Origin of the sequence: Marinobacterium sp. MBR-109 (assembly GCF_040547565.1) — a bacterium.
In the GTDB taxonomy this organism is placed as follows: Bacteria; Pseudomonadota; Gammaproteobacteria; order Pseudomonadales; family Balneatricaceae; genus Marinobacterium.
On the sequence record NZ_JBEPPZ010000003.1, the window covers coordinates 112,340 to 167,674 of the forward strand.

Sequence of the window (55,335 nt, forward strand, 5' to 3'; positions counted from 1 at the left end):
GTCGGTGGCAGTTTCAGCGCTACCGGCGGACATAATCCGCTGGAGCCGGCAGCACTGGGTCTCCCGGTGGTGATGGGGCCGGACTGTTTCAATTTCCAGAGTATTACCGATTCGCTCAGCGAAGCGGGCGGGCTGGTGCGGGTCGAAGATGCCAATGCACTGCAGACACAGTTACTGGAATGGCTGGGTGATCAGACAGCCGGTGGCCATAGTGGCGCGCAGGGGGCCGAGTTCGTGGCGGCAAATCGTGGCGCACTGGACCGGCTGGAGCAGACTGTTGTCCGTCTGTTGATTTGACCCCCCCGGCCCGGTTTCACCCCGCAGCTATTCCCGCCTGTGGGGTCATCCAGCCTTAAATCTCGCTGAAGTCGAAACTCTCCCCCGCCTGCTCGGTAAACGTGGCCTGCAGTACGTCGGCCAGTGTGGCGCCGTCGGTATCACGTAGCCACTGCTTGCCATCATGATCAAAATGGAAGCCGCCGTGGCGGGTAGCGACCCACAATTGCTTCACCGGCGGCTGGCGGGTGAAAATGATCTGGCTGCCGTTTTCACATTTTACAGTCAACATGCCGCCGTTACTTTCACAGTCGAGGTCGGTTTCGGCGTCGTCCAGGATCTCTTCGATCCGTTCCAGTGTTGCATCCACTCGGCTCATGAATTCGGATTCGGTCATCGGGTCGCTCTCTGCAGGTGTGTATGGGCGATGAGTATAACTCAGCCTGCAGCGGTACTCAGCCCCCGTGGCTAAGGGTATAATTGTCGGTTAAACACTGCCCTGGTGGGTGGTCAACCGATTAAAAAGGGATTGATGATGCTGAAACGCTGCTGGCCCGCACTCCTGCTGGGCGCTCTGCTGCTGTCGGGCTGTGGTCAGAAGGGCCCGCTCTATCTGCCGGATGAGGCGGCAGCTCACCACATCAGTCACAACGAGAGTGTCCATGGATAACTTTGAATACCGCAACGGCCGCCTGCACGCCGAAGAAGTGGCTCTGAGCCGCATCGCTGAAGAGTTCGGCACCCCCACCTACGTCTACTCCCGCGATGCGCTGGAGCGGGCCTACCTGGATTATGCCCAGGCGCTGGAAGGGCGTGACGCTCTGGTATGTTATGCCGTCAAGGCCAACTCCAACCTGGCGGTACTGAATGTGTTGGCGCGTCTGGGTGCCGGCTTCGATATCGTCTCGGCCGGTGAGCTGGAGCGCGTGCTGCGGGCCGGCGGCGATCCGCGCAAGGTGGTATTTTCCGGTGTCGGCAAACAGCCCGCCGAAATTCGCCGCGCGCTTGAGGTCGGTATTCTCTGCTTCAATATCGAGTCCGATGCCGAACTGGATCGGGTCAATGCGGTCGCCGGGGAGATGGGCGTCAAGGCGCCAGTGTCCTTCCGCGTCAATCCGGATGTGGACGCGGGCACACATCCCTACATATCGACCGGCCTGAAAGAGAACAAGTTTGGCATCGATATCGATACGGCCGCTGATGTCTATCGCCGTGCCGCAGCGCTGGAGCATGTGGACGTGGTGGGTATGGATTGCCACATCGGCAGCCAGCTGACCGAAGTCAGCCCCTTCCTTGATGCCATCGATCGCCTGTTGGCGCTGCTGGATACATTGGCCCAGGAAGGGATTCATATCCATCATCTGGATCTTGGGGGCGGCCTTGGGGTTTGCTATACCAATGAAACACCGCCGGCACCGGGTGAATACATTGCCGCAATACTGCAAAAGCTTGCAGGGCGTGATTATAAACTGATCTTCGAGCCGGGTCGTTCCATCGCGGCCAATGCCGGTGTCATGCTGACACGGGTCGAATTCCTCAAGCAGACCGGTGACAAGAATTTTGCCATCATTGACGGTGCCATGAATGACCTGATTCGCCCGTCTCTGTACGGTGCCTATCAGGAGATCATTCCGGTCGAGCTGCGTGAAGAGGGCGAAAGCAAGCACTGGGATCTGGTGGGTCCCGTGTGTGAAACCGGTGACTTCCTCGGCAAGGATCGTCAGCTGAACCTGCAGCCGGGTGACCTTTTGGCGGTATGTTCCGCGGGCGCCTACGGTTTTGTGATGGCGTCCAACTACAATACGCGCCCGCGCCCGGCAGAGGTGATGGTGGATGACAATCAGGCCTGCCTGGTGCGTGCGCGCGAAACGTTGAACGATCTGATGCGCGGCGAACAGCTGTTGCCTGAAGCCTGACGGAGTCTAAGCATCATGCTGGTTCGCTTTACCAAAATGCACGGCCTGGGAAACGATTTCATGGTGATCGATGCGCTGTCACAGCGGGTTCGTCTGACACCCAAAATCGTGCGCAAACTCGCCGATCGTCATACCGGCATCGGCTTCGATCAGCTGCTGCTGGTGGAGCCGCCAAGCCGACCGGACATGGACTTCCGTTACCGCATCTACAATGCAGACGGTTCCGAGGTGGAACACTGCGGTAACGGCGCTCGCTGTTTCGGTCGTTTCGTGCGCGAGCGTCGGCTCACCGTGAAGGACGAAATCCATGTGGAAACGGCTCGCGGCAAGGCTATTCTGTATCTGCTGCCGGACCGTCAGGTGGATGTGGACATGGGTGTTCCCGAGCTGCGCCCTGCCGAGGTGCCGTTCAGCGCCGAGCAGCAGGCAGTCGTCTATCCAGTTCAGGTTGATGGCGAGACGATTGAATTGAGCGTTGTCTCCATGGGGAACCCCCATGGTGTACTGCTGGTGGATGATGTGGATACGGCGCCGGTGGAAACGCTGGGGCCGGCGCTTGAAGCCCATCCGCGGTTCCCGAAAAAGGCCAATATCGGTTTCATGCAGGTGGTCAATCGAGGCGAAATTCGCCTGCGCGTGTATGAGCGTGGCGCCGGGGAAACACTGGCCTGTGGCACGGGGGCCTGTGCCGCCGTGGTGGCCGGGCGTTTGCGTGGACTGCTTGATGAAGAGGTACTGGTGCACCTGCCCGGTGGTGAGCTTCGCATCCGCTGGCCGGGTGAAGGCAAGGCGCTGCGTATGACCGGCCCGGCAGCAACCGTTTACGAAGGACAGATTTATTTATGAACGACGCAAGTGATGTGCTGGATGCACCCGTGCTGACGGCTGAGCAGGTCGCCGAGTATCTGGCAGGCCACCCGGATTTCTTTACCGAGCACACCTGGCTGCTGGAAAAGCTCTATGTGCCGCATCAGCGTGGGACGACGGTGTCACTGGTGGAACGCCAGACCTCACTGCTGCGTGAGCGCAATCAGCTGCTGCACGGGCATTTGGCCGATATGATCGATGCTGCCCGTCACAATGACGTGCAGTTCGAGAAAACCAAGCGCATGGTGCTGGCGTTGCTGGAAGCCTGGACGCTGGATGATGTGGCGGTGGCGGTTGAAGAGAGCCTGTGCCATGACTTTTACGGTGATGAGACCGCGCTTTTGCTGTTCAGTGAGCGCTCGCTGGAGAGCAACAGCATCCGTACTCTGGCGCGGGCCGAAGACTCGCTGGTGCAGCCGCTGATCGAGACCAATCTGCCCAGCTGCGGTCAGCTGTCGGAAGCGATGAACCGCTTCCTGTTCCAGGATCGTGCGGTCAAGGTGCAGTCGGCAGCGGTGGTGCCGCTGGTCAAGGGCGATACCCTCGGGCTGCTGGCGATCGGCAGCTACGATCCCAACTACTTTCAGAGCAGTCAGGGTACCCTGTTTCTGAGCTATGTGGGTGAGGTACTCAGCCGTATCATCTTCCGCATTCTGCAGGAACAGCGGGGCTGAGATGGCAGCTCCGGGCGTACATGACTGGCCCGATCACTTTCTGCACTACCTGCGGGTTGAGCGTCAGCTCTCCCCGCACACTCTCAAAAACTACCGCCGTGATCTTGAAACCCTCCACACCGAGCTGAGCCGCACTCGTCATGAGCGCTGGGATCAGCTGACCGAGCCGGTGCTGCGCCGTGCCATTGCAGGTTTGCATGGCCAAGGCCTGTCAGGTCGAAGTCTGCAGCGATTGCTGTCGGCTCTGCGCAGTTTCTACCGCTTCCTGGCGCGTGAAGGCTGGGTACAGAGTAATCCGGCACTGGCCGTGCAGGCACCCCGGGCGGGGCGCCGGTTGCCACAAACCCTGGATACGGAGCAGGTTGCGGCGCTGCTGGATGTAGAAGGCGATGCGCCGCTGGATATCCGTGACCGGGCAATGATGGAATTGATCTATTCGTCCGGCTTGCGTGTATCTGAACTGGTCAGCCTCAACATGCGCGATATCGACCTGGCCGATGCGAGCCTTGTGGTGACGGGCAAGGGCAAGAAGATGCGCCAGCTTCCGATTGGTCGGCTGGCGGTACAGGCGATACGCCAATGGCTGGGGGTGCGGCAGGGGCTGGCCGCGCTGGATGAAACGGCGCTTTTTACCGGCCAGCGGGGCAAGCGCTTGACCACCCGCGCGGTAGAGCAGCGCCTGCGCAAGCGCGGCGAGCAGCAGGGCACGCAGGGGCGGGTCTATCCGCACCGCCTGCGTCACAGTTTTGCCAGTCACCTGCTGGAATCCAGCGGTGACCTGCGTGCGGTGCAGGAATTGCTCGGGCATGCCAATATCAGCACCACGCAGATTTACACTCACCTGGATTTCCAACATCTGATGGAGGTCTACGAACAGGCTCATCCAAGGGCGAGGCAGAAGCGGAATGATTAAGTGCGTTACCTTTGATCTGGATGACACCCTTTGGGCGGTCGATCCGGTAATTCATCAGGCCAACCGTGAACTCTGGGAGTGGCTGGAACAGAATGCGCCGCTGTTTACCCAAAACCATGTACTGACGGATCTGGCCGAAGGCTCTAGCATGCGTCAGCAGCTGCTGCAGCAGGAGCCGGATATTGCGCACAGCATGACACAGGTGCGCCTGCGCCTGCTGGAACAGGGGTGCCTGAGTGCCGGTTACTCCGATGACCAGGCCCGACAGATGGCGGCAGCGGCCTTCGATGTGTTTATCCGTGCCCGCCATCAGGTTGAACTGTTTGAGCACGCCCAGGCGATGCTGGAGCAGCTGCGCCGGGATGGCTACATCATCGGGGCGCTGAGCAACGGTAATGCCGATGTAGGTCAGACACTCATCGGCAGCCTGTTTGATTTCCAGTACAACGCCGATGGGGTCGGCTCGGCCAAGCCACACCCCGGCATGTTCGAGAAAGCGCTGGAACATACCGGATTACGGCCGGAGCAGGTGGTGCACGTTGGCGATCACCCGATCAATGACGTGCAGGCGGCTCGGCAGGTGGGCATGTGGACGATCTGGGTGAACCTGCCGGGGCAGAACTGGCCACAGCCGGCCCGCGCGGATGAGACAGTCAGCTGCCTGTCCGCCATTCCGGCTGTAGTGGCCGAGATCGGCTTGCGTGCCAACAGTCGCGCTACACTCTAGCGCGATGGCGAGTGTGCTAGTCGAGAAACAGCTCCAGCAGGTCATTCAGGAACAGCCGTCCCTGTAACGTGGGTGCCAGTCGGTTTGGTTCTTGCACCAGTAACCCTCGCTGGCGCGCCTGCTGCAGCAAAGGCGCTATATTCTCCAGTGGCAGGCCGGTGCGTGCACTGAACAGTTCGGCTGTAACGCCGTCCGTCAGGCGCAGAGCGTTGAGCATGAACTCAAAGGGACGTTCGTCCGCCGTGATGATCTCCTGCCCGGCCAGTCGCAGTGTCGGATCAAAATAGCCCTTGGGCTGGCGCAGTTTGTGACGGCGCTCGATCACCAGCTGCTCCCCTTCATACCGGCTCAGTTTGCCGTGGGCGCCGGCACCGATGCCGATATAGTCGCCAAATTGCCAGTAGTTCAGGTTGTGCCGGGCTTGCTGAGCGGGGCGGGCGTAGGCCGAAATCTCGTACTGCCGGTAACCGGCCTGTTCCAGCAGCGTCTGGCCCTGCTCCTGAATGTCCCACAGCGCTTCATCCAGCGGCAGACTTGGCGGGCGGGCATGAAATTCGGTATTGGGTTCAATGGTGAGCTGATACCAGGACAGGTGGCCGGGGTTGATCTCCAGTGCCTGCTGTAGGTCGGCCAAGGCCTGTGCCGGTGTTTGCTCCGGCAATCCGTGCATCAGGTCAAGATTCACCCGTGGAAAGATGTCGACAGCGGCACGGGCCGCGGCAAGAGCTTCGACCGGATTGTGGATACGCCCAAGGCGCTGCAGATGCTCGGCATTGAAGCTCTGTATGCCGATGGAAAGGCGGTTGACGCCGGCGGCCTTGAAACCCTCAAAGCGGGCCAGCTCAAAGGTGCCGGGGTTGGCTTCAAGTGTGATTTCGATATCGTCGGCAAACGGTGTTCGGGCGGCAACGCCCTGCAGGATCTGTCCGATGGCCTGTGCGCTGAACAGGCTGGGAGTGCCGCCACCGATGAAAATGGACTGCAAGGGTCGCCCCTGTATCAGTGGCAGTTCGCTATCCAGATCATCCATCAGGGCCTGTACATAGGCGTCTTCCGGCAGCTGCTCGGGAGCAGCATGGGAATTGAAATCGCAATAGGGGCATTTGCGTACACACCAGGGGATGTGTACGTAGAGCGACAGGGGTGGCAGGCTCATGCGTGCTTGAGCCAGGGGCCGATCTGCTCGATGAACTGACGCACCGCCTTGCCGCGGTGGCTGTATTTCTGTTTCTGCTCCGAGCTCAGCTCGGCACTGGCGCAGTTGAGTTCGGGAACGAAGAACAGCGGGTCATAGCCGAAACCATTATGACCGCGTGGAGTGTCCAGAATGACACCCTCCCAGCTGCCCTGACAGATCAGTGGGGTTGGGTCCTCTGCGTGACGCATGAACACCAGTACGCACTGGAAGCGAGCGCTGCGCTGTTCGGGAGGTACCTGATCCAGCGCCTGCAGCAGCTTGCGGTTGTTCTCGTCATCGCCGCAGCCGGCACCGGCGTAGCGCGCCGAGTAGATGCCCGGTGCACCATTCAGTGCATCCACCTCCAGCCCGGAGTCGTCAGACAGTGCCGGAAGGCCGGTGACCCGAGCGGCATGACGCGCCTTGATGATGGCGTTTTCGACAAAGCTGAGACCGGTCTCTTCGGCATCCTGTACCGCAAAATCGGACTGAGGCATTACATCGATCTGCAGCGGTGCAAAAATCTCGCTGAATTCTTTCAGCTTGCCGCGATTACCGCTGGCCAGCACGATTTTGTTGATCATCTACTCATTTAATCCGCGTAAAAGGTCTGTTCAAATTCAATGTTGTAGGGAGACTCATCCGGGTCGGGCTGCACCTCCAGGCTGATTTTGAGGCGCTCTTCCTCGGTAAAGCGGAAGCTGCCGATGTAATACAGTGCATCGCCCTCATCGATCTTCTGAAACTCCATCTGCTGTGCCTGTCCCAGCAGGTTGGCCGCACTCCCGCTGACGATGGCGGTCACGGGGGTTGTGCTGCCGTCTTCTCCCCGTTTCAGCACGGAAACATTCACCAGCGCACGGTACTTGCTGCGTGTGATGTTGTTCAGCTCTGCCACTTCCGGGGTGAGAAAGCTGGAGTTGAAGGCGTTGTAGTGGATTTCATAGCGGCCATCAGCGACCTTCTGTTCAGCCAGTGCACTGCTGGCACTGATACTGAGAAGTAACGCACTGCCCAGCAGCAGTCGATTCAGGGGAGTGGTGATCAGGTTCATGTCAGCCTCCTGTCAGCGGGTAATGCGGTAGATGGCGATTTCGCCCAGCATGTTCGGCCAAAGCTTGATCCACCAGCGGTGGCGGTGGGCGTGGTCAACCACGGTCCGCTCCAAAATTTCGATATTGCGGTCAACACACAGCTGCTCGAAATCCTTGAAAGTACAGAAATGAATGTTCGGTGTGTTGTACCAAGTGTAGGGCAAAAACTTGGATACCGGCATCTTGCCCCTGAAAGTAAGATAGCCCCGCGCACGCCAGTGTGCAAAGTTGGGGAAGGTGACGATACACTCGCGACCGATGCGCAGCATCTCGTCGATGATCAGATCCGGGCGGTGCATGCTCTGCAGGGCCTGGGTCATGATCACGTAGTCGAAACTGTTGTTGCGGATGCTGGTCAGGCCGTCATCAATATCCTTCTCGATCACGCTGACACCGCGCTCGATGCAGGTGGTCAGGTTGTCATGGTCGATCTCAAGACCGTAGCCGCTGACCTGCTTGTGCTGCATCAGGTGGGCCAGCAGTTCGCCATCGCCGCAGCCAAGATCCAGTACGCGGGAGGCGGGCTGAATCCACTCGTCAATAATTTCCAGATCAGCGCGCATGCTGCTCTCCTTCGGCCGGTGTCAGACTGTTGGCGATGCGGTTCATGTAGCCGCCAAACACCTCCATGTAGCGCGGAATCGGAATCAGGAAGGCATCATGTCCCTGGGGGGCATCAATTTCGGCGTAACTGACCGGCTTGCCGGCTGCAATCAGGCCATCCACCAGCTCGCGAGAGCGCTCAGGCGAAAAGCGCCAGTCAGTGGTAAAGGAAACCACCAGATAGTTGCAGCGGGCCGGCTCCAGTGCGGCAGCCAGATTGTCGCCCTGTTCGCCGGCCGGATCGAAGTAGTCCAGTGCCTTGGTCATCAGCAGGTAGGTGTTGGCATCGAAGGAGGATGAAAATCGCTCGCCCTGATACTGCAGGTAGGACTCCACCTCAAACTGCGGATTGAAGTCGAAGCTGAGTTTGCCGTCTTTCAGCTCACGGCCAAACTTCTCACGCATGCCGTCATCCGACAGATAGGTAATATGGCCTACCATTCTGGCCAGCATCAGGCCGGTACGCGGCACCACGCCCTCCTCGTAGTAGTGGCCGTTATGGAACTCCGGATCCTTGCTGATTGCCTGACGGGCGACTTCGTTGAAGGCGATGTTCTGGGCACTCAGCTTGGCAGCAGACGCGATCACGACGCAGTGGCGCAACCGATCAGGATGGCTGATTGACCATTGCAGCGCCTGCATGCCACCCAGACTGCCGCCCACGACGGCAGCCCATTGCTGGATGCCGAGCCGGTCAGCCAATCGCGTCTGACTGTTGACCCAGTCCTGTACCGTCATGATCGGGAAGTCGGGGCCATAGGGCTTGCCAGTGTCAGGGTTGAGGCTGTTTGGGCCGGTGGAGCCGTGGCAGCCACCCAGATTGTTAAGACTGACCACAAAAAAACGGTTGGTGTCGATGGTTTTGCCGGGGCCAATGGCCGAGTCCCACCAGCCGGGCTTGCGCTCCTCCATGCTGTGGTAGCCTGCGGCATGGTGATGACCGGACAGGGCATGGCAGATCAGCACGGCGTTGGATGCATCGGCATTGAGTTCACCGTAGGTTTCCACCATCAGGTCCCACTGCTCAAGGCTGCGACCGCAGCTCAGCGCCAGTGGCTGATCGAAATGGATTTTCCGAGGTGTGACCAGACCAACGGAATCTTCAGGGATTACAGCGGGCATGTTTGTCTCTCAATCGATTTCAGAACGCCAGCAGTCGCCCCAGCTGGGACTGCAGGATCTGGATCACCAGAAAGATCAGGATTGGCGACAGATCCAGTCCGCCAATCGGCGGAATCACCTTGCGTGCCAGTGCAAACAGGGGCTCGGTCAGCTGCAGCAACAGCTGTGGTGCCGGGTGATAGGTGTCAGGCGAGATCCAGCTGATGATGATGGCGCCGATCACGGCCCAGAAATAGATGGTCAGTATGGTATCGATCACCCCAACGGCAGAGAAGAGCAGCAGCTGCAACGGATTGATCGATGCCTGGGCCAGCGCCCCGGCAAACTGAAAAATCAGCAACAGCGTAACCGCCTTTACCACCAGTGCGACAATCAGCGGTGAGGCATCGAAGCGGCCACGCGGGCGCAGCAGCATCTGCAGCGGACGCACCGGCGGCTGGGTCAGGCGTACCACGGCCTGCGATATCGGGTTGTAGTAATCGGCTCTGGCCAGCTGCAGCAGGAAGCGCAGTACCAGCATGAAGGCGTAAATCTCACCCAGCGTGCGAATGATGAGGGTGATCGGATCCTGTCCCATAGTGGCTCCTGTCTCGATAATCAGTCTTGGCACAGCTCGCCGGCCAGCTCCACAGAGCGGTCACGGCAAGCGGTGAGTGCGAGTTCAACCAGTGCTTCGAAACCTTCGGCCTGGAATGTCTTGATGGCGCGTTCGGTGGTGCCGTTGGGGGATGTTACGCGGCGGCGCAGTTCGGCCGGATCAACGTCGCTGCTGCTGGCCATGCGGGCGGCACCCAGCGCCGTCTGCAGGGTCAGGCCACGCGCGGTCTCTTCGCTCAACCCCAGTTTGACGCCAGCGGCGGTCATTGCCTCCATCATCAGGAAATAATAGGCCGGGCCTGATCCTGAAATGGCGGTAACGGCATCCAGTTCGGCCTCGCTTTGTACCCAGAGTGCGATACCGACGGCCTCAAGTACCGTTGTTGCCTGCTGACGCTGGGCAGCATTGACCTGGCTGTTGGCATACAGGCCGCTGGCTCCGGTTTGTACCAGAGAGGGTGTGTTGGGCATGCAGCGTACCAGTGCCGCCTCGTCACCCAGCCAGCGCTCAAGTGCATCCAGGCTGATGCCCGCGGCGATGGATACCACCAGCGGCTGACGGGATTGCACCGCAGTGGCCAGATCGGTCGCAACGGCTTTCATGACCTGCGGCTTGACCGCCAGTACGACGATGTCGGCAGCGGCGACCGCTGTGTTGTTGTCGCTGGTCACGTTCAGGCCGCGCTCGGCCAGATCCTCAAGGCGACTGGCGTCCGGCTCTGATGCCCAGATGTCTGCGGCTGCGAAGCCGTTTTCCAGCAGGCCGCCGATGATGGCGCGGGCCATGTTGCCGGCACCGATGAATGCAATTACGGGTGACTGGCTCATAGTGTCTGTCTCAATCCTGTAGGTGGCTTAACGGGCCGATGGCGGGTTGCGTGGACCAAACAGTGCGGTACCGACACGCACCATGGTCGAGCCTTCGAGTACGGCTGCCTCGATGTCAGCTGACATGCCCATCGACAGTGTATCCAGCGCGGGTTGCCTGTGTCGCAGCTGCTCCAGCAGCTGCCTTACCTGTGCAAACACCGCCCGCTGGCGTTCAGGGTCATCTTCCGGCTTCGGGATTGCCATCAGACCACGCAGGCGCAGATTCGGCAACCGGGCAACGGCGTCGGCCAGTGCGGGCAGCTCATCCGGTGTGCAGCCGGACTTGCTGGCCTCGTCACTGATGTTCACCTGCAGGCAGATGTTCAGTGGTGGCAGCTGTGCCGGACGCTGTTCCGACAGGCGACTGGCGATCTTGAGCCGATCCACACTGTGAACCCAGTCGAAGTGCTCGGCAATCGGGCGCGTCTTGTTGGACTGGATCGGGCCGATGAAGTGCCACTCCAGATCCAGGTCGGACAGCGCCTCGATCTTGTCCAGTGCTTCCTGCAGGTAATTTTCGCCAAAGGCACGCTGGCCGCACAGGCTCAGCTCGCGCACTTCGTCGGCGCTGCGGGTCTTGCTGACGGCCAGCAGCGAGACGCTGTCGGGGCTGCGTGCAGCATTTTCACATGCCAGCCTGATCTGCTGGCGTACGGCTGAATATTTGTCTGCTAACATAAGGCTATATGAATACTGACGACTGTCATTGGCAGGTGCTACCTATTCTGCTAGAACAGTAAAGTTTAAAGGAAGCTGCTGCGGATCTCGACCGATTATGGATATTACAGAACTTTTGTCATTTGCCGTACAACAGGGCGCGTCCGACCTGCACCTGACCTCCGGCATGCCGCCCATGATCCGTGTAGACGGTGATGTGCGTCGAATCAAACTGCCGGCACTGGAGCACAAACAGGTGCACACGCTGGTGTATGACATCATGAACGACAAACAGCGTAAGGAATATGAAGAGAATCTGGAAGTGGATTTCTCGTTCGAGGTTCCCAAGCTGTCCCGTTTCCGTGTCAATGCTTTCAATCAGCACCGGGGGGCGGCAGCGGTGTTTCGAACCGTTCCCAGCAAGGTGCTCACCCTTGATGACCTGGGAATGGGCAAGGTGTTTCAGGATCTGGCGGAACAGGCCCGTGGTCTGGTACTGGTGACCGGCCCCACCGGTTCGGGTAAGAGTACCACCCTGGCGGCGATGATTGATTACGTCAACGAGACCCGCTCCGACCACATTCTGACCATCGAAGACCCGATCGAATTTGTCCACGAAAGCAAGAAGTGCCTGATCAACCAGCGTGAGGTCCATCGTGATACGCACAGCTTTGCCAACGCCCTGCGTTCGGCGCTGCGTGAAGACCCGGACGTAATTCTGGTGGGCGAGATGCGTGACCTTGAAACCATCCGTTTGGCGCTCACCGCTGCCGAAACCGGCCATTTGGTGTTCGGCACCCTGCATACTACCTCGGCGGCCAAGACCATCGACCGTATCATCGATGTGTTCCCGGCGGCGGAAAAGGATATGGTGCGTTCCATGCTGTCGGAGTCGCTGCAGGGGGTTATTTCCCAAACCCTGCTGAAAAAGCCCAAGGGGGGACGTATCGCCGCCCATGAGATCATGATCGGTACCGCTGCGGTGCGTAACCTGATCCGTGAAGACAAGGTTGCACAGATGTACTCTGCCATCCAGACTGGCGCGGCCTACGGTATGAAGACGCTGGATCAGTCATTGCTTGAGCTGGTACAGAAGGGTTTGATCTCGCGTGAAACGGCCCGTGAAAAGGCGAAGACCCCCAGCTCATTCTGAGCCTGAGTCAACAGGAGCAAGACAGTGGATTTTACTCAACTGCTGAAGGTAATGGTCGACCGGGGTGCCTCGGATCTGTTCGTCACCGCAGGCGCCGCCCCCTCGATCAAGGTGGATGGCACCATCCGGCCGCTGACCAAGGAAACGCTCAAACCGAGCCAGACCCGAGCATTGGTGTACAGCACCATGAACGACAAGCAACTGGCCGAATTTGAAGGCACCAACGAGTGTAACTTCGCCATCAGCGCGCCGGGCATCGGTCGCTTCCGTGTAAGTGCATTCATGCAACGCAACACGCCCGGGATGGTGCTGCGTGCGATCAACAACCATATTCCCACCATGGATGAACTGATGCTGCCGGAAGTGCTGCGCGAACTCTCCATGACCAAACGCGGGCTGATTCTGTTCGTGGGGGGGACCTCGACCGGTAAGTCCACCTCGCTGGCGTCCATGATTGACTACCGTAACGAGAACCACGCCGGTCATATCATCACCATCGAAGACCCGATCGAATATATCCACAACCACAAGAAGAGCATCGTCACCCAGCGTGAAGTGGGGATTGATACCGAGTCCTTCGATGTGGCGCTGAAAAACACGCTGCGTCAGGCGCCGGATGTGATTTTGATGGGTGAGATCCGCTCGGCTGAAACCATGAAATTCGGCCTGCAGTTTGCCGAAACCGGCCACCTCTGTATGGCCACCCTCCACGCCAACAATGCCAACCAGGCACTGGACCGTATCATCTCCTTCTTTGGACCTGAGCATCATGACCAGATCTGGATGGACATGTCTCTCAACCTGAAGGCGATTGTGGCGCAGCAGCTGCTGCCGACCGTGGATGGCAAGGGACGTCGTGCCGCGATCGAGGTCATGATCAACTCACCGCTGATCCAGGATCATATCCGCAAGGGTGCAGTACATGAGATCAAGGATGTGATCAAGAAGTCCACCAATCTGGGCATGCGAACCTTCGATCAGGCTCTGTTCGAGCTGTACCGCGATGGAGTCATCACCTACGAAGCGGCGCTGGCTCATGCCGACTCGGCCAACGATCTGCGCTTGATGATCAAGCTGGATGCGGAAACCAGTGGCAAGGCGGGTGGTGCGGCGGATGATATGCCAAGTTTCACGCTGCAGGATGAGGATGACAACCTGAACCTGAAGGGCGATGTGGACGTTAAGGGAATGTAAGCCTTCGGGGGCCCCTGACGGGCGATTAAAGGTAAAAAGGGAGCAGCCGGATGGGCGCTCCCTTTTTTGATTTCAGGGCTTCGGCCGGTTTCAGCGGCGGAACACGATGCGGCCATCCATCAGGGTGGCATTGACCTGCCCCTTGAGTGTCTGACCGAGGAATGGCGTGTTCTTGCCGGCTGATCTCAGGCTGTCCTCGGTCACAGTCCACTCGGCCGTCGGGTCAAACACGCAGATATCGGCCTGTGACCCCACTTCCAGTGTGCCGGCATCCAGACCCAGAATGCGGGCCGGTGCAATCGTCAGTGACTCAATCAGCTGCGGCAGCTCCAGCAACTGCTGTTCGACCAGCTGCAGGCTCAGTGGCAGCAGCGTTTCCAGCCCACTCATGCCCGGTTCTGTCGCCGCAAAAGGCGCCTGTTTGGCAATCGGGTCATGTGGTTGATGGTCGGAACAGATGGCACTGATGGTGCCCGTCACCAGCCCTTGGCGCAAACCGGCCCGGTCGAGCTGACTGCGCAGCGGTGGCTGCAGATGGTAGGCGGAATTGAAGCCGTTGACGCACTCATCGGTCAGTAGCAGGTTCTGGATCGCCACATCGGCGGTCACCTGCAGGCCACGCTCACGGGCGGCTTCGATCATCCGTACCGAGCGCTCACAGGAGAGCTGGCCGAAGTGGGCGCGCACACCGGTCTGCTCTACCAGCAGCAGGCAGCGTGACACTTCGATGGTTTCGGCCGCTTCGGGAATGCCGTTCAGGCCCAGTCGGGTCGAGGTGGTATCGTCGTGCATGCAGCCATTGGCAGCCAGTGCCGCATCCTGCGCCTGAAACACCACCAGCAGGTCATGGGTGGCGGCATATTCAAGGCAACGCAGCAGGATCTGGCTGTTGCCGAAGGGACGGCGCAGGTTGGTAAAGGCAATGCAGCCGGAGCTGGCCAGGCCATGCAGCGGGGCGAGCTGTTCGCCCTGCAGGCCCTGGGTCAGTGCTCCCATGGGCAGAACACGGGCAAAGCCGATATCGGCGGCGCGGTCCTGGATCAGTTCGGCAACGGCGGCGGTTTCCACTATCGGGCTGGTATCCGGTGTCACCACCAGAGTGGTAATGCCGCCAGCGGCCGCTGCGGCGGTTTCGCTGGCGATGGTGCCCTTGCGGGTCTGGCCCGGCTCGCGCAGGGTCGTGCACAGGTCGATCAGACCGGGGCAGACGATCTGGCCGTCGGCATCGATCACTTCATCGGCATGAAAGCCATCGGGAGCGGTGCCAATGGCGCAAATTTCACCCTGGCTGATATACAGGTCGGTGATCTGGTCAAGCGACTGGGCCGGATCGATCACGCGGCCACCGGAAATCAGAATGTTCATCAACTCAGGCCTCCCGTGATGCATTGTCAGTGACGGCTCGCTGGGACAGTTGGCCGCTCATCGCCTTGGACATGACCGCCATGCGTACGGCGATGCCGTTGGTCACCTGATCCAGAATCAGCGAGCGCGGGCCATCGGCGACCTCGGACTCGATCTCGACGCCGCGATTGATCGGCCCGGGGTGCATCACCACCGCATCCGGTTTGGCATAGGCCAGTTTGTCGCGGTTCAGGCCATAGAGTTTGTAGAACTCAGCTTCGCTCGGCAGCAGGGCGCTTTGCATGCGCTCCTTCTGCAGCCGCAGCATCATGATGACATCCACATCGCGCAGGCCCGAGGCCATCTCGGTATATACCTTGACGCCCAGTGCCTCGATATGACGCGGCAGCAGTGTCTTGGGCGCGATCACGCGAATCTCGTCCACGCCCAGGGTGCGCAGGGCGTGGATCTGCGAACGGGCTACACGCGAATGCAGAATATCGCCCACGATCGCGACTTTCAGCGGGGCGAAGTCGCCCTTGTGACGGCGGATGGTGAGCATGTCGAGCATCGCCTGAGTCGGGTGGGCGTGACGGCCGTCACCGGCATTGATCACCGCTACGTTGGGGGTGACATGCTGGGCGATGAAGTGCGCCGCACCGCTGTCGGCATGGCGTACGACAAACATGTCGGAGTGCATCGCCTGCAGTGTCATCAGTGTGTCCTTGAGGGTTTCCCCTTTCTTGGTGGACGAGGTGTTGATGTTCAGGTTCAGCACATCCGCCGACAGGCGTTTGGCGGCCAGCTCAAAGGTGGACAGGGTGCGGGTGCTGTTTTCGAAAAACAGGTTGGCAACGGTTTTGCCACGCAGCAGCGGGACTTTCTTCACCTGCTGCTCGCCCATGTCGACGAAGGAATCTGCCGTGTCGAGAATCTCGATCAACAGCTCTCGCGGCAGCCCCTCGGTGGTGAGGAAGTGCCGCAGCTGACCGTCAGCGGTCAGCTGAATGGAGTTCGGGTCATTGGCCTCAAACATGGATGCAGTCTCTTGTCGGTTCAGTCACGCTGACGGATGGTCAGGGTAAGGGGGTCCGGGCCGTTCAGCTTGACCAGCTGGTCCGGTCCCAGTGCCAGAGTGCCGCCGATCACATCGGCCTGAATCGGCAACTCACGGCGCTGCAGGTCCAGCAAGGTAATCAGACTGACGGATGCCGGGCGACCATAGTCAAACAGCTCGTTCAGTGCGGCGCGAATGGTACGACCGCTCATGATGACATCGTCCACCAGCAGAATGTCCCGGCCTTCGGTGGCGCAGGGCAGTTGGCTGGGCTGTACCTTCGGGTTGATGCCCACCTGGGTGAAATCGTCACGGTAGAAGCTGATATCCAGTACGCCCAGCGGACTGGTCAGTTCCAGCTGCCGGTGCAGGCGCTCTGCCAGCCAGACACCGCCGGTACGGATGCCGATCATCAGCGGGTCGTTGAGATTGCGACGGGTGATCAGGGCGCGGGTTTCGCTCGCCATCTTGTCGAGCAGTGCATCAACACTCAGTGTTCCCGATACCATAGAGGTCCTCCAGTCGGGTGTGGCTGGGAATGCGGTCGGGACTGTTGAACCAGTCCTCCAGAATCAGGCGGGCGGCGATACCGTCGACCGATTCCTGCTTGAAATTGGTGCCGCCACCGGCGTCCAGGTGAATGCGCTTGGCTTCTGCGGTGGTCAGGCGTTCGTCGCACAGATAGCAGGGCAGCTGGTAGCGGTCCTGAATCCGGTTGGCGAACTTGCGTGCGCGGCGTGCCATCTCGGAGATGGTGCCGTCCATATTGAGTGGAATGCCGACCACCAGTGCATCAGGTTGCCACTCGGCAATGGCGGCATCCAGTTGTGACCAGTCGGGCATGCCATCGCGAGCCCGCACCGGCTCAATCGGAGAGGCAGTGGCGGTCAGGCTCTGGCCGATGGCCAAACCTATGCGGGTGGTGCCGAAGTCAAACCCCAGCACCCGTTGGGTGTCGCTGCTCATCAAGTCCGTTCAGTCAGGCGTGCCCGGCGTGTGCCGGCAACAGGTTCAGATTGATCCCCAAAGTCGCGGCAGCCGCCTGCAGGCGGTCTTCCAGCGGCAGATGGAAAAGTATATCTGAATTTGCCGGGCAGCTTAACCAGAGGTTGTCACACATTTCCTGTTCCAGCTGCTCGGGGCCCCAGCCGGCATAACCCAGTGCCACCAGAAAGGTGTCAGGACCCTCTCTGCGGGCGATCGCTTCAAGGATGTCGAGCGATGTGGTCAGGCTTATTTCGTCATTGATGGGGTGGCTGGATAGCCACTGCTGCTGCGGCTCGGTGCGATGCAATACAAAACCGCGATCATCCCGTACCGGACCGCCATTGAAAACAGGGCGTTCGGACCAGAGTCCGGTGTTGTCTTCCAGCTCCAGGTGTGACAGCAGGTCACACAGGCGAATGCCGCTGGGACGGTTGACGACAATCCCCATGGCGCCGTACTCGCTGTGGTCGCAGATGTAGACAACGGTTTGGGTGAAAGTCTCGTCATGCAGGTGCGGCATGGAGATCAGGAAATGATCACGAAGTGAGGTAAGGGTGTGGGGCATGGTTAATCTCTCTTCGCCGCTTGGGTATGGTTAAGGCTTAGTACACCCGTGTCTGTTTCTCAAATTTCCAGGTACGAATGATTTCAAGTCGGTCCACCTCCTTGCGCATTTCGATCGGAAAGCTCTGGAACGGAGAGGCCAGCTGTACGATGCGAATGGCGCCCTCATCCAGTGCACGGTGACCGGAAGACTGCAGTATTTCGATGTTCTCCACGCTGCCGTCCGGGCGCAGTGCCACCAGCAGACGGAGCTTGCCCTGCAGCCCCTGATTGCGTGCCTGCTCGGGATAGTTCAGGTTGCCCACGGTTTCGACCCGGCGGCGCCAGTTGTCCAGGTAGCTGGCATAGGCGTGAGCCTGGGTCGAAGCTGAGGTCAGTCGCAGTACACGGGGTTTTTTGGCACGGGTTTCACGCTCAAGATCCAGCTGTGACTGCAGGCTGGCCATCTCCAGTGCCCGGTTAAGCAAAGAGGTTGAGTTGGCACTGACCGGCGGTGGAGCGGCGGCGGCCTGTTGTGGCTTCGGCTCACTGGCACGGGGTTTTTGCTCGCTTTGAGTGGCCACGACTGCTTGCTGGCTTTGCGCCTGGCTGTCCTGCTGTTCAGTGCTGTTGCCCGGTTCAGGCTCAGGCGCCGGTGGCGTTTCGGGCTCGGGCGGAGCCGGTGCCTGTTGAGCGGCCTGCTCCTGAGGTGCTTCACTGGCCAGCGGCGCCATTTCGGTGGTGGCCGGTGTGGTGGCCTCTTCATTGCTGCCGCTGCCCATCTGGTTGTGCTGGGCAATGAAATCAGCGTCGTCCGGTGCGTCCTGCTGCGGATACTGCGCCAGGGTGACATCCAGTGTCTGGCGCGGCGGCTCTCGTTCCGGGAACGAGAAACTCAGGGCAAGCAGGAGCACACCATGCACGGCTGTGGCAATGAACAGCATGAAGCCGAAGCTGTCTCTGTTCAGGTGATGCCAGAGCGGCAGGCGGGTGCCCCTGTTGATCATCGCGTTTTCAATACCTCATCGATGCAGTCCATCAGCTGCATGCCGATATCCAGACCAAACTGCTGGTCCAGCTCGCGAATGCAGGTAGGACTGGTGACGTTGATTTCGGTCAGGTAGTCGCCGATCACATCCAGACCCACGAACAGCAGGCCCTTTTCCTTCAGTGTCGGGCCGACCTGCTCACAGATCCAGCGATCACGGTCGGTGAGTGGGCGGCCTTCACCGCGGCCACCGGCCGCCAGGTTGCCACGGGTTTCACCGGCCATGGGAATACGGGCCAGAGCATAGGGCACGGGTTCACCGTTGATCATCAGAATACGTTTGTCGCCATCCTTGATCTCGGGAATGTATTTCTGCGCCATGATGGTCTGGGTGCCGTGGGCGGTCAGGGTTTCGATGATAACGCCCAGATTGGTGCCGTCTTCACGAATGTGGAAGATGGAGGAGCCGCCCATGCCATCCAGTGGCTTGAAGATGACATTCTTGTGCTCAGCGTGGAACTGTCGCAGCAGGTCAGCCCTGCGGGTCACAAGAACCGGTGGGCAGCACTGCGGGAAATGGGTGGCAAACAGTTTTTCGTTGAAGTCACGCAGGCTGCCGGTACGATTGACGATCAGCGTGCCTTCGGACTCGGTCATCGCCAGCAGGTGAGTGCTGTAGATGAACTCGTTGTCGAACGGCGGGTCCTTGCGCATCAGGATTACATCCAGCTCGGCCAGATCACGGATCACGTACTCGCCGCGCTCGAACCAGTTGTCCGGGTCCATGGCGACCGTCAGCGGTGCCATCTGGCCACGCACTCGGCCATCGCGCAGAAACAGGTGCTGCTGTTCCATATAGTGCAGCTCCCAGCCCTTGCGCTGGGCGGCCCAGAGCATCGCCAGTGAGCTGTCCTTCTTGTAGGTGATCTGCTCGATCGGGTCCATCACCACGCCGACTTTAATCGTCATCTGAAAAATTCCTGTGCTGAATGTGCGTTCAATCTTAACCCAGATCGCCCCAGAGGTACTGCAGAATGGCGCAGGCGGCAACCGGTGCAGTTTCGGTCCGCATCACCCGCGGTCCAAAGGCCACCGGTTCGAAACCTGCGGCCAGGGCTGCGTCCACTTCGGCTTCGGTCAGACCGCCCTCGGGGCCGATCAGCAGCGCGACCGAGTTGGGGGCCTCCATCGCCTGCAGGGGACGGGCCGTGTGGTGGTGCAGTACCAGTTTTAGATCGGCTTCGACGGTTTGAATCCAGTCCAGCAGCGGGCTGACCTCGGCGATTTCCGGCACTCGGGTGCGCTGGCTCTGCTCGCAGGCACTGATCGCCACCTGTTGCCAGTGACGCAGGCGCTTGTCTTCACGCTCGGCCTTGAGCTTGACCTCGCAGCGTTCGCTGGTCAGCGGTGTAATGCGACTGACGCCCATCTCGGTGGCTTTCTGTACTGCATAATCCATCCGCTCACCGCGGGATAGCGTTTGACCGACATGAATCTGCAATGATGATTCGACTGCCGGTGTCAGCGCCGGTTCCAGCGTTGCCTGGGCCGAGCGTTTGCCGACCTGAGTCAGCACGGCAGGGTATTCATGACCATCGCCGTTGAACAGGCAGATACGGTCGCCTTCACGCAAGCGCAGGGCCCGGATCACATGCTGGATAGTGGTGTCGCCGAGATCGATACAGAGGCCGGGGGCCAAAGGCTGAGGTTCATATACCCGGGGAATGCGCATAGCGGTCCTGCTGACAGAAAGTTCAGCCGCTATTATGGCGCAGGGCAGGTAGGGGATGCCAGTTGTGGGGGGTGGTCCGGGCCGAAACTGAGGCTTTGATCAAGGTAGGCTGATGGCAGTGCTTGTGGGTGACCGTCTGCCGCCTGGCCGAAAATTGCTCCTGCATTTTCGGCATTTTCGCCGTCCATGGCGGTCAGAGGCGGCAGTCGAGCGGTCATGGATGACGAAAAGCGTGTCACCCACAAGTGCGGCCATCAGCCGGGGATGGGCTGAAATCAGATTCCAGCCGCCGCACGCAAAGCGTCAGCCTTGTCGGTCATCTCCCAGGGGAAGGCCGTGAAGGTGTCGTTACCCACGGTCATCTCGAAGGGATCGCGACCGAAGTGGCCGTAGGCCGCGGTCTGACGGTACATCGGGTGCAGCAGGTCGAGCATGCGGGTGATCGCGTACGGACGCAGGTCGAAATGCTCGCGTACCAGTTCGATGATCTTGTCATCGCTGATCTTGCCGGTGCCGAAGGTGTTGATCGATACCGAGGTTGGCTCGGCCACGCCGATGGCGTAGGAGACCTGAATTTCGATGCGGTCGGCCAGGCCGGCGGCAACGATGTTCTTGGCCACGTAACGACCGGCGTAGGCGGCGGAGCGGTCTACCTTGGACGGGTCCTTGCCGGAGAACGCGCCACCACCGTGACGCGCCATGCCGCCGTAGGTGTCAACGATGATCTTGCGGCCGGTCAGACCGCAGTCGCCTACCGGGCCGCCGATGACGAACTTGCCGGTCGGGTTGATGTGGTACTGGGTGCCCTTGTGCAGCAGCTCGGCTGGCAGTACGTGCTTGATGATCAGCTCCTGCACCGCTTCCTGCAGATCGGCCTGGGATACGTCAGGGTTATGCTGGGTGGACAGTACCACCGCGTCGATAGCCACCGGCTGGCCGTTTTCATAGCGGCAGGTCACCTGAGACTTGGCGTCGGGACGCAGCCAGGGCAGCAGGCCAGACTTGCGTGCTTCGGCCTGACGTTCCACCAGGCGGTGAGAGAAGGTGATCGGTGCGGGCATCAGTACATCGGTTTCGTTGGAGGCGTAGCCGAACATCAGGCCCTGGTCGCCGGCACCCTGATCTTCCGGGCGGCTGCGGTCAACGCCTTGGGCGATGTCGACGGACTGCTTGCCGATGATGTTGATTACGCCGCAGGTTTCGCCATCGTAACCCACGTCAGAAGAGGTGTAGCCGATATCACAGATCACGCCACGTACCAGATCTTCCAGGTCGATCCAGGCCGAAGTGCTGATTTCGCCGGAGACGATCGCCACACCGGTCTTGACCATGGTTTCACAGGCAACACGGGCATACTTGTCTTCCGCGATGATGGCGTCCAGGACGGCATCGGAAATCTGGTCGGCAATTTTGTCCGGGTGCCCTTCAGACACGGACTCGGAGGTGAACAGGCTGTATTCGCTCATTTCCGGTAATAATCCTCACACAGGGGTTAGGAGCAGCCGGGGCGATGCCGGGCTGATACGGTTTGGGTTGAGTAAACCGCACATTTTAACGTCAGCGCAGGGCTTGTGCATAACATCTGGTTCGATTTTGGCTGAATTTTTTGCGACCTCTGCATGAAAAACACTCCATTTGCACAAATGGATTTGAAGCTGGTCGCTATCTGGGCGAAAATTGCGCCTTTATATTCCGATTCCGTAAACCTCAAGGTTGGGTCCAGCCCCAGGAGTAGATTGATGTCCTCTCGCCGAGAACTTGCCAATGCCATCCGCGCATTGAGCATGGACGCCGTACAGAAAGCAAAATCCGGTCACCCGGGTGCCCCCATGGGCATGGCGGATATCGCCGAAGTGTTGTGGAACGACTTCATGAAGCACAACCCCGGCAACCCGCACTGGTACGACCGTGACCGCTTTGTGCTGTCCAACGGCCACGGCTCCATGCTGATCTACTCGCTGCTGCACCTGACCGGCTACGATGTCAGCATCGATGATCTGAAGAACTTCCGTCAGCTGCACAGCAAGACCGCGGGTCATCCGGAATACGGCTATTGCCCGGGTGTTGAAACCACCACCGGCCCGCTGGGTCAGGGCGTGACCAACGCTGTGGGCATGGCGATCGCCGAAAAGGCGCTGGCGGCGCAGTTCAACCGTGAAGGCCACGACATCGTTGACCACTACACTTACACTTTCATGGGCGATGGCTGCCTGATGGAAGGTGTTTCCCACGAAGCCTGCGCCCTGGCTGGTACGCTGGGCCTGGGCAAGCTGATCGCGTTCTGGGATGACAACGGCATCTCCATCGACGGCGAAGTGGAAGGCTGGTTCACCGACGATACCCCGGCACGCTTTGAAGCCTACGGCTGGCAGGTGATTCGTGACATCGATGGTCACGACAGCGACCAGGTCCGTGAAGCGATCGAACAGGCGCGCGAAAACACCGAGCAGCCGACGCTGATCTGCTGCAAGACCATCATCGGTTTCGGTTCCCCCAACAAACAGGGCAAGGAAGAGTGCCACGGCGCACCCCTGGGTCATGACGAGATCATGCTGGCACGTGATGCGCTGCAGTGGGCACATCCTGAATTCGAGATCCCGGAAGAACTGTATGAGCTTTGGGATGCCCGTGAGGCCGGCAATCGTGCCGAAAATGACTGGAACGATCGCCTGAGTGCCTACCAGGCAGCCTATCCGGAACTGGCTGAAGAGCTGCTGCGCCGCCTGTCCGGCGAGCTGCCGGCTGACTTCGCCGAGAAGGCGGATGCCTGGATTGCCGAAATTGCCGACAAGGGCGAAACCATCGCCTCGCGCAAGGCATCCCAGAACGCGATCGAAACCTTTGGTCCGATGCTGCCGGAATTCATGGGTGGTTCCGCCGACCTGGCCGGTTCCAACCTGACTCTCTGGTCCGGCTCCAAGGGTCTGACCCGCAACGATGCCAGCGGCAACTACATTCACTACGGTGTGCGTGAGTTCGGCATGAGCGCGATCATGAACGGTATCGCCCTGCACGGCGGTTTCATCCCCTACGGCGCCACCTTCCTGGTGTTCATGGAATACGCCCGCAACGCGGTGCGCATGGCTTCACTGATGAAGCAGCGCGTGCTGTTCGTTTACACCCATGACTCCATCGGTCTGGGCGAAGATGGCCCGACCCATCAGCCGATCGAGCAGATCGCCAACCTGCGTCTGACGCCGAACATGGAAACCTGGCGTCCCTGTGACGCGGTGGAATCCGCCGTGTCCTGGAAGTCTTCCGTTCAGCGCACCGATGGTCCCAGCTCGTTGATCTTCTCGCGTCAGAACCTGCCGCACCAGAACCGCGATGCCGCTCAGATCGATGCCATAGAGCGCGGCGGCTACATCCTGCATAACTGTGACGGCACGCCGGATGCGATCCTGATCGCCACCGGCTCTGAAGTCGGTTTGGCGATGGATGCAGCACAAGCGCTGAGTGCCAAGGGCAAGCAGATCCGTGTGGTTTCCATGCCCTGCACCGAACGTTTCGACAAGCAGGATGCAGCGTACAGGGAGCAGATCCTGCCCGCTGCCGTGACTGCGCGCGTAGCCGTGGAAGCGGCTCACGCCGACTTCTGGTACAAGTACGTGGGTCTGAACGGCGCCATCGTCGGCATGCGCAGCTTCGGCGAGTCCGCGCCGGCCGGCGACCTGTTCAAGCATTTCGGCTTTACTGTCGACAATGTTGTCAGCACTGTTGAAGGCTTGCTGTAACCGCCATGCCGGGCGCCCTGTGCGCCCGGTGGCGTGTATAACGACATGAGCTATCGCATTGCGATCAACGGCTATGGCCGTATCGGTCAGGGTGTGCTCAGGGCGGTGTATCAGCGGGGCCTGCAGCACCAGTTGCAGGTGGTGGCGATCAATGAGCTGTCGGATCTGGACACGCTCACCTACCTGACCCGTTATGACACCACCCATGGGCGTTTTCCCTGTTCTGTCGAAAACGACGGCGAAGCCCTGCTGATCAACGGTGACCGTATCCGGGTATTCAGCCTGGCAGAGCCCGAGCAGATTCCCTGGGGCGAGCTGGATGTGGATCTGGTGCTGGAATGTTCCGGCGCCTTTCGCACCCGAGCCGATGCCGAGCGTCATCTGGCCAGTGGTGCCAAGGGGTTGCTGTATTCGCACCCGGCGCAGGCGGATATCGATGCCACGGTGGTATTTGGCTTTAACGAGTCCAGCCTCAAGGCAGAGCACCGCATCGCCTCGGCGGCCTCCTGCACCACCAACTGCGTGGTGCCGGTACTGGATCTGCTGGATCGTCACTTCGGCATCGACAGTGGCGTGACGACAACCATCCATTCGGCGATGAACGATCAGCCGGTGATCGACAGCTATCACCGCAGTGACCTGCGGCTGGCGCGCAGTGCCATGCAATCGATCATTCCGGTGGATACCGGCTTGAGCCGTGGTATTGATCGGCTGCTGCCGCATCTGGCCGGGCGCTTCGAGTGTCTTCATGTGCGCGTGCCGACCATCAACGTTTCGCTAATGGACCTGTCGATCAATCTGCAGCAGGATACCGACCCGCTCGAGGTCAATGCCATGCTGCGTGCCGCCGCGAGCCATGAGCTGGCGGGGTTGCTGGGCTATACCGAAGAGCCGCACGCATCGGTGGATTTCAACACCGACCCTCGTTCGGCGGTGGTTGACGGTACCCAAACGCGGGTGTCCTGTGGCCGACTGCTGAAGCTGCTGTGCTGGTTTGACAATGAATGGGCGTTTGCCAACCGGATGCTGGATCTCTCCCGGTACTGGCTGAAGCTCAAGGACTGAATCTCTGAATCAACAAGAACAGGAACTCCTCTGATGAGCGTTTTGAAGATGACGGATCTGGATCTGGCCGGCAAGCGCGTGCTGATCCGTGAAGACCTCAATGTCCCGGTAAAAGACGGTCAGGTGACCTCTGACGCCCGCATTCGCGCCTCACTGCCGACGATTGAAGTGGCATTGAAAGCCGGTGCCAAAGTGATGGTGATGTCCCATCTGGGTCGTCCCACCGAGGGCGAATACGAAGAAAAGTACTCCCTGGCACCCGTGGCCGAGCACATCAGCAAACTGCTGCAGCGCCCCGTACCGCTGGTCAAGGACTGGCTCGATGGTGGCTTTGACGTGGGTGAGGGCGAACTGGTCCTGCTGGAAAACGTACGCTTCAATCCGGGCGAGAAAAAGGACAACGAAGAGCTGTCCAAAAAAATGGCGGCGCTGTGTGATGTTTACGTGATGGATGCCTTCGGCACCGCCCACCGCGCTCAGGCCTCGACCCATGGTGTTGGCAAGTTTGCACCTGTCGCCTGCGCAGGCCCGCTGCTGGCCAACGAGCTGGATGCACTCGCCAAGGCGCTGGATAACCCGGCCCGTCCGATGGCGGCGATCGTGGGTGGCTCCAAGGTGTCCACCAAGCTTGAGGTGCTCAATGCCCTGTCCGAGAAGTGTGATCAGCTGATCGTCGGCGGCGGCATCGCCAACACCTTCCTGGCCGCGGCCGGCAAGCCGGTGGGCAAGTCCCTGTGCGAACATGACCTGATTCCGGCCGCCAAAGCGCTGATGGAAAAGGTCAACATTCCGCTGCCGGTGGATGTGGTTGTGGCGAAGGAGTTTGCCGAGACCGCTGAAGCGGTGATCAAGTCCGCCGATGATGTCGCTGAAGACGAGATGATCCTGGATATCGGTCCCGAGTCAGCCAAAAACCTGGCTGAACTGCTGACCAGCGCCGGCACCATCATCTGGAACGGCCCGGTGGGCGTGTTCGAGTTCGATCAGTTCGGTGAGGGCACCAAAACACTGTCACTGGCAATCGCCAACAGTGCCGGCTTCTCCATTGCCGGCGGTGGCGATACGCTGGCGGCGGTGGATAAATACGATATCGCTGATAAGATCTCCTATATCTCTACCGGTGGTGGCGCCTTCCTTGAGTTCGTGGAAGGCAAGGTACTGCCGGCGGTTGCCATGCTTGAACAGCGCGCAGCCAAATAAGATTTTTTGATTAACCAATTCAAAGGGTGAAACCATGGCACTGATCTCCATGCGTCAGCTGCTGGACCATGCCGCCGAATATGGCTACGGCATTCCGGCGTTCAACGTCAACAATCTGGAGCAGATGCGTGCGATCATGGAAGCGGCGGCCAAGACCGACTCGCCGGTGATCGTTCAGGCCTCCGCCGGTGCGCGCAAGTACGCGGGCTCCAACTTCCTGCGCCACATGATTCTGGCGGCGATCGAAGAGTTCCCGGATGTGCCGGTGTGCATGCACCAGGACCACGGCACCAGCCCGGCGGTGTGCCAGCGCTCCATCGCCATGGGTTTCTCCTCCGTGATGATGGACGGCTCTCTGGGTGAAGACGGCAAGACCCCGACCGATTACCCCTACAACGTCAACGTGACTCGTCGTACCGTTGAGATGGCGCACGCCTGCGGTGTCTCCGTTGAAGGCGAACTGGGCTGCCTGGGCTCGCTGGAAACCGGACAGGCCGGTGAAGAGGATGGTATCGGTGCCGAAGGTATCCTGACCCACGACCAGATGCTGACCGACCCTGATGAAGCGGCCGACTTCGTCAAGGCCACCAACGTGGATGCGCTGGCGATCGCCTGCGGTACTTCCCACGGTGCCTACAAGTTCACCAAGCCGCCGACCGGCGACATCCTGGCAATCGACCGCATTCGTGCGATCCATGAACGCATCCCCACCACCCACCTGGTGATGCACGGTTCCTCCTCCGTGCCGCAGGAGTGGCTGGCGGTGATCAACCAGTTCGGTGGCGAGATTCCGGAAACCTACGGTGTACCGGTCGAGCAGATCGTTGAAGGCATCAAGTACGGCGTACGCAAGGTCAACATCGACACTGACCTGCGTCTGGCCTCAACCGGTGCCGTGCGTCGTTTCCTGGCCGAAAACCCGGCCGAGTTCGACCCGCGCAAATTCCTCAAGGCCACCATGCAGGCAATGACCGAAATCTGTGTCGCCCGTTACGAAGCCTTCGGTACCGCCGGTCACGCCAGCAAGATCAAGGCGATCTCGCTGGAGCACATGTCCGAGCGTTACGAGCGCGGAGAGCTGGACGCGAAGATCAACTGAGCCTGTTGTACTTTGTAAACACGGAACCCGGCCTTGGCCGGGTTCCGTGTTACAGGGCGCCCTTAATACCCTGTTGCTAAACAGAGACCATGTAACCTGTTGATTTTAAAAAGCACAGTGTAATTCTCTCCTGCCTGCCAAGCATTTGGCGACACTTCTTCCCCCGCTTTCTCCCGTCGAGTGCCGAAATCTCGGCATGCACCATGATTTTTGTTTTCAACATATTGAAAATAATAGAAATATTCTTTTGTGGCACAAGTCTTGGTACTGAGTGTTCAGAACCGATTTAAGGAGAGAATCCATGCTGCGTCTGATTATGATCCTGACCGTTATACTGACCTTTGCCGGCTTGCCTCAGGCCCTGCAGCCACTGTTGATGAGCGGTCCTCCAAGGCTGGTTATGCTGAACACCGGTGAGCCCCCGCATGTGATCAATCCGCATGCTCCGGATCGCGTGCAGGTGCCGGGCAAGACAGCGGAAGGCACCAGCAAGGCGACAGGGCCGGATCTTACATCGACTCAGTCCTGGGCCGAGCTGGTGATGCAGCCGCGCTCGCAAAGCTGAACCTGCTGCCATCGAACCGGCCTGTTCAAGTGGATCAAATCCAGTATGCTGGCGGCGTAATGTCATCATGCTGGAGCATAGTGAATGAACTACCTGATTGCCGTCACGCTGTTGTGGGCGGTGTCTTTCAGCCTGATTGGTGAGTATCTTGCCGGTCAGGTCGACAGTTACTTTTCGGTCCTGACGCGCATTGTGCTGGCGGGGCTGATATTTATCCCGCTGCTGCGTCCTGCCCGTTTTGCACTCGGCTTCATGGCCGGTGTGACTCTGGTGGGGGCGCTGCAGTTCGGGCTTACCTATATCTGTCTGTATCTCTCGTTTGAATACCTCAGTGTGCCGGAAGTGCTGTTGTTCACCATTTTCACGCCGCTCTATGTGGCATTGGTGGATAACGCTCTGAAACGCCGCTTCAGTCTCGGGCCCATCGTCTCGACGCTGGTGGCCGTACTGGGTGCCGGAATCATCCGCTATGACGGCGTCAGCGAGGCGTTCATTACCGGCTTTCTGATTCTGCAACTGGCCAATCTGGCCTTTGCGGCGGGTCAGGTCGGCTATGCCCATCTGGTGCGCCACTACCATCCTGATGGCAAACACCTCTGGCAGGGGTTTGGCTTTTTCTTTATTGGTGCCTTTGCACTGGTACTGCCCGCCTTTCTGTTGCTGGGCAATATGGAGCGTCTGCCTCATACGACAACACACTGGACGGTGCTGGGCTGGCTTGGGCTGGTGGCCTCGGGGCTGGGGTTCTTCTTCTGGAACAAGGGCGCGACTCAGGTGGATGCCGGTACACTGGGCATCATGAATAATGCACTGGTGCCAGCCGGGCTGATCGTCAATCTTGTGATCTGGAACCGGGATGCGGACATCCCGCGTTTGCTGATCGGTGGCGCGGTAATTCTGCTCTCGCTCTGGGTGAATGCTCGCTGGGGTCAGTGGACGCGGGCTGTGTCACGGGCAGGGTGACTCAACCCGCTGCTCTGTGCGTATACTGATTACTGAGACAAGCTGCGGGAGCGGTAAATGGAACGCTGGGATCTGGCCGGAACCACCGGCATGAAGCTGTCAGAGCTGATCAGCGCACTGTCGCATGCGCTGGACATGACCGAAGGGCAGCCACCGGGGCATTGCATGCGCTGTTGCTGGATCGGTATGCATCTGGCGGATCAGCTGGAGCTGGACGACACCGCGCGCTGGGAACTGTATTACACCCTTCTACTCAAGGACCTGGGCTGCAGCAGCAATGCCGCTCGGATCTGTCAGCTGTACGGCACCGATGATCTTGGTTTCAAACGTGACTTCAAGTGGGTCAACGGCAGCCTGACGCAGGTGGTCAGGTTTCTGCTGCAGCATACCGGGCGTGATGCCGGTGTAGCCGACCGCTTCAAGCGGTTGCTGAATATTGCGCGCAATGGTGAATCCATTGCCACGGAACTGATCGCAACCCGCTGCGAACGGGGCGCGTCCATTGCGCGTGATCTGGGTTTCAGTGAGTCGGTAGCGGCCGGTATTCATTCACTGGACGAACACTGGAGCGGCAGCGGCAAGCCTGACGGCCTGGCAGCCGATGCCATCCCGCTGTATGCACGCGTGGCACTGTTGGCACAGGTGGTGGAAGTGTTCCATGCCGCGGCCGGACCTGCAGCGGCACTGGATGAGGCGCGGGCGCGTAGCGGCCACTGGTTTGACCCGACATTGGTGAAAGCCCTTGAGCAGGCGGCAACGTCAGCTGACTTCTGGCCGATGCTGGCGAGCCCCGAGCTGCCTGAGCGCGTGCTGGCCCTTTCGCCGGCAGGGCATGAAGTCGAGGTGGATGAAGACTACCTGGACAGGGTGGCCGCAGCCTTTGGTCAGGTGGTGGATGCCAAAAGTCCTTTCACCGCCGGCCACAGTGAGCGGGTCGCGCTCTATACCGACCTGATTGCCGAGCAGCTGGATCTTGACCCGCAACGGCGCCGCTGGTTGCGCCGCGGTGCCCTGCTGCACGATATCGGCAAACTGGGGGTGAGCAACAGCATTCTCGACAAGCCCGGCAAGCTGGATGCGGATGAATGGCAACAGGTGCAGAACCATGCCCGCTTCACGGAAGAGATCCTGTCACGTATTGGCGTATTCAGCGAACTGGCACAGGTGGCCGGAGCCCATCATGAGCGGCTGGACGGCAAGGGATACCCCAAACAGCTCAAGGCAGCACAGATCACGCGGGAAACCCGTATTATCACGACCGCGGACATCTTCGATGCCATTACGGCCGAGCGTCCCTATCGCGGCGCTATTCCAATACCTCAGGCACTGGAGATGATGGCGGAGAATCTGCACACGGCAATCGATGCTGACTGTTTTGCAGCCTTGCAGGCCGCAATCAGAGAACTGGATGTAACGGAAGTGAATGCTGGAGCGGGGGATGAGCTGCTGCGGGAGTAAAACGGGGGAGCGGGGTACAGCCCCGCTCCACAGTCTACTCTGTCTCAGTTAACCAGCGCGGTGGCACCTGCCAGCGGACGACGCGGTTTCAGCAGGCGAGCAACGCGGCGGTACAGTGACGCGATTCCCTGCATGATGAATTCAGCACGCTCGCGGCGAGCCTGTTCAACATAGTAATCCACGTCTACCAGACCATTTTGTGTCATTACCATGCGATTGAAGTCGGACATTTTCGAGTAGAGCTCCTCAAATGGGGGTTAATTTTCAGGCGTTATACTAAGGTCTATGCTGCATTGCCACAAAAGATTGTTTTTCAGGCTATAGTTGAAAAAAACTAAACAGTAAGAGGAGCGCAGCCATCCGCCGCCTACCACCCCTCAATGCCCTGCGCAGTTTTGAGTCTGCCGCGCGAAACCTGAGCTTCAACGAAGCTGCAGAGGAACTGTTCGTGACCCCGTCTGCGATCAGTCATCAGATCAAGTTGCTTGAAGAATTTTTGGGCTTGAAACTGTTTCGGCGCGAGAAACGCAAGGTCAGCCTGACCGCAGCCGGCGAGCGTTACCTTCCCTCCGTACAGCTGGCGCTGGATGAAATTGAAAGTGCGACGCGGCGTCTGATGACATCGCCGAACCTGAGTGCGGTCAACATCAGCGTAGCGCCTGCGTTTTTGACCCGCTGGCTGGTGCCGCGCATCACCCGGTTTCAGGAACAGTACCCGGACGTGGAACTGCGCTTCAGTTCCACCACCGGCTTTATCGATTTCGAGCATTCCGATACCGATATGGCGGTGTATTACGGCGAGGGCAACTGGCGGGGTGTGGATATTCACTTTCTGCGCTATCTGGTGTCGACGCCGGTGTGCAGCCCCAAACTGGCAGAGGGGCTGAACAGCCCCGAAGACCTGCTCAAACGAACGTTGATTCACGTCAGCGGGCGACGGCAGGAATGGCAGCAGATTCTGCAACAGCTGGGCGTCAGAGCCAACACATCAACCCGAACCATGTCCTTCTCGAGTACGGCGCTGGCCGTTTCGGCGGCCATTGAGGGCATCGGTGTATCACTGGCTGATCGGGCACTGGTGCAGCGCGAACTGGAAGCGGGGCAGCTGGTGGTGCCGTTTGATATCACGCTGGACAAGCCAAGGGCGTTCTATCTGGTCTATCAGGAGAAACGCCAGCTCACCTATGGCATGCAGGCGTTTCGTGACTGGATTCTGCAGGAGATGCAGCAGGACCTGGCACCGGGTCAATAAGATTAACCCGGTGCCGGTACGTTCAACGCATACAACCCAGCTGCGGATGGCTGGAAGGAAGCACTCCTGGTTGTTGCATCAAATCAGTACGACGGCGGTGTTTGAAAACCTCGGATCGACGACAAATGGCTTCACGCCGCTGCAGCGTGTCCTGTAATTCAAAATGGTGCCCATTTTGAACACGGGTGCGAAAGTGATCGATAAAGTCCGGGCGTGAAATGATGCCCTGGCAATCGATCTGTCCACGCAGCAGCAGGATTTCATCGCCCACTTCACACTGAATATATTGTTCGGCGAAGTCGAACATGAACTGCGCCAGGTCTGCGGTAAATGAAATTGCGAGGTCGGATACGTTGCGCGAACGTGCCGGTTTCACCACATCATGCCCCTGCGGGCGGTGACCGAGCAGAAAAATATCAAGCTGTGCCATAGTGGTAACTCCCTCACTGTTTGTGTGGTTACAGCTGCATTCTCGATTCTCCACATGACCACTGAGCGACGTTGGCAAAACATTTTGGTGACAGTATTGGAGCTGTACCGGTCCAGAGGGCTAGAATGGAGACCAACCCTGAACCTTGCGGTGCCCCATGTCAGACAATCCCAGCCAGCCGTTCTACCAGTTGACGCCCGATACCGTGATCGATGCGGTGGAGTCGATGGGCTACCTCAGTGATGGTCGTATTCTGGCACTGAACAGCTACGAGAACCGTGTCTACCAGGTGGGCATCGAGGATGCCGAGCCATTGATTGCCAAGTTCTACCGCCCTCTGCGCTGGAGTGACGCGCAGATACAGGAAGAGCACCAGTTCTGTTTTGAGCTGGTCGAGCAGGAGCTGCCGGTGGTGGCTCCGCTGACCAACAGCGCGGGTGAAAGCCTGTTCCATTTCAAGGACTACCGCTTTTCCCTGTTCAAGCGTCGCGGCGGGCGCGCACCGGAGCTGGATGACCCCGACCACCTGTATCAGCTGGGCCATACCCTTGGGCGTATTCATCTGGTCGGAGCCGTGCGCCCCTTCGTGCATCGTCCGGCACTGGATATCCAGACCTATGGTCGTGACAGTGTGGCGTTGATCAGCGAAGGCTTTATTCCGTCTTCACTGCGCGAGGCCTATACCAGTTTGTGTGCCGACCTGTTGGCCGGAATTGAAGTCTGTTTTGCCGCCGCCGGTGAGGTGAAACTGATTCGGGCCCATGGTGATTGTCATGGCGGCAATATTCTCTGGCGTGACGACATGCCCAACTTTGTCGATTTCGATGATGCGCGCATGGCACCGGCGATTCAGGACCTGTGGATGCTGCTGACCGGTGATGATCGGGTGCAGCAACAGCTGCAACTGGCGGAAGTGATTGCGGGCTACAACGAGTTTGCCGACTTTGACCCACGCGAACTGCATCTGGTGGAAGCACTGCGCACCCTGCGCATGATGCACTACAGCGCCTGGCTGGCGAGACGTTGGGAAGATCCGGCCTTTCCGCACAACTTCACCTGGTTCAACACCGAGCGCTACTGGGGCGAACATATTCTGCAGCTGCGCGAGCAACTGAGCGCGCTGCAGCAGCCGCCGCTGACGTTGCTTTAAAGCTTAATGGGGCGGGTCGATCTGGTTATTGATGCTGGTATTGACCCGGAACCAGCCGGCGATGCTGTAGCGATCGGCACGGGCCGGCAGCACTTCATGCGGAAAACGCTCACTCAGAAACACCGCCAGTGTGCCCATGTACGGCACCACTCTTTCGACCACCTCTTCGCTGTCGTGGGTCGGCCAGATCAACAGTTCGCCCCCCAGCTCCGGTTGCCAGTCAGGGTTGAGGTAAAACACTGTGGTCAGTACGCGGTTGGTTTGGCCGCGAAATGCATCCAGATGACGCTTGTAGAACGCCCCTTCAGGGTAATGGGCGAAGTGAGCCTCGTAATCGAACAGCCCCATGAACAGTCGCCGGTTCAGCCCTTCACGCAAATCGTTCATCCACTGCAGATATTGTGCCTCGACCGGTGACTGATGGCTCAGCCAGCGTATCTGATCACGGCGGATCTCGCCGTGCAGCTGGTGATCCTGTTCACGACCGATCCCGGCTCGACGAAACTGCTCGTCATCCAGTGCCTGCAGGTGCTGGCGCAGCACATGTCCAAGGGATTCAGGCAGGGCAGAGGGCAGAATAATATAGCCCCGCTCAACCAGCGCATCAGCGATCTGGTCATACAGGCTTTGAGTCAGGTCGAGATCAAGCTCGGGTGGTGAATACACAGCGGCATCCTCCATAACAGAGAAGATGCTATATACCCCCGGTTGGTGGTAAAGTCACGCAAAAGATTCGATCAGGGTGACAAATGCCATCTTCTTCATACAAGTGCCTGCTCTTTGCCGGTGCATTGCTGCTCTCGGGCTGTGCCGAGTCATCGCCGGAGGTGCGCACGCTGGAGGTCAAAGCGTCTGCCTATAACTCGGTGCCTGCACAGACCATCGGTGATCCCAGTCTGGCGGCCTGGGGCGATACTCTTGAGCCGGGTATGAAGGCCATCGCCGTGTCGCGCGATCTGCTGGATGAGGGGCTGGACTACAACATGCAGGTACAGATTGAAGGCTTGCCGGGTACCTATCGCGTGCTGGACAAAATGCACTCCCGCTGGGAGCGCAAGATCGATATCTATATGGGCGAAGATGTTGATTCCGCACTCGACTGGGGTGTTCGCGAGGTCAGGATTCACTGGCACCCCCGCCCGGAAGAGGGCTGAGTCAGGGCTGTATCAGCTGCCCATCCCAGGCAAACACGCTGCCACTATCAGCCGGTATCAGGCCATCAATAACCTGCAGCAGTGAGCGGGCTGAAAACTCGGGCGTGAACAGTTTGCCTTCCGGTACTCGCGCCTGAAACGGCTCCGATAGCGCGGTGTCCACAGTGCCCGGATGCAGTCCTGCCACTACCAACTTTGGCCAGCGCCGTTTGGCCTCAATCGCGGTACAGCGCAGCAGCATGTTCAGTGCGGCCTTGCTGGCACGGTAGCTGTACCAACCCCCCAGTCGGTTGTCGCCGATACTGCCTACCCGCGCCGACAGCGCCGCAAACACGGTGCGCCTGTCCCTTGGCATCAGTGGAATCAGGTGTTTGGCCAGCAGTGCCGGGGCCAACGCATTGATCTGCATCTGCTGCTGGAAATAGTCACTCTCCAAATTGCGCCAGCTTTTCTCCGGCAGGCTCTCGCCCGAGTGCAGCAGGCCGGTGGTGATCAACACCAGATCAGGGGCGGCGCCAGTGAGTTGCTCGGCACAGGCGGCGATGGATGCTTCACGGTTCAGGTCGATGGAGTGGAGGCTGAGCCGATCGGAATGAGTGGTTGCCTGCTGCTGCAGTGATTTGCTCATCCGGCGGGCAAAGGCGTGAATCCGGCTTACGCGTGGCTCGGCCAGCAGTTGCTCCAGCATCGCCTGACCAATGCCGCCGCTGGCACCGATCAGCACGGCGGTGATGGGAGAATCGAAGGAACTCAGCAGACTCATGACAGCTCCCGATAGCGGTTGAAAATGGCATGCACATCGACTTTTGCACCGAGCTGGGAGGCGAGCATGAACAGCCCGCCCATCTTGCGGTGCAGAAACAGCACATCTGCCGGTGGCGTATGCCAGGCATCCGGATCGCTGCCGATCGCCATGCCGCGCTGATGAATCCGTTGTGCCAGATCCGACTGGCCAAAATCATAGGCCCCTGGGGTACGCAGCGGCTCGGTGGCCTCCATGAAGATATCCAGCACCACCTGACGGTTGGCGGCATCATGGCGCTGGCTGAAAAAGCCCAGCGTTTCCAGTGCTTGTGCCAGTGCCGTTGGGTTACGGTCGGTGGCTGCACAGATGGCGTGGTGATACTGCTGCACAAAGTCGATCGAGAAACGGCGTACGGCGCCAAAGTCCAGCAATACCAGTTTGTCCTGCTTCAGGTTGTACTGGTAGTTGGCTGGGTTAGGATCGGTCTGTACGCAACGCAAATGGAACAGCTCACAAAAGAAAAGCTCCAGCAGCAGGGCGGGAATATGATCGCGCAGCGCTGCCTGTTCAGCGGCGGCCTGTTTCAGGCTGACACCTTCGATGAAATCCATGCACAAGATCTGTTCCGTGGATAGCGCAGAGTCAACGCCGGGCAGTGCCAGCGCATCATAATGACGAAAGTCCTGCAGCGCCGCATCGTAGGCCAATAATTGTTGCTGCTCATGCAGGTAATCCGTTTCCTGTCGCAGCTGCTGTTTGGCTTCGGCCACCAGCGGGTCGATGTCCAGATCGCGAGGCACCAGGCCACTGATACGCAGCAGAGAAACCACATTGTCGATATCGCTGTCGATGCTGCGCCGTACACCCGGATACTGGATCTTGATGGCCAACTCGCGCCCCCCATGGGTGCGCCCCTTGTGCACCTGACCGATGGAAGCGGCGGCAACTGGATCAAAACTGAACTGAGCCAGTCGCTGATCCCAGTCGCTGCCCCAGTTGCTTTCCAGTACGCCGACCAGCTGGGCCGCAGGCATGATCACTGCATCATCGCGCAGCCGCTCCAGCACCGCCGCCAGCTCCGGCGGCAGCAGTGCCCCCGAATCCATGGAGATCAGCTGGCCCAGCTTCATCGCCGCCCCGCGCATGCGTGCCAGTTTGTCGGCCACCTGCTCCAGATTCCTGCGGCTCAACAACAGCTCGGACAGAGCCGGGCGCTGGCCTCGCATCCATTGCTTGCTGCCTTCGGTGACCAGATTGCCGGCCACTCGCCCGGCCAGACCTGTCAGGCTGGCCATGCGCGAGAATCGGCTGCTGGGTACCGCTGCGGCGCGACGGGATTTGCTCTGAGCGTCATTCATGGGATCTCCTGGGACATCCGGTCCCGGTTCAGGTGGTGTACTATTCCCGTCTTACGCGCACCGGGCGCGAGTGGATGCATGCTTTTGTGAGACAACCCGATGGAATACGAATTCAGACGAGACCTCTACGATCAGCCTGAAGCGATTGTCGAGATGGAACAGGCGCTGTTTGGCCGCTGGCTGGGAGAAGAGCTGGGCGAAAATCGGCTGCAGGCAGGGCAGGTTCTGCAGCAAGCCGAAAACCTGCTGACCGAGCGGCGGGGTCAGTTTGACTGGCATGGGCGAGAGCTGAGTCTGCAGCTGGACAGCGAAAGCGCCCGTGTCTGGCTACAGGCTGAAAGTGATCCTGTCGATCTGGATGATGGCTTTGGGCTGGCAGATGACGCCTGTGAGGCGGGGCTGGAAGATTTTATCGGCCTTCTGCGTGGCTGGATCGCTTATCTTGACTGAAGAGCCTTGGTTAAGGAGTCTTGAATAATAAAGAGCCTTGATTAAAAGCTCTGGCTAAAGCCTTGAGGATAAAAAGCGGCTTGGTGACACGGCATTGTGACTGAGCCTCTACCCAGAGTAAAAAGTTCTGCTACAATCCTGAGTAAATCAGTCAACAATACAGTTCGTATTAACAGTCGTGGAGAGACCAGATGAGCATTCAGATCGGTGACACCATTCCCAATGTAGAACTGCGCGTGATGGGCAAGGAAGGGCCGGAGGCGGTCAATACCGCTGACCTCTTCGCTGGCAAGAAAGTAGTGCTGTTTGCAGTACCGGGCGCCTTTACCCCGGGCTGCTCTCTTACTCACCTGCCGGGTTTCGTGGTCAAGGCTGACGAGATCAAGGCCAAGGGTGTCGACAGCATCATCTGCACCGCGGTCAATGACGTATTCGTAATGGACGCATGGGGCAAGGATCAGAACGCCGACGAGATCATCATGCTGGCCGACGGTATCGGTGAATTCGCCAGCGCTTTGGGTCTGGATCAGGACCTGTCCGGCATCCAGTTCGGCAAGCGCAGCCAGCGCTACGCCATGATCGTCAACGACGGCAAGGTGGAACTGCTGAACATCGACGAAAAAGGCGTCGACAAGAGCAGCGCCGAGACCATTCTGGCCGCGCTGTAAGTATTGAGGTTTTGACCCTCGATAAAAAAACGCCGACTTGCACCCTGTGCAGTCGGCGTTTTTTGTACTGATATCAGGCCAGTATCAGGCTGATTTCAGCGCCTTGGCATGATGGCGCAGGTGGTCTTCGATAAAGCTGGCGATGAAGAAGTAGCTGTGGTCATAGCCGGGCCGCAGATGTAGCTCCAGCGGATGGCCAGCCGCTTCACAGGCTGCTTTCAGTGCTTCAGGTTTCAGCTGCTCAGCCAGGAAGTCATCGGCTTCGCCCTGATCCACCAGAATCGGCAAACGCTCCTTCGCTGTGGCGATCAATTCGCAGCTGTCCCAGGCTTTCCAGCTTTCGCGATCTTCACCCATATAACCGCTCAGCGCTTTCTCGCCCCAGGGGCAATTGATCGGATTACTGATCGGCGCGAAAGCCGACACCGACAGATACCGGCCCGGATTTTTCAGCGCACAGATCAACGCACCGTGACCGCCCATGGAGTGGCCACTGATGGCGCGTTTTTGGGTTACCGGAAAATGCTGTTCGATCAGCGCCGGCAGCTCGTCAGTGACGTAGTCGTACATGCGGTAGTGGCCTGACCAGGGCGCCTCGGTCGCATTGACGTAGAAGCCGGCGCCCGAGCCGAAGTCGTAGCTGTCATGCTCGCCGGGCAGATCAGTACCGCGCGGACTGGTATCCGGCGCAACAATGGCGATGCCCAGTTCGGCGGCAACGCGTTGGGCACCGGCCTTCTGCATGAAGTTCTCATCCGTGCAGGTCAGGCCCGACAGCCAGTACAGTACCGGTACCGGCTGCGTTTGTGCCTGCGGCGGCAGGTAGATGGCAAACACCATCTCCGTGCCGGTCGTCGTCGAGCTGTGTTTGTAGCGCTTGAGCCAACCGTCAAAGCATTTGTTGCTGGCGACCAGCTCGGGGGCTGCTTGAGTCATGGGACTCTCCTTGATTACTGATCGAACAGAATCACCGAACGGATGCTCTTGCCTTCGTGCATCAGGTCAAACGCCTTGTTGATGTCTTCCAGCCCCATGGTGTGGGTGATGAACGGATCGATCTCGATCTTGCCGTTCATGTAGTCCTCAACGTAACCCGGCAGCTGGCTGCGGCCCTTGACGCCACCGAAGGCGGAGCCTTTCCAGACGCGGCCGGTGACCAGCTGGAACGGACGGGTAGAGATCTCTTCACCGGCACCGGCCACACCGATGATGATCGACTCACCCCAACCCTTGTGGCAGCACTCCAGCGCGGAGCGCATCACCTGCACGTTGCCGATACACTCGAACGAGTAGTCAACGCCGCCGTCGGTCATATCCACAATCACCTGCTGGATCGGATCAGAATAGTCTTTCGGGTTGACGCAATCGGTGGCCCCGAACTGGCGGGCCATCTCGAACTTGCTTTCGTTGATATCGATGGCGATGATGCGCTCGGCACCGGCCATACGGGCGCCCTGAATGCAGGACAGGCCGATGCCGCCCATACCGAAGATCGCCACGGTAGAGCCCGGCTCAACCTTGGCCGTATTCAGAACGGCACCGATACCGGTGGTGATGCCACAGCCCAACAGGCAGACCTTTTCCAGTGGCGCGTCGACATGGATCTTCGCCAGCGAGATTTCCGGTACCACGGTGTATTCGGAGAAGGTGGACGTGCCCATGTAATGGAACAGCGTCTTGCCGCCGATGGAGAAGCGGCTGGTGCCATCAGGCATCAGGCCCTGGCCCTGAGTCGCGCGCACTGCCTGACACAGGTTGGTTTTGCCGGAGAGGCAGAATTTGCACTTGCCGCACTCGGCGGTATAAAGCGGAATAACGTGATCACCCGGTTTCAGCGTGGTGACACCCGGGCCCACTTCTTCCACCACACCGGCACCTTCATGGCCCAGAATCGACGGGAAGATCCCTTCGGGGTCCGCACCCGAGAGCGTAAAGGCATCGGTGTGGCAAACGCCGGTGGCGACGATGCGTACCAGCACTTCACCGGCCTTGGGGCCCTGAACGTCCACTTCTTCGATGGTGAGGGGTTTGCCTGCTTCCCAGGCAACGGCGGCGCGTGACTTCATGGTGATCTCCCGATTCAGGTACAGATGTTGAGATAAACGTGATGGCTGAAGTGTAGCCCCTGATCTGTTCCGTGATAATGACAGCAATCGAAAAGTATTTTTGCTCAGCTGCAATAATTCTGGCATACAGGGTCTATATCAGACGGGCGGGGAACATAGAATGCGGCACTGGGAAGCGATCGAAGCCTTTGTCGAGGTGGTACAGCAGGGCAGCTTTTCGGCGGCGGCACGCAAACTCAAGGTCTCGCCCTCGCATATCAGCCGGCTGGTCGCCCGGCTGGAGGCCGAACTGAGCACGCCATTGCTGTATCGCACCACGCGCAAGTTTCGCCTCAGTGAAGCGGGCGAACACTACTTTCAGCACTGCCGAGAACTGCTGCAGGGCTTCAGCGCGGCGGAAGAAGAGCTGTCCAGCTTTCAGGCAGAGCCATCCGGTACCCTTAGGGTCACCTGCGCCACCACCTTTGGTGAGCGTTTTCTGGCGCCGCAGCTGAACGACTTCATGCTGCAGTACCCCAGGATCAGTCTCGACCTGCATCTGACCAACCGCCAGACCGACCTGATCAGCGAAGGCTATGACCTGGCCGTGCGCATGGGCACGCTGAAAGATTCCTCACTGCTGGCACGGCGGCTGTGTGACCGGCGCGAGTACCTCTGTGCCAGCGCCGGCTACCTGCAGCGTCACCCCATGCCGCACACACTGTCCGAGCTGGGTCGACACAACTGCCTGATGGGGTCCAACAGCTTCTGGCTGTTCAGCGAAAACGGCCAGCGCAAGGAGCTGAAAGTCAGCGGCAACTGGCGTTCCAACTCCGGCCCCGCGCTGCTGGACGCGGTCAGCAAGGGATTGGGGATCGCTCAGCTGCCCGACTATTATGTCGAGCCGGCCCTAAGGCGTGGCGAGCTGATCTCGATGCTGGAGCAGTATCGTTACCCCTACAGCGGCGTCTGGCTGGTGTATCCACAGGCACGACAGCGTTCGCCGCGACTGCAACTGCTGTGTGATTTCCTGATTGAACGCTTCAAGGGCGGGTTGCCGTGGTGATCAGGTGATGCTGCTTCTGTGAAGCCAAATGCAAAGGTCGCTATACTGCCTGCAGAAGGCATAAGCGGGATATTTCGTATGGCAACCCAATACAGATTAACGACTCGGGAAGAACAGGCCATTCGGCAGTTGCTGATGTCGGTTGATCCTGAAGGGAAAATTTATCTATTTGGTTCTCGGGCTGATGTAAACCGCCGTGGCGGGGACATTGATCTGTTTTTTGAAACCAGCCAACCGCTGTCGCTGAAGCAAAGGCTACTGCTTGAATACCGCATCAGCGGCGCTTGCGATACCCATGTTGATTTGCTGGTAAAACAGCGTGATATGCCCGATGAGCCCATTCACGCCATAGCACGAGAAGGAGTGCAGCTTTGAGCAAGGAACAACGCATTCTGGCAACCAATGTTGCAGCTTGCGAGCAACGGATTGGCAAACTGACCTATTCCGTAAACAAGGTGCGGCCTTTGTTTCCTCTGGCTGAGGCTCAGTTGGAGCATCTGACGGATGAGCAGGAAGAATCCATTGATGCCCTGATTCTAAGGTATTCCCAGACGGTTGCGATGATTCAGGACCATCTGTTCAGGGGGATTGCCTATGTTGAACAGGAGGATATTTCGGATAAATCCAACCGGGACAAGACTCTGCTGATGGAAAAGCTGGGTGCGATTCGTTCAGCAGAGGAGTTCGGTACCGCTGCTGTGTTGCGTAACAAGTTTGCACATCACTATCCCGAGCAGGCAGCAGAGCGCCTGGAGCGCCTCAATCTGATCATCGAAGAAGCCGATTTTGTGATCGCGACCTTTGATGATATTCAGCACTACCTCAAGCGGAAGAACATACTGATTTCTTGACGGACCCCAAATAAAAAACCGCCCCGAAGGGCGGTGGAAGTCAGCAAAACGCTGAAGAGAGATAGAGTTCGCTTTGAAGGGGCGATCAGTTGCGGATCAGGTGATCGAAGGCACCCAGCGCAGCCGTTGCGCCTGATCCCATCGAGATGATGATCTGCTTGTACGGCGTCGCGGTCACATCACCGGCGGCGAATACACCCGGCATGGAGGTGGCGCCGTGGCTGTCGATCACGATCTCGCCGCGTTCGGTCAGTTCAAGAGTGTTCTTCAGCCACTCACTGTTCGGTACCAGACCGATCTGCACGAAGATACCGGCCACATCCACCACATGAGACTCATCGGTTTTGCGGTCCTTGTATTTCAGACCGATCACCTTGTTGCCATCACCCAGCACCTCGGTGGTCATCGCCTGCTTGATGATCTTGATGTTGGGTAGAGATTCCGCCTTCTTCACCAGCACGCTGTCGGCGCGCAGGGTGTCGGAGAACTCCAGCACGGTTACGTCTTTCACGAGTCCGGCCAGGTCGATCGCCGCTTCGATGCCGGAGTTGCCGCCACCGATCACCGCTACACTCTTGCCCTTGAACAGCGGGCCGTCGCAGTGCGGGCAGTAGGCCACGCCCTTGCCGCGGTACTCCTGTTCGCCCGGCACGTTCATTTCACGCCAGCGGGCACCGGTGGCCAGAATCACGCTGCGGCTTTTCAGGGTCGCACCGCTGGCCAGCTCCACCTCGATCAGCTCGCCCTTGGTCAATTTGGCGGCGGACTGCTCGGTGATCACGTCAACCTCGTACTCCTTGACGTGCTGCTCCAGGCTGGCCACCAGTTTCGGGCCTTCGGTATAGGGCACGGAGATGAAGTTCTCAATGCCGACCGTATCCATCACCTGTCCACCGAAACGCTCTGCGACCACACCGGTACGGATGCCTTTACGTGCGGCGTAGATCGCCGCAGAGGCACCGGCCGGGCCACCGCCGACAACCAGCACTTCGTAAGGCTCGCGCTCGTTCAGCTCGGCTGCTTTCTTCTCGGCGGCACCGGTGTCCAGCCTGTTAACGATCTCGGGCAGCGTCATGCGGCCCTGACCGAAGTGTTCACCGTTCAGATAGACGGACGGAACAGCCATGATCTGGCGTTCTTCAACTTCCTTCTGGAACAGCGCACCGTCGATCATGGTGTGGGTGATGTTCGGGTTCAGCACTGCCATCAGGTTCAGCGCCTGTACCACGTCCGGGCAGTTCTGGCATGACAGCGAGATGTAGGTCTCGAAGTGGAACTCGCCCTTCAGGTTACGAATCTGCTCCTGCAGCGCGGCATCAGCCTTGGACGGATGACCACCGGCCTGCAGCAGTGCCAGCACCAGCGAGGTGAATTCGTGACCCATGGGGATACCGGCGAAGTTCACCCGCGGTGCCTGACCGGCGGCGCCAACGGCCATGCTCGGTGCACGGCGGTCGTTGCCTGCCTTCACACTGATCTTGTCAGACAGCTCGGCGATTTCATGGGTCAGATCAGCCAGCTCCTGAGACTTGGGGCTGTCATTGGTGGTCAGGGTCAGCTCGATCGGAGCGACGATGTTCTGCAGGTAGGTGTTCAGCTGCTGCTTCAGATTGGTATCCAACATGTGCGTCATCTCTCAGTAAAGTTGTTTATTGCGACCGCCCGCCTGTCCTGTGGATCTCCTGTTCGGCGTTAGGCGCATCTCGAATATGGAGCTATGGTACCGAGAGGCTATGAATGTGTGAAATTAATCGTAGTAAATGATTCGATAGCGAATGGCTATTTAAGTGGCAGGCCTACAGGCACCTCAAACGGGTGCCAGGTGCAAGGACTCAGGAGGAAAAGGCGGTCAATGCTGCAGGCTGCAGATTCGGCTGGCCAGTTGTTGCATTCGCTTGGCCAGAATGAAAATCAGCGCGAATGCGATCGGCCAGGCGATGACAATTGCCTTACCCCAGCGAGCCATGAACCCATCACCAAAGCCGGTGTTGATACCGGTAATTACAAAGGTCATGGCCGTTACCATACAGACCGACATCAGCAGGGTCGTTACCAGACGGGTGTAACGTTGTGGCAGCACAAGCAGCTCCTGTTTAAGCGTAGAGAATGTTCATCCGTGCCGGTATACGCCTATTGGCGCGGCATGGTTTATTAGATAAGGGGAATATTATAGATCTGCCCTGAGGTTAAGTCAGAACAACAGAGAGTTGCCAAAAGCAGTCGGGATGGGCAAAGGCTGGTGTGGCAGGGTAGGCTGCATCGTATCAAGGTGCTCACGGATAGTCTTGAGTGGAACTACCATCTGGCTTCTATCTGATATGAGTTTGGATCAGAAAAGCTCACTTACAAAGAGACCCGGATCATTTCGCCGGACGTTCCATGCATGGTTTGGCCTGAATTAATCCAAGTACACAGATCTGGATTTCATGGAGTGTGTTGTGGCGGTATTCAGTGTGCGCAGTAAGCAGTAAAAGGTCATCAAAAATCTGCGTCGCTTTAGCCTCGTCAGTCTTCAAGATTAATTTTTTCCACAGCCACATACAGGGTATTGATATCACCTTCCTTAACTCTGAACTGGTTGCGCTTCTTGGGTACCCAAGTTTGCCTTTTCTTTACATATTTAATGTTAGTACCCGGATCATAGTAAATAATGCTATTTGCGAGTGCATTCAAGTAGCTGGCCAGATCTGTACCCGTTGCTAGCAGGATGTTAGGGCCATAACTGTAGGCGTTGATGTCCGGGTGGCGCTTGTAGGAAACAAAACATGTGTTTGCGTGCTTACGTTTCCATATCTCGATCATCTTGCTGAAGGACCAGCCTGCTGCAAGGTTACCTGCACTATCTCGCAGCATCAAACCTCCATCGGGATCACTAATTTGGCCGGAAGATTTATCGTATCCTTCAAATCTCAGTGTCAGGCCGGATTTTTTATTAAAAATATTGATGTTGTGTCTGCTGGCGAAGTTCTTTTTTGACTCGCTGGTACTTGTTGCGTAGCTATCCATAAAAGCAAGGATATCTTGCCGATAACTTCCTGAATCTGGCTCCGGTGTCATCAGAGTTACCGGCCCGCTAGAGTGGGCTTTGAGTTCCCAATCCATAAAGTCAGGTGATGAGTGCCCGTTTGGGGTAATACCGAAAAGGGCTTCAAGGGTGTAGCCTGCCCCGTTCTGTGCCTTGTAATCTAGGAGTACACCTTTAGCGTTGAGTCTTCGTCCTGAGTGGGGGCTGTTGTGATAGATTTCCTTAAGTTTATGAATCAGCTGGGTACGACTATCAGTGCTTTGCTGCGGTTGAAGGCAATATTCATAAAATACGCTGGTTGCAAGTGAAATCGCCCCACGATTGATCAGCTCAGTTGCTTCCAAAGAGGCGAAGTCTTTCCATGCACTGACCCAGGCAAGAACACTTTCCTTTCTGACACCGAGTATCAGATATCTAGTACTCCCTTCACGAGCTTTACGCTCTTCCTTTGTCGGTGGCTGAAGCAAATGAGAAGGTGCAAGACAGCAACCTCTGACCATGCCGGATAGTCGCACTTCAGGGTACTTGGGGTAGAGGATCAGTTGAGAGCCTTTAGCCAGTTCCACTGTTCCGTCCATCGAAAACCAATACAGGTTTATTGGGGCTTTGAAAACGGGTCCGTATTTACCGACTCCAGCGCTGCGAACATTTCCGGAAGGGATTTGCCTTATGACATGGAAGTCAGATCCAAGATAGATCTGCTGTTTGGAGTTGTCGTTGTTGGCAAGAGGTTTGAGAATTATTCGCTGAGCACCCAGCTTCTGCATCTTGCGGCAGATGGCTTCCAATGAGAGATCTGCAGTCACTTCCCTATCTCCAGTCCAGTGTTCCTGAGCTCAAATTATCAGAAAAACATGTTCTGGTGTACCTGATGGTTCCAAGTAGACGGGGAAATAATTTGTTTGCTTTTTGACGTATAGGAAAGTCGAAAACATGAATTATACTGTATATATAAACATGTATTAATGGCAGTTATGTTCAATATGGGTTAATATGTGTCTATTAATTGATTTTTTGTCACTACATTGACACATTGGAGGTCGTATGGAAACGATGACAATCCTTGATGATCTGAGTGCACGGAAGGACATTGCCTCCGCGGTAGATGAACCGAACGGTTCAGAGCTTACGATTAGACAGGCTGTAAACTACCGTACACAAATCGCCCAACTCTGGATGGAAGAGGATTTCAGAAGAGGGGTATTACCTGAAAAAATTGGTAACTTTTCCGAAGTCCATGACTACTTAGATGCAAATGAATACTTGATGGATGAGTTTCATCCAGTGGAGCGGCTGCGTTCTGTATTAGAGTGGGACCTTCCGTTCTTCGAGTTCTACGATCAGTATCACATCATGATTTCTGCTCTGGATAATTGGCTGAGCTCTGATAGAGAAGGACAGGCTGTTGACTATTTGGAGCAGGTTGACTGAAACAGCTTGCTAAGGTCAGGGGATATAGCGAGAATACGGAACATTTTCGTGACTCCTGATCACTCATGTGACACAGGGAGTGATTGTCATGAACACACAGGTACAACTGGAACTGATGAACAGTTTTAACCCCTATACCCCAGAAGACGGATTTTGTGCTGAAATGCAGTTGCTGCATCGGCTTTCAGAAATCTATGATCAGAAATTCATTGCGGAAGTTCTCGCCAAGGCTTCCCCCGGCTACTGGACGCGGGAAACCATCAACAGAGCATTGAAAGGGAAAGCTACACCGCGTATTACCTTTAGCGAATATCAGATTCTGCAAAAGCTTCTGCCAGCAAGGCCTGCACACTATGACAGGCCTGCCTTCAGATTCATCGATCTGTTTGCCGGCATTGGAGGAATACGCAAGGGCTTTGAGCAGATTGGCGGCAAGTGTGTCTTTACATCCGAATGGGACAAGAATGCTCGCCGCACCTACTTGGCCAACCATTACTGCGATCCGGACGAACATGTCTTCAACCATGACATTCGTGATGTAACACTGTCTGAACAAACCGATGTTTCTGAAGAGCAGGCCTATGCACACATAGACCATGCTATTCCTGATCACGAAGTGTTGCTTGCGGGCTTCCCGTGCCAGCCTTTCTCTTTGGCAGGTGTATCAAAAAAGAATTCATTGGGTAGAAAGCACGGTTTTGAGTGCGATACACAGGGAACACTGTTCTTTGATGTGGCTCGAATCCTTGCAGCCAAGCGACCAGCTATTTTCCTTCTGGAAAATGTGAAAAACCTTAAAAGTCATGACAAGGGTAAAACTTTCAGGGTTATCTGTGAAACGCTGGATGAATTAGGCTATGAAGTCGCCGATGTGGATGCTGCCAAGGGGAGTGATCCAAAGGTAATCGATGCGCGACACTTCGTACCACAGCACCGTGAGCGAATTGTGCTGGTCGGTTTCAGACGCGACTTAAAATTGCATCAAGGCTTTACCCTTAAGGATATTGAACAGCTGTATCCCCATAATAAGCCCTGCTTTGGTGACATTCTTGATGCCGAAGTTGATGACAAGTACATCCTGACACCGAAGCTGTGGGAATACCTCTACAAATATGCCGAGAAACATCGTGCCAAGGGTAACGGATTCGGGTTCGGTCTTACTGGTCCCAATACAGTTGCAAGAACCTTGTCGGCACGTTATCACAAGGATGGATCTGAAATATTGGTAGACCGCGGTTTTGATCCGAGCGGTGATTTCTATTCTGAGCACAATATGATCAACAGGCCACGCAGGCTGACGCCACGGGAGTGTGCGAGACTGATGGGTTTCGATGAAGTAGGAGGGAATGAAATGGTCATCCCTGTATCAGATACCCAAGCTTACCGGCAGTTTGGCAACTCGGTTGTTGTACCTGTGTTTGCAGCTGTTGCTGAACTGCTTAGAGATCGAATCCCTCTCGCTCCTCAGGTAAAGGGTAGTCCCATATTCAAATCAGGCCCGAAGCAAATTGGAATGCCCCTCCCCATAGCCAATTAATACATATCGAGGGCTGCAGTATCGGAAGAGCCGCTACTGTTGCCTTTACCTCGTTTTGCCTCTGAGGACCTGGGTGGCTCTACCGGCCACTCCTGCCGTTGATCATTACTTCGGATGGCTGAAGTAATCTCTTCAAATTTTCGTTTGGAGTGCTTCAGCCCACACTCCCAAACAACCAACACTCGCCACCCCATGTCCAGCAGCTGTCGCTGCTGTACCAAGTCCCGCTGCCTGTTCCCCTCAAGCTTTTCTCTCCACTGTACGGCATTGGAAGCGGGAGTATATGCGTAATGACATCCATGATGCTGATGCCAGAAGCATCCATGCACGAAAACAACCAGGTTGTATTTTGGCAGGACCAGGTCCGGTTTGCCCGGTAAATCCTTGCAGTGAAGTCGATAGCGGAAGCCTGCTGCATGCAAGAAGCGCCTGACAGTCATCTCGGGTTTTGTGTTTTTCCCTCTGATTGACGACATGATTCTTGAGCGGGTCGCTTTATCAACAATGTCTGTCATGCGAGTACCTTGAGCAAGCTGGACTGTACAAAGCTTAACATGTTCTTGTGTGTCGAGTTATGCACACCCATCAATCCCGCAACATCTGTGCATATCTTTTAGGTTCCTCCCGCCGCCGCAGTCGAAGAAAAATTACTTCTGTGAAAACCATCCCCAGAACCCCTGAACAGTTCTGTGGAAAACCTCGGCACAACGGGTCCAAACATCGCCCTTAAGCCCTTGCAGTACGGGATCTGTAAAACTGATCAGGGGGTGATCGTTTTGATGCACAATGTGGATGTCAACCCTGGCGGAGTTTCTGCCCGGAGGTTCGGGGTGCTGTGGACAGTGATGTGTGTGCCTGTGGAATATCCTGTTATCTTTTTTATCCACTGTGTGAATTTCGATCAGGCCGGTACGGCCGGATAGGACTCACTTCTTATAGCTTTAGACAATTGATATTCTAAAAACAATAAATTTCAACAACTAAGCGTCAGGGGGTAATCTGGTTGCAACTGACACCCAAGGAGCTTTCAACATGACTGACGTTGCCCGCTACATCGCTTCATCCTTTGAGCATCCATCACGCCCGGCTGTGGTTGCCGCTCTGCCGGTGACTCAACAGGCATGCACTGACTGCAATTACAGCAACAATTATTACGGTGATCAGGTTTGCCAGCCGAAATCACGTTAAGCGATTGAAAAGGCTGCTGTTGAATATAAAGCGGCAGCCTTTAATTGAAATAAGTTAAATAAAGCTGTCACCGGGGCAATAATAGGCGTACTCTGAACTGGCTTGAGAGTAACACCTGCATTTATGCACCAATTCGACGTCCTGCCTAATCGTAAGTACCTCGTTCTGTTTTCATAAGTCCTTGTATTATTAAAAGCATTACCCGAACCTGATCAGTATTTTGCTGACAGCGTTCACACATTATATTTCGAACGAGAATACTATTATGTCTACTACTACTGGCACCGTTAAATGGTTCAACGAAACTAAAGGCTTCGGCTTCATCGAGCAGAAGAGCGGTGGCCCGGACGTTTTCGCCCATTTCAGCGCCATTGCTGGTTCAGGCTTCAAAACCCTGACCGAAGGCCAGCAGGTGCAGTTCAATGTTACTCAGGGCCAGAAAGGTCCTCAGGCTGAGAACATCGCCGCGATCTGAACCTCGAGTTCAGTCAGCGCTAAAAAACGGGCCCTTGTGGCCCGTTTTTTTGTTCACTGTTTTTTGGCAATGCCTGAAAATAGTTGAAATAAAGCTTTGACTCCCTACCGAATCAGCGTACACTGCAATGGCTTGAGAGTAACACCTGCATTTATGCACCATTTCGAAGTCCTGCCTAATCGTATGTACCTCGTTCTGTTTTCATAAGTCCTTGCATTACCTAAAGCATTACCCGAACCTGATCAGCATTTCGCTGGCAGTGTTCACACATTATATTTCGAACGAGAATACTATTATGTCTACTACTACTGGCACCGTTAAATGGTTCAACGAAACTAAAGGCTTCGGCTTTATCGAACAGCAGAGCGGCCCGGACGTTTTCGCCCATTTCAGCGCCATCTCCGGTTCAGGCTTCAAAACCCTGACTGAAGGCCAGCAGGTTCAGTTCACAGTTACTCAGGGCCAGAAAGGTCCTCAGGCTGAGAACATCGTCGCTATCTGAACCTCGAGTTCGATAAGCGCTAAGAAAACGGGCCCCTGCGGCCCGTTTTTTGTTTCAGGGGCTGAAGTGTCGGCCCGCACCCGTTAACATTCCATGTCATGCCTTACACCTCTCCTGTCTCTACCATCCCCTGCGAATTGCGTGATTATCCCGAGTGGCACCATGGTCGCGAGTTTTACTGTGTCTGGACGTTACCTGTGCATGACAGATCTGTGCTGCAGCGTCTGCAGTCCGCGCAAAGGCATCTGTCATCCTGGTTGCATCAAGGCTATCGTCGGCAGGCCCATATAACGCTGTTTGTCTGTGGGTTTGATGCGCTGGAGCAGTGCAGGAATGACGATTTCACTGTGCAGCTGCGGCAGTTGCAGGTCGAAGCCCTTGAGGCATTGGCACAGACACCCTTTGAGCTTCAGGTTGGAGGGCTCGACAGCTTTGCCAGTGCGCCCTATCTGCAGGTGAATGATTCGGAAGGTGTGTTGGCAATGCTGCGTGAACGGCTTCAGTGCATCAGCCCTGAGGTGCGACAGGCGGATTATGTGCCGCATCTGACGGTTGGCTTGTATAAACAGGCACTGCCCTGGCAGCGGCTGCAGGCTGGGCTGAACGCGTTCAATCAAATCGAGCCGTTGACGCTGAGGGTGAGTGAGCTGGAGCTGAGTTGCTACCGTGCCAGTGAGCTGTTCGGGCCGCTGGCACGGATAGTATCCGTGCCACTGCTTTAGGCGTTTAGGTCAACAGGCTATATCTGATGCCTGGCACCGGTATCGGCACTGATGACACGATTGCGACCGCCTGCCTTGGCTTGATACAGCGCATTATCGGCCCGGCGCAGCAGGTCATCGGCTGTATCATTGTCTCTGTGCAGGGCGCTGATCCCGGCTGAAAGGGTCACGGGGCCGATCATTTCGGTACCGTATGTGAATGTCTGGCTGGCCATGTTGATGCGTAATTGTTCAGCTCGATCCTGGCACTCCTGCAGTGTTGCCGTTGGCATGACCACCACAAACTCTTCGCCACCAAAGCGACAGATGATATCGGTTTCGCGGAAGGTGGCATGCAGCAGCTGTGCAACACTTTGCAGGACTTCGTCTCCGGCCGCGTGGCCATAGGTGTCGTTCAGCTGTTTGAAGTGATCGATATCACAGATCATCAGCGCCAATGGAGTGTGGTTGCGATGGGTCAAGGCGACCTCGCGGGACAGCATTTCATCGAGAAAACGCCGGTTATTGAGCCCGGTGAGCGCATCCTCATAAGAAAAACGGTTCAGGGCCTGTTGCAGTACAATTTTGGACAGTGTCAGGTTGATCCGGTCGACGGCGCGCAGAAGCAGGGTCTGCAGTGTCAACGGGTTAAGCTGCTCAAAGTTGATATTGCGGCTGTCGAGATTGACCACCAGCATGCCGACCAGCTGGTTGCCGTTGCGGGGGTCTTCATATTCGATACGGAAGTTGTGCCACTCATCCCCTTCAGGCCGGGGCGTGTCAGTTAACGCATGGCGCGAGGGCAGAGTCTCCTGGCACCAGTGTAATTCCAGTTCCCAGTGATGCTGAGTACTGCGGTAAAGTCCGCCGGGCAGCGGCTCACACAGGTCGGGAAAATGCTCAGTCATCCGTTCAATGGCGTGCTCAACAGTCTCGCTCTGCTCCATTGCGCTTATCATTTTATCCAGCAGTGCACGCTTGCGATTGCCGAATTCCAGAGCACGAGCACGGTCAGCTTCGCGCCGAGCCAGTATCTTCAGCTCTGAAGTGCGTTCGGCCACGCGGTTCTCAAGTGTGGCATTCAGTTGTGCCAGTGCGTTCTGGGTGTGAATGAAATGCCGCAACGATAGCGCCACAATGGCCAATGAAAACATCAATGAACCCCAGCCGACCGGGATTCGGCTCCAGGCGATCCAGCCATGGGCAACCGCCATGTCCACCAGGAGCAGCAGTGTCAGGGTGGTGGTGGCCAACAGCATGATACGCTGGTCGCTGTCAGCTTGAGGCAGCCGGTGCAGTGTACACAGCAGCATGCCCGGTACCAGCACCGCGAACAGCAGGTCGAACAGAGGGTAGGTGTTGGCGAGGCTCACCACGCCCGCGAGCGAAAGCCCCAAAGCGCCGATCAGATACACCAGAAACAGCCCCACGAGTGAGCGGTAAAGCCATCGCAGTCGCCCAAACCATGCCTGCAACATCAGCGCCAGCGCGATGGGCAGCAGATAGTAGCTGCCGGCTCCAATGTATTCCCACATGAGAGCATGATTGAACAGCAACTGTTTGGCCTGGCTTGTACTCAGGGCAAGACCTGCGCTGGCCAGCGAGAACAGTCCCAGAGCAAGCAGGGTCAGACGACCAGACTTGAAGAGCGCGAACAGCAGCGCCAGAACGGCAATCAACAGGCTGAACAGAGTGATGATCAGGCTATCGATGGACTCCTTTATAATTTGTTGATAAAGCTCAAGCTGGTCCATGATCTTGACCTCACCCCAAAGACCGATGTCCATGTAATTGGAGTAGACGCGAAAATGGATCGGCTTGCCTGCGGCATCCTCGGGCAGTGGGATCATGTGCCATGGCCAGCCCTCGAAGCGGCCCTTGCCCTCGGCATCAAATTCGCCGTAGTGATAGATGCGCTCACCCTCAAGGTAGACTTCGACAATCAGGTCAACGCTGAAGATGTACAGTACCGGGTCGCGCCAGCCACCTTCAGGGATCAGGGTGCGGTACCAGATGTTTTCCCTGCCGTTGCGTCCCGGGGGATTGGAGGGAAAATCGATAGACTGCCACTGAGCGGTATCAGATTCGATGGCCCAAAGTGGTGTATCGTCCTTGAACGGTGAGTCGCCCCAGCGGTATTCCCAGTGCTGGTCCAGCGGGACTGATTCGGCATGCGCGGCAGGCATGGACAGGGTCATGAAAGCTGCCAGACAGATCAGCAACAGACACCGAAACAGAACTGCTGAACGGTCAGGCTTGGCTGAATGAATGGCTGAATTCATCAGCTGAGGCTCCGTCAACAGGTAGTGATGTACCCAGTATATAGGGCTAAGGGTGATGATATCACCTGTTGTGAAGAATAGGGTCTGTTGCCAGTAGCTGCAGGGTGCCTGACAGGGCGGGTCCGATTGGATGGCTGATCTTCAGACTGAGCAACTCATCCGCGCGGGTTCTGCCCAGCGTCAGTGAGGCGATCGGTTTGTTCCACTCCTGGGCACGGCGGCAGAAGCGGAAGCCGGAATAGACCATCAGCGATGAGCCGATCACCAACAGGCCATCGGCCCGCTGCAGTGCATCCAGTGCATCCGTTACCCGCTGTTTGGGTACATTATCGCCGAAGAACACTACATCCGGCTTCAAGATGCCGCCACAGTGCGGGCAGTCGGGGATGCGAAAATCACTGAAATCCACCTCCAGATCCGCATCGCCGTCCGGTGCCGTTTCGGCACTGAATGAGGTGAATGTGGGGTTCAGATCAGCGCTGCGATGATGTACCTCGTCACGGCTGCAGCTGAAATCACAGCTCATGCAGATCACCCGGTCGGAACGGCCGTGCAGGTCGATCACCTTCTGGCTGCCGGCTCGCTGGTGCAGGCCGTCCACGTTTTGCGTTACCAGCAGGTCCACATGACCCAGCTGTTCCAGTTGCGCCAGTGCATCGTGGGCAGGGTTGGGACGGGCATCACGCATCACCGGCCAGCCCACCAGGCTGCGTCCCCAGTAACGCTTGCGGGTGTGCTCGCAGCGCATGAAGTCCGGGTGCTGTACCGGCTGCTTGCGTTTCCACTCGCCATTGCTGTCGCGATAGTCAGGGATGCCGGAGTCAGTGCTGATACCGGCGCCGGTCAGCACCAGCAGGCGCGGGTGGCGGTGGATAAAATTGGTCAGGGCAATATGTGGGTCAGTGGTCGGCATGTTCAGGTCCGGTTGGCATCAACGCTGGCCGTCAGGGTATTGTGGCGTCGGGCCAGTTCGACAAAGGCGTTCAGGTAGTCAGTCTCCACATCCTCTTTACGCAGGCCAAGGAAAATCTGTTTGGCCACACCTGATTTTCCCAGCTGCAGCGGGTGCAGCGGCAATCTTTGCTGGTACTCACTGACCAGCCAGCGCGGCAATGCGGCGACCCCACGACCGGCGGCCACCATCTGCAGCATGATGTCGGTGGTCTCGATCTGCTTGTGACGGCGCGGTGCACAGCCTGCAGGAGTCAGAAAGCGGTTGAAAATATCCAGCCGTTCCGGCTCCACCGGGTAGGTGATCAGAATATCGTTGAGCAGTTGCTCCGGTTCCACCTGATGCTGGCCGTGCAGGGGATGATCAGGACCCACTACCAGCACCTGTTCATAATCGAACACCGGTTCGAAGATCAGGCCGCTGCGGTGCAGCGGGTCAGGCGTGACCAGCAGATCGATCTCGTGGCCGTAGAGGGCGCCCATGCCGCCAAATTGAAATTTCTGCCGCACGTCCACATCCACATCGGGCCACTGCTGCAAGTAAGGGTTCACTATCTTTAATAACCACTGATAGCAAGGGTGGCATTCCATACCGATGCGCAGGGTGCCGCGCTGGCCGCTGGCAAACTGCTGCATTATCGCTTCGGCATGCTCGAACTGCGGCAGCAGCCGTTCCGCCAGCCGCAGCAGGTAGCGGCCGGCCTGAGTCAGACGCAGGCGACGGCCTTCTTTCTGCCACACGGCGGTGCCCAGCTGCTGCTCCAGCTTTCGCACCGAATGACTCAGGGCGGATTGGGTGAGGCACAGGGTATCGGCGGCTGCGGTGAGCGAACCCTGTTGGTCCACGGCGCGCAGTATCATCAGGTGGTGGCGATCGAGCATCTCAATCCATGATCAGAATTAATGGGTTGATGAGATAATGCCATTATTTTTCATCATTCATAAGGGCTAGCATCGTCTCCGAATTGAATTTTGGAGAGAGTCATGAGCCTTCAGCCACAGAACAAGACCCATCAGCCACAGAACAAGAGCCTTCAGCGACAGACAAAAAGCCGTCTACACAATCTGGGTTTTCCGCGCATCGGGGCGCGGCGAGAATTGAAGTTTGCCCAGGAATCCTTCTGGAAAGGCGAGAAAAGCGAAGCCGAACTGCTGCAGACCGCCGCCGAGTTGCGGGTGCAGAACTGGAAGCGTCAGGCGGGACTCGATCTGATCCCGGTGGGGGATTTTTCCCTCTATGATCAGGTGCTGGATCTGAGCTTTACCCTCGGCAACCTGCCGGCCCGAGTGCAGGGGCTGCAAGGCTCCGAGCTGGACCAGTACTTCCGCGTTGCCCGTGGTCGTTCCGCCAACGACAGTGGCTGCAACTGTGTCCACGCTGGCGAGATGACCAAGTGGTTCGATACCAACTACCACTATATCGTGCCGGAGTTCAGTGCCGAGACCCGCTTCAGTCTGAATCCGAGTCGTCTGCTGGCACAGGTCGAGGAAGCGCAGGC

63 protein-coding genes (2 of these 63 only partly in view) are annotated in these 55,335 nt (G+C 57.6%); 31 read left to right on the forward strand and 32 right to left on the reverse strand.

Annotated elements, in window-relative coordinates; all coding sequences use genetic code 11:
* Positions 1-297, forward strand: the 3' end of a protein-coding gene (gene waaA / locus ABIE60_RS05440) for a lipid IV(A) 3-deoxy-D-manno-octulosonic acid transferase (RefSeq protein WP_354468362.1). It extends 963 nt beyond the left edge of the window; only the last 297 of its 1,260 coding nucleotides appear in the window; the start codon falls outside the window, past its left edge; its stop codon occupies positions 295-297.
* A 55-nt stretch (positions 298-352) separates the two neighbouring features.
* On the opposite strand, the gene cyaY is transcribed toward waaA, so the two are convergent.
* A complete protein-coding gene (cyaY, locus tag ABIE60_RS05445) occupies positions 353-673 on the reverse strand; it encodes an iron donor protein CyaY (protein WP_354468363.1) in 321 nt (106 codons plus the stop codon).
* 138 nt (positions 674-811) lie between these two features.
* Between cyaY and lptM the strand changes: the two genes are divergently transcribed.
* The 6 genes from lptM to ABIE60_RS05475 are packed head-to-tail and all read left to right on the forward strand — an operon-like array spanning position 812 to position 5,373.
* A complete protein-coding gene (gene lptM, locus ABIE60_RS05450) occupies positions 812-946 on the forward strand; it encodes an LPS translocon maturation chaperone LptM (RefSeq protein WP_354468365.1) in 135 nt (44 codons plus the stop codon).
* Positions 939-2,192: a diaminopimelate decarboxylase gene (gene lysA / locus ABIE60_RS05455; RefSeq protein ID WP_354468367.1), complete on the forward strand. Its 1,254-nt coding sequence runs from the start codon at positions 939-941 to the stop codon at positions 2,190-2,192. The genes lptM and lysA overlap by 8 nt, the downstream gene beginning before the upstream one ends.
* Positions 2,193-2,207: 15 nt before the next feature.
* Positions 2,208-3,038, forward strand: a complete 831-nt coding sequence (gene dapF, locus ABIE60_RS05460) for a diaminopimelate epimerase (RefSeq protein ID WP_354468369.1) — start codon at positions 2,208-2,210, stop codon at positions 3,036-3,038.
* Positions 3,035-3,733: a DUF484 family protein gene (locus tag ABIE60_RS05465; RefSeq protein WP_354468371.1), complete on the forward strand. Its 699-nt coding sequence runs from the start codon at positions 3,035-3,037 to the stop codon at positions 3,731-3,733. The genes dapF and ABIE60_RS05465 overlap by 4 nt, the downstream gene beginning before the upstream one ends.
* Position 3,734: 1 nt before the next feature.
* The gene (gene xerC / locus ABIE60_RS05470; protein WP_354468372.1) at positions 3,735-4,646 is read left to right on the forward strand and encodes a tyrosine recombinase XerC; all 912 of its coding nucleotides are present in this window, start codon (positions 3,735-3,737) and stop codon (positions 4,644-4,646) included.
* Entirely contained in the window at positions 4,639-5,373 is a 735-nt protein-coding gene (locus tag ABIE60_RS05475) for an HAD family hydrolase (RefSeq protein ID WP_354468374.1), read from the forward strand. The genes xerC and ABIE60_RS05475 overlap by 8 nt, the downstream gene beginning before the upstream one ends.
* A gap of 16 nt (positions 5,374-5,389) precedes the next feature.
* Here ABIE60_RS05475 and hemW read toward each other — a convergent pair whose 3' ends face one another.
* Genes hemW through ABIE60_RS05515 form a run of 8 tightly spaced genes read right to left on the reverse strand, consistent with a single transcriptional unit; the run spans position 5,390 to position 11,514 of the window.
* Positions 5,390-6,529, reverse strand: a complete 1,140-nt coding sequence (gene hemW / locus ABIE60_RS05480; RefSeq protein ID WP_354468376.1) for a radical SAM family heme chaperone HemW — start codon at positions 6,527-6,529, stop codon at positions 5,390-5,392.
* Entirely contained in the window at positions 6,526-7,134 is a 609-nt protein-coding gene (locus ABIE60_RS05485; protein WP_354468378.1) for an XTP/dITP diphosphatase, read from the reverse strand. The genes hemW and ABIE60_RS05485 overlap by 4 nt, the downstream gene beginning before the upstream one ends.
* An 8-nt stretch (positions 7,135-7,142) precedes the next feature.
* Positions 7,143-7,604, reverse strand: coding sequence for a DUF4426 domain-containing protein (locus ABIE60_RS05490; RefSeq protein WP_354468380.1), 462 nt, complete (start codon positions 7,602-7,604; stop codon positions 7,143-7,145).
* A gap of 12 nt (positions 7,605-7,616) precedes the next feature.
* Entirely contained in the window at positions 7,617-8,207 is a 591-nt protein-coding gene (gene metW / locus ABIE60_RS05495; protein ID WP_354468382.1) for a methionine biosynthesis protein MetW, read from the reverse strand.
* A complete protein-coding gene (metX, locus tag ABIE60_RS05500; protein WP_354468384.1) occupies positions 8,197-9,369 on the reverse strand; it encodes a homoserine O-succinyltransferase MetX in 1,173 nt (390 codons plus the stop codon). Before metX ends, metW begins: the two co-directional genes overlap by 11 nt.
* Positions 9,370-9,388: 19 nt before the next feature.
* Positions 9,389-9,946 (reverse strand): YggT family protein, encoded by a 558-nt coding sequence (locus ABIE60_RS05505; protein WP_354468386.1) that lies wholly within the window; start codon positions 9,944-9,946, stop codon positions 9,389-9,391.
* Positions 9,947-9,966: 20 nt separating this feature from the next.
* Complete coding sequence (proC, locus tag ABIE60_RS05510; RefSeq protein WP_354468388.1) at positions 9,967-10,794, reverse strand: pyrroline-5-carboxylate reductase; 828 nt, start codon at positions 10,792-10,794, stop codon at positions 9,967-9,969.
* Between the two features lie 27 nt (positions 10,795-10,821).
* On the reverse strand, positions 10,822-11,514 hold the full coding sequence (locus ABIE60_RS05515; protein ID WP_354468390.1) for a YggS family pyridoxal phosphate-dependent enzyme: 693 nt from the start codon (positions 11,512-11,514) through the stop codon (positions 10,822-10,824).
* 97 nt (positions 11,515-11,611) lie between these two features.
* Here ABIE60_RS05515 and ABIE60_RS05520 point away from each other — a divergent pair, with 97 nt between their 5' ends.
* Both ABIE60_RS05520 and ABIE60_RS05525 read left to right on the forward strand, forming a co-directional pair.
* Complete coding sequence (locus tag ABIE60_RS05520; protein ID WP_354468392.1) at positions 11,612-12,646, forward strand: type IV pilus twitching motility protein PilT; 1,035 nt, start codon at positions 11,612-11,614, stop codon at positions 12,644-12,646.
* 24 nt (positions 12,647-12,670) lie between these two features.
* Entirely contained in the window at positions 12,671-13,840 is a 1,170-nt protein-coding gene (locus ABIE60_RS05525; protein ID WP_354468394.1) for a PilT/PilU family type 4a pilus ATPase, read from the forward strand.
* Between the two features lie 90 nt (positions 13,841-13,930).
* Here the strand turns inward: ABIE60_RS05525 and ABIE60_RS05530 are convergent, their stop codons facing one another.
* The 9 genes from ABIE60_RS05530 to metK form a co-directional block, all read right to left on the reverse strand.
* Positions 13,931-15,205 (reverse strand): dihydroorotase, encoded by a 1,275-nt coding sequence (locus ABIE60_RS05530; protein WP_354468396.1) that lies wholly within the window; start codon positions 15,203-15,205, stop codon positions 13,931-13,933.
* Positions 15,206-15,209: 4 nt separating this feature from the next.
* Positions 15,210-16,220, reverse strand: coding sequence for an aspartate carbamoyltransferase catalytic subunit (locus ABIE60_RS05535; protein ID WP_354468398.1), 1,011 nt, complete (start codon positions 16,218-16,220; stop codon positions 15,210-15,212).
* Between the two features lie 20 nt (positions 16,221-16,240).
* Entirely contained in the window at positions 16,241-16,750 is a 510-nt protein-coding gene (gene pyrR, locus ABIE60_RS05540; protein ID WP_354468400.1) for a bifunctional pyr operon transcriptional regulator/uracil phosphoribosyltransferase PyrR, read from the reverse strand.
* Positions 16,725-17,207, reverse strand: coding sequence for a Holliday junction resolvase RuvX (ruvX, locus tag ABIE60_RS05545; RefSeq protein WP_354468402.1), 483 nt, complete (start codon positions 17,205-17,207; stop codon positions 16,725-16,727). The genes pyrR and ruvX overlap by 26 nt, the downstream gene beginning before the upstream one ends.
* A 13-nt stretch (positions 17,208-17,220) precedes the next feature.
* On the reverse strand, positions 17,221-17,793 hold the full coding sequence (locus tag ABIE60_RS05550; RefSeq protein WP_354468404.1) for a YqgE/AlgH family protein: 573 nt from the start codon (positions 17,791-17,793) through the stop codon (positions 17,221-17,223).
* Between the two features lie 37 nt (positions 17,794-17,830).
* Complete coding sequence (locus tag ABIE60_RS05555) at positions 17,831-18,778, reverse strand: energy transducer TonB (protein WP_354468406.1); 948 nt, start codon at positions 18,776-18,778, stop codon at positions 17,831-17,833.
* The gene (gene gshB, locus ABIE60_RS05560) at positions 18,775-19,728 is read right to left on the reverse strand and encodes a glutathione synthase (protein ID WP_354468407.1); all 954 of its coding nucleotides are present in this window, start codon (positions 19,726-19,728) and stop codon (positions 18,775-18,777) included. Before gshB ends, ABIE60_RS05555 begins: the two co-directional genes overlap by 4 nt.
* 34 nt (positions 19,729-19,762) lie before the next feature.
* Positions 19,763-20,491: a 16S rRNA (uracil(1498)-N(3))-methyltransferase gene (locus tag ABIE60_RS05565; RefSeq protein WP_354468409.1), complete on the reverse strand. Its 729-nt coding sequence runs from the start codon at positions 20,489-20,491 to the stop codon at positions 19,763-19,765.
* 275 nt (positions 20,492-20,766) lie between these two features.
* Positions 20,767-21,957 (reverse strand): methionine adenosyltransferase, encoded by a 1,191-nt coding sequence (metK, locus tag ABIE60_RS05570; protein WP_354468411.1) that lies wholly within the window; start codon positions 21,955-21,957, stop codon positions 20,767-20,769.
* A 273-nt stretch (positions 21,958-22,230) separates the two neighbouring features.
* Between metK and tkt the strand changes: the two genes are divergently transcribed.
* From tkt to ABIE60_RS05605, 7 genes are all read left to right on the forward strand, one after another.
* On the forward strand, positions 22,231-24,225 hold the full coding sequence (gene tkt, locus ABIE60_RS05575) for a transketolase (RefSeq protein WP_354468413.1): 1,995 nt from the start codon (positions 22,231-22,233) through the stop codon (positions 24,223-24,225).
* Between the two features lie 45 nt (positions 24,226-24,270).
* Positions 24,271-25,290, forward strand: coding sequence for a type I glyceraldehyde-3-phosphate dehydrogenase (locus tag ABIE60_RS05580; protein WP_354468414.1), 1,020 nt, complete (start codon positions 24,271-24,273; stop codon positions 25,288-25,290).
* Between the two features lie 33 nt (positions 25,291-25,323).
* Positions 25,324-26,490, forward strand: coding sequence for a phosphoglycerate kinase (locus ABIE60_RS05585; protein WP_354468415.1), 1,167 nt, complete (start codon positions 25,324-25,326; stop codon positions 26,488-26,490).
* 34 nt (positions 26,491-26,524) lie between these two features.
* The gene (fba, locus tag ABIE60_RS05590) at positions 26,525-27,589 is read left to right on the forward strand and encodes a class II fructose-bisphosphate aldolase (protein WP_354468417.1); all 1,065 of its coding nucleotides are present in this window, start codon (positions 26,525-26,527) and stop codon (positions 27,587-27,589) included.
* 301 nt (positions 27,590-27,890) lie between these two features.
* Positions 27,891-28,154, forward strand: coding sequence for a hypothetical protein (locus ABIE60_RS05595; RefSeq protein WP_354468419.1), 264 nt, complete (start codon positions 27,891-27,893; stop codon positions 28,152-28,154).
* Between the two features lie 84 nt (positions 28,155-28,238).
* Positions 28,239-29,117, forward strand: coding sequence for an EamA family transporter (locus ABIE60_RS05600; RefSeq protein ID WP_354468420.1), 879 nt, complete (start codon positions 28,239-28,241; stop codon positions 29,115-29,117).
* A gap of 57 nt (positions 29,118-29,174) precedes the next feature.
* Positions 29,175-30,575: an HD-GYP domain-containing protein gene (locus ABIE60_RS05605; protein WP_354468422.1), complete on the forward strand. Its 1,401-nt coding sequence runs from the start codon at positions 29,175-29,177 to the stop codon at positions 30,573-30,575.
* Positions 30,576-30,619: 44 nt separating this feature from the next.
* On the opposite strand, the gene ABIE60_RS05610 is transcribed toward ABIE60_RS05605, so the two are convergent.
* On the reverse strand, positions 30,620-30,805 hold the full coding sequence (locus tag ABIE60_RS05610) for an RSP_7527 family protein (protein ID WP_354468424.1): 186 nt from the start codon (positions 30,803-30,805) through the stop codon (positions 30,620-30,622).
* 128 nt (positions 30,806-30,933) lie between these two features.
* Between ABIE60_RS05610 and gcvA the strand changes: the two genes are divergently transcribed.
* On the forward strand, positions 30,934-31,827 hold the full coding sequence (gene gcvA, locus ABIE60_RS05615; protein ID WP_354468643.1) for a transcriptional regulator GcvA: 894 nt from the start codon (positions 30,934-30,936) through the stop codon (positions 31,825-31,827).
* 22 nt (positions 31,828-31,849) lie between these two features.
* Here the strand turns inward: gcvA and ABIE60_RS05620 are convergent, their stop codons facing one another.
* Complete coding sequence (locus tag ABIE60_RS05620; RefSeq protein WP_354468425.1) at positions 31,850-32,257, reverse strand: hypothetical protein; 408 nt, start codon at positions 32,255-32,257, stop codon at positions 31,850-31,852.
* Positions 32,258-32,414: 157 nt separating this feature from the next.
* Here ABIE60_RS05620 and ABIE60_RS05625 point away from each other — a divergent pair, with 157 nt between their 5' ends.
* Entirely contained in the window at positions 32,415-33,407 is a 993-nt protein-coding gene (locus tag ABIE60_RS05625; RefSeq protein ID WP_354468427.1) for a serine/threonine protein kinase, read from the forward strand.
* A 3-nt stretch (positions 33,408-33,410) separates the two neighbouring features.
* On the opposite strand, the gene ABIE60_RS05630 is transcribed toward ABIE60_RS05625, so the two are convergent.
* Entirely contained in the window at positions 33,411-34,073 is a 663-nt protein-coding gene (locus ABIE60_RS05630) for a 2OG-Fe(II) oxygenase (RefSeq protein ID WP_354468429.1), read from the reverse strand.
* Positions 34,074-34,156: 83 nt separating this feature from the next.
* Here ABIE60_RS05630 and ABIE60_RS05635 point away from each other — a divergent pair, with 83 nt between their 5' ends.
* Positions 34,157-34,561: a 3D domain-containing protein gene (locus ABIE60_RS05635; protein ID WP_354468430.1), complete on the forward strand. Its 405-nt coding sequence runs from the start codon at positions 34,157-34,159 to the stop codon at positions 34,559-34,561.
* A 1-nt stretch (position 34,562) separates the two neighbouring features.
* Here the strand turns inward: ABIE60_RS05635 and ABIE60_RS05640 are convergent, their stop codons facing one another.
* On the reverse strand, positions 34,563-35,324 hold the full coding sequence (locus ABIE60_RS05640; RefSeq protein WP_354468431.1) for an SDR family NAD(P)-dependent oxidoreductase: 762 nt from the start codon (positions 35,322-35,324) through the stop codon (positions 34,563-34,565).
* Positions 35,321-36,664: an ABC1 kinase family protein gene (locus tag ABIE60_RS05645; RefSeq protein ID WP_354468432.1), complete on the reverse strand. Its 1,344-nt coding sequence runs from the start codon at positions 36,662-36,664 to the stop codon at positions 35,321-35,323. Before ABIE60_RS05645 ends, ABIE60_RS05640 begins: the two co-directional genes overlap by 4 nt.
* A gap of 99 nt (positions 36,665-36,763) precedes the next feature.
* Between ABIE60_RS05645 and ABIE60_RS05650 the strand changes: the two genes are divergently transcribed.
* Entirely contained in the window at positions 36,764-37,114 is a 351-nt protein-coding gene (locus tag ABIE60_RS05650) for a YacL family protein (RefSeq protein ID WP_354468433.1), read from the forward strand.
* 191 nt (positions 37,115-37,305) lie between these two features.
* On the forward strand, positions 37,306-37,782 hold the full coding sequence (locus tag ABIE60_RS05655; protein ID WP_354468435.1) for a peroxiredoxin: 477 nt from the start codon (positions 37,306-37,308) through the stop codon (positions 37,780-37,782).
* Positions 37,783-37,866: 84 nt separating this feature from the next.
* On the opposite strand, the gene fghA is transcribed toward ABIE60_RS05655, so the two are convergent.
* Entirely contained in the window at positions 37,867-38,718 is an 852-nt protein-coding gene (gene fghA / locus ABIE60_RS05660) for an S-formylglutathione hydrolase (protein ID WP_354468436.1), read from the reverse strand.
* A 14-nt stretch (positions 38,719-38,732) separates the two neighbouring features.
* Positions 38,733-39,848: an S-(hydroxymethyl)glutathione dehydrogenase/class III alcohol dehydrogenase gene (locus ABIE60_RS05665; RefSeq protein WP_354468437.1), complete on the reverse strand. Its 1,116-nt coding sequence runs from the start codon at positions 39,846-39,848 to the stop codon at positions 38,733-38,735.
* A gap of 160 nt (positions 39,849-40,008) precedes the next feature.
* Here ABIE60_RS05665 and ABIE60_RS05670 point away from each other — a divergent pair, with 160 nt between their 5' ends.
* From ABIE60_RS05670 to ABIE60_RS05680, 3 genes are read left to right on the forward strand one after another with little or no spacing between them, the layout of a single operon-like run.
* Positions 40,009-40,893, forward strand: coding sequence for a LysR family transcriptional regulator (locus tag ABIE60_RS05670; protein ID WP_354468439.1), 885 nt, complete (start codon positions 40,009-40,011; stop codon positions 40,891-40,893).
* Between the two features lie 18 nt (positions 40,894-40,911).
* On the forward strand, positions 40,912-41,268 hold the full coding sequence (locus tag ABIE60_RS05675; RefSeq protein ID WP_354468440.1) for a nucleotidyltransferase family protein: 357 nt from the start codon (positions 40,912-40,914) through the stop codon (positions 41,266-41,268).
* Positions 41,265-41,744, forward strand: a complete 480-nt coding sequence (locus ABIE60_RS05680; protein WP_354468442.1) for a hypothetical protein — start codon at positions 41,265-41,267, stop codon at positions 41,742-41,744. The genes ABIE60_RS05675 and ABIE60_RS05680 overlap by 4 nt, the downstream gene beginning before the upstream one ends.
* A gap of 85 nt (positions 41,745-41,829) precedes the next feature.
* On the opposite strand, the gene ahpF is transcribed toward ABIE60_RS05680, so the two are convergent.
* From ahpF to ABIE60_RS05695, 3 genes are all read right to left on the reverse strand, one after another.
* The gene (ahpF, locus tag ABIE60_RS05685) at positions 41,830-43,368 is read right to left on the reverse strand and encodes an alkyl hydroperoxide reductase subunit F (protein WP_354468444.1); all 1,539 of its coding nucleotides are present in this window, start codon (positions 43,366-43,368) and stop codon (positions 41,830-41,832) included.
* 225 nt (positions 43,369-43,593) lie between these two features.
* A complete protein-coding gene (locus ABIE60_RS05690; RefSeq protein WP_354468445.1) occupies positions 43,594-43,824 on the reverse strand; it encodes a DUF2798 domain-containing protein in 231 nt (76 codons plus the stop codon).
* Between the two features lie 425 nt (positions 43,825-44,249).
* Positions 44,250-45,575 (reverse strand): MvaI/BcnI family restriction endonuclease, encoded by a 1,326-nt coding sequence (locus tag ABIE60_RS05695; RefSeq protein WP_354468446.1) that lies wholly within the window; start codon positions 45,573-45,575, stop codon positions 44,250-44,252.
* Between the two features lie 238 nt (positions 45,576-45,813).
* Here ABIE60_RS05695 and ABIE60_RS05700 point away from each other — a divergent pair, with 238 nt between their 5' ends.
* Together ABIE60_RS05700 and dcm are read left to right on the forward strand one after the other, a co-directional pair.
* On the forward strand, positions 45,814-46,200 hold the full coding sequence (locus ABIE60_RS05700; RefSeq protein ID WP_354468448.1) for a hypothetical protein: 387 nt from the start codon (positions 45,814-45,816) through the stop codon (positions 46,198-46,200).
* 88 nt (positions 46,201-46,288) lie between these two features.
* On the forward strand, positions 46,289-47,737 hold the full coding sequence (gene dcm, locus ABIE60_RS05705; protein ID WP_354468450.1) for a DNA (cytosine-5-)-methyltransferase: 1,449 nt from the start codon (positions 46,289-46,291) through the stop codon (positions 47,735-47,737).
* On the opposite strand, the gene ABIE60_RS05710 is transcribed toward dcm, so the two are convergent.
* Complete coding sequence (locus tag ABIE60_RS05710; RefSeq protein WP_354468452.1) at positions 47,734-48,252, reverse strand: very short patch repair endonuclease; 519 nt, start codon at positions 48,250-48,252, stop codon at positions 47,734-47,736. The two genes, dcm and ABIE60_RS05710, sit on opposite strands and share 4 nt — an antisense overlap.
* A gap of 517 nt (positions 48,253-48,769) precedes the next feature.
* Here ABIE60_RS05710 and ABIE60_RS05715 point away from each other — a divergent pair.
* The 4 genes from ABIE60_RS05715 (at position 48,770) to ABIE60_RS05730 (ending at position 50,624) form a co-directional block, all read left to right on the forward strand.
* The gene (locus ABIE60_RS05715) at positions 48,770-48,925 is read left to right on the forward strand and encodes a hypothetical protein (RefSeq protein ID WP_354468453.1); all 156 of its coding nucleotides are present in this window, start codon (positions 48,770-48,772) and stop codon (positions 48,923-48,925) included.
* Between the two features lie 265 nt (positions 48,926-49,190).
* Positions 49,191-49,400 carry a transcription antiterminator/RNA stability regulator CspE gene (gene cspE, locus ABIE60_RS05720; RefSeq protein WP_091827726.1) on the forward strand — a complete coding sequence of 70 codons (210 nt, stop codon included), beginning with the start codon at positions 49,191-49,193 and terminating at the stop codon, positions 49,398-49,400.
* A 295-nt stretch (positions 49,401-49,695) separates the two neighbouring features.
* On the forward strand, positions 49,696-49,902 hold the full coding sequence (locus tag ABIE60_RS05725; RefSeq protein ID WP_354468454.1) for a cold-shock protein: 207 nt from the start codon (positions 49,696-49,698) through the stop codon (positions 49,900-49,902).
* A 197-nt stretch (positions 49,903-50,099) separates the two neighbouring features.
* Positions 50,100-50,624: a 2'-5' RNA ligase family protein gene (locus ABIE60_RS05730; protein WP_354468455.1), complete on the forward strand. Its 525-nt coding sequence runs from the start codon at positions 50,100-50,102 to the stop codon at positions 50,622-50,624.
* A gap of 17 nt (positions 50,625-50,641) precedes the next feature.
* Here the strand turns inward: ABIE60_RS05730 and ABIE60_RS05735 are convergent, their stop codons facing one another.
* The 3 genes from ABIE60_RS05735 to ABIE60_RS05745 all read right to left on the reverse strand — a co-directional run bounded on the left by ABIE60_RS05735 (position 50,642) and on the right by ABIE60_RS05745 (position 54,718).
* Positions 50,642-52,885: a diguanylate cyclase gene (locus ABIE60_RS05735; protein ID WP_354468456.1), complete on the reverse strand. Its 2,244-nt coding sequence runs from the start codon at positions 52,883-52,885 to the stop codon at positions 50,642-50,644.
* Between the two features lie 61 nt (positions 52,886-52,946).
* On the reverse strand, positions 52,947-53,798 hold the full coding sequence (locus tag ABIE60_RS05740; protein WP_354468458.1) for an NAD-dependent protein deacetylase: 852 nt from the start codon (positions 53,796-53,798) through the stop codon (positions 52,947-52,949).
* Between the two features lie 2 nt (positions 53,799-53,800).
* Complete coding sequence (locus ABIE60_RS05745) at positions 53,801-54,718, reverse strand: LysR family transcriptional regulator (protein WP_354468459.1); 918 nt, start codon at positions 54,716-54,718, stop codon at positions 53,801-53,803.
* A gap of 102 nt (positions 54,719-54,820) precedes the next feature.
* Here ABIE60_RS05745 and metE point away from each other — a divergent pair, with 102 nt between their 5' ends.
* Positions 54,821-55,335 carry the start of a 5-methyltetrahydropteroyltriglutamate--homocysteine S-methyltransferase gene (gene metE, locus ABIE60_RS05750; RefSeq protein WP_354468460.1) on the forward strand. The gene runs 1,837 nt beyond the window's last position, so only the first 515 of its 2,352 coding nucleotides appear in the window; it begins with the start codon at positions 54,821-54,823; the stop codon falls past the right edge of the window.

Coding starts and splice junctions, on each gene's coding strand:
- ABIE60_RS05715 (WP_354468453.1), top strand. CDS start 48,770: ATGACTGACGTTGCCCGCTACATCGCTTCATCCTTTGAGCATCCATCA.
- ABIE60_RS05550 (WP_354468404.1), bottom strand. CDS start 17,793: ATGCCCCACACCCTTACCTCACTTCGTGATCATTTCCTGATCTCCATG.
- fghA (WP_354468436.1), bottom strand. CDS start 38,718: ATGACTCAAGCAGCCCCCGAGCTGGTCGCCAGCAACAAATGCTTTGAC.
- ABIE60_RS05640 (WP_354468431.1), bottom strand. CDS start 35,324: ATGAGTCTGCTGAGTTCCTTCGATTCTCCCATCACCGCCGTGCTGATC.
- xerC (WP_354468372.1), top strand. CDS start 3,735: ATGGCAGCTCCGGGCGTACATGACTGGCCCGATCACTTTCTGCACTAC.
- cspE (WP_091827726.1), top strand. CDS start 49,191: ATGTCTACTACTACTGGCACCGTTAAATGGTTCAACGAAACTAAAGGC.
- ABIE60_RS05625 (WP_354468427.1), top strand. CDS start 32,415: ATGTCAGACAATCCCAGCCAGCCGTTCTACCAGTTGACGCCCGATACC.
- ABIE60_RS05665 (WP_354468437.1), bottom strand. CDS start 39,848: ATGAAGTCACGCGCCGCCGTTGCCTGGGAAGCAGGCAAACCCCTCACC.
- ruvX (WP_354468402.1), bottom strand. CDS start 17,207: ATGAGCAGCGACACCCAACGGGTGCTGGGGTTTGACTTCGGCACCACC.
- ABIE60_RS05505 (WP_354468386.1), bottom strand. CDS start 9,946: ATGGGACAGGATCCGATCACCCTCATCATTCGCACGCTGGGTGAGATT.
- pyrR (WP_354468400.1), bottom strand. CDS start 16,750: ATGGTATCGGGAACACTGAGTGTTGATGCACTGCTCGACAAGATGGCG.
- ABIE60_RS05565 (WP_354468409.1), bottom strand. CDS start 20,491: ATGCGCATTCCCCGGGTATATGAACCTCAGCCTTTGGCCCCCGGCCTC.
- ABIE60_RS05735 (WP_354468456.1), bottom strand. CDS start 52,885: ATGAATTCAGCCATTCATTCAGCCAAGCCTGACCGTTCAGCAGTTCTG.
- hemW (WP_354468376.1), bottom strand. CDS start 6,529: ATGAGCCTGCCACCCCTGTCGCTCTACGTACACATCCCCTGGTGTGTA.
- ABIE60_RS05490 (WP_354468380.1), bottom strand. CDS start 7,604: ATGAACCTGATCACCACTCCCCTGAATCGACTGCTGCTGGGCAGTGCG.
- ABIE60_RS05670 (WP_354468439.1), top strand. CDS start 40,009: ATGCGGCACTGGGAAGCGATCGAAGCCTTTGTCGAGGTGGTACAGCAG.
- ABIE60_RS05635 (WP_354468430.1), top strand. CDS start 34,157: ATGCCATCTTCTTCATACAAGTGCCTGCTCTTTGCCGGTGCATTGCTG.
- dcm (WP_354468450.1), top strand. CDS start 46,289: ATGAACACACAGGTACAACTGGAACTGATGAACAGTTTTAACCCCTAT.
- ahpF (WP_354468444.1), bottom strand. CDS start 43,368: ATGTTGGATACCAATCTGAAGCAGCAGCTGAACACCTACCTGCAGAAC.
- ABIE60_RS05610 (WP_354468424.1), bottom strand. CDS start 30,805: ATGTCCGACTTCAATCGCATGGTAATGACACAAAATGGTCTGGTAGAC.
- ABIE60_RS05655 (WP_354468435.1), top strand. CDS start 37,306: ATGAGCATTCAGATCGGTGACACCATTCCCAATGTAGAACTGCGCGTG.
- ABIE60_RS05535 (WP_354468398.1), bottom strand. CDS start 16,220: ATGTTTGAGGCCAATGACCCGAACTCCATTCAGCTGACCGCTGACGGT.
- ABIE60_RS05465 (WP_354468371.1), top strand. CDS start 3,035: ATGAACGACGCAAGTGATGTGCTGGATGCACCCGTGCTGACGGCTGAG.
- lptM (WP_354468365.1), top strand. CDS start 812: ATGCTGAAACGCTGCTGGCCCGCACTCCTGCTGGGCGCTCTGCTGCTG.
- ABIE60_RS05745 (WP_354468459.1), bottom strand. CDS start 54,718: ATGCTCGATCGCCACCACCTGATGATACTGCGCGCCGTGGACCAACAG.
- proC (WP_354468388.1), bottom strand. CDS start 10,794: ATGAGCCAGTCACCCGTAATTGCATTCATCGGTGCCGGCAACATGGCC.
- ABIE60_RS05485 (WP_354468378.1), bottom strand. CDS start 7,134: ATGATCAACAAAATCGTGCTGGCCAGCGGTAATCGCGGCAAGCTGAAA.
- tkt (WP_354468413.1), top strand. CDS start 22,231: ATGTCCTCTCGCCGAGAACTTGCCAATGCCATCCGCGCATTGAGCATG.
- ABIE60_RS05710 (WP_354468452.1), bottom strand. CDS start 48,252: ATGACAGACATTGTTGATAAAGCGACCCGCTCAAGAATCATGTCGTCA.
- gshB (WP_354468407.1), bottom strand. CDS start 19,728: ATGACGATTAAAGTCGGCGTGGTGATGGACCCGATCGAGCAGATCACC.
- ABIE60_RS05580 (WP_354468414.1), top strand. CDS start 24,271: ATGAGCTATCGCATTGCGATCAACGGCTATGGCCGTATCGGTCAGGGT.
- metW (WP_354468382.1), bottom strand. CDS start 8,207: ATGCGCGCTGATCTGGAAATTATTGACGAGTGGATTCAGCCCGCCTCC.
- ABIE60_RS05595 (WP_354468419.1), top strand. CDS start 27,891: ATGCTGCGTCTGATTATGATCCTGACCGTTATACTGACCTTTGCCGGC.
- metK (WP_354468411.1), bottom strand. CDS start 21,957: ATGAGCGAATACAGCCTGTTCACCTCCGAGTCCGTGTCTGAAGGGCAC.
- ABIE60_RS05650 (WP_354468433.1), top strand. CDS start 36,764: ATGGAATACGAATTCAGACGAGACCTCTACGATCAGCCTGAAGCGATT.
- ABIE60_RS05585 (WP_354468415.1), top strand. CDS start 25,324: ATGAGCGTTTTGAAGATGACGGATCTGGATCTGGCCGGCAAGCGCGTG.
- ABIE60_RS05645 (WP_354468432.1), bottom strand. CDS start 36,664: ATGAATGACGCTCAGAGCAAATCCCGTCGCGCCGCAGCGGTACCCAGC.
- ABIE60_RS05555 (WP_354468406.1), bottom strand. CDS start 18,778: ATGATCAACAGGGGCACCCGCCTGCCGCTCTGGCATCACCTGAACAGA.
- cyaY (WP_354468363.1), bottom strand. CDS start 673: ATGACCGAATCCGAATTCATGAGCCGAGTGGATGCAACACTGGAACGG.
- ABIE60_RS05475 (WP_354468374.1), top strand. CDS start 4,639: ATGATTAAGTGCGTTACCTTTGATCTGGATGACACCCTTTGGGCGGTC.
- ABIE60_RS05520 (WP_354468392.1), top strand. CDS start 11,612: ATGGATATTACAGAACTTTTGTCATTTGCCGTACAACAGGGCGCGTCC.
- ABIE60_RS05620 (WP_354468425.1), bottom strand. CDS start 32,257: ATGGCACAGCTTGATATTTTTCTGCTCGGTCACCGCCCGCAGGGGCAT.
- ABIE60_RS05605 (WP_354468422.1), top strand. CDS start 29,175: ATGGAACGCTGGGATCTGGCCGGAACCACCGGCATGAAGCTGTCAGAG.
- metX (WP_354468384.1), bottom strand. CDS start 9,369: ATGCCCGCTGTAATCCCTGAAGATTCCGTTGGTCTGGTCACACCTCGG.
- dapF (WP_354468369.1), top strand. CDS start 2,208: ATGCTGGTTCGCTTTACCAAAATGCACGGCCTGGGAAACGATTTCATG.
- ABIE60_RS05740 (WP_354468458.1), bottom strand. CDS start 53,798: ATGCCGACCACTGACCCACATATTGCCCTGACCAATTTTATCCACCGC.
- ABIE60_RS05700 (WP_354468448.1), top strand. CDS start 45,814: ATGGAAACGATGACAATCCTTGATGATCTGAGTGCACGGAAGGACATT.
- fba (WP_354468417.1), top strand. CDS start 26,525: ATGGCACTGATCTCCATGCGTCAGCTGCTGGACCATGCCGCCGAATAT.
- ABIE60_RS05725 (WP_354468454.1), top strand. CDS start 49,696: ATGTCTACTACTACTGGCACCGTTAAATGGTTCAACGAAACTAAAGGC.
- ABIE60_RS05600 (WP_354468420.1), top strand. CDS start 28,239: ATGAACTACCTGATTGCCGTCACGCTGTTGTGGGCGGTGTCTTTCAGC.
- ABIE60_RS05530 (WP_354468396.1), bottom strand. CDS start 15,205: ATGAACATTCTGATTTCCGGTGGCCGCGTGATCGATCCGGCCCAGTCG.
- lysA (WP_354468367.1), top strand. CDS start 939: ATGGATAACTTTGAATACCGCAACGGCCGCCTGCACGCCGAAGAAGTG.
- ABIE60_RS05515 (WP_354468390.1), bottom strand. CDS start 11,514: ATGTTAGCAGACAAATATTCAGCCGTACGCCAGCAGATCAGGCTGGCA.